The organism is Moorena sp. SIO4A5, from assembly GCF_010672005.1.
GTDB lineage: Bacteria > Cyanobacteriota > Cyanobacteriia > Cyanobacteriales > Coleofasciculaceae > Moorena.
This window is the reverse complement of the sequence record NZ_JAAHHZ010000061.1, coordinates 1-40,710: the sequence shown is the minus strand read 5'-3', so window position 1 is coordinate 40,710 and position 40,710 is coordinate 1. Positions and strand designations below refer to the sequence as shown.

General features: G+C 43.7%; 46 protein-coding genes and 2 pseudogenes. 25 read left to right on the top strand and 23 right to left on the bottom strand.

The features are described 5' to 3' along the window. The first annotated feature begins 7 nt into the window (after positions 1-7). Entirely contained in the window at positions 8-118 is a 111-nt protein-coding gene (locus F6K57_RS19460) for a hypothetical protein (RefSeq protein WP_364303539.1), read from the top strand. A gap of 160 nt (positions 119-278) precedes the next feature. On the opposite strand, the gene F6K57_RS19455 is transcribed toward F6K57_RS19460, so the two are convergent. After that, on the bottom strand, positions 279-461 hold the full coding sequence (locus F6K57_RS19455; RefSeq protein WP_293047474.1) for a hypothetical protein: 183 nt from the start codon (positions 459-461) through the stop codon (positions 279-281). A gap of 98 nt (positions 462-559) precedes the next feature. Here F6K57_RS19455 and F6K57_RS19450 point away from each other — a divergent pair, with 98 nt between their 5' ends. Continuing rightward, on the top strand, positions 560-2,077 hold the full coding sequence (locus F6K57_RS19450) for an adenylate/guanylate cyclase domain-containing protein (protein WP_293047477.1): 1,518 nt from the start codon (positions 560-562) through the stop codon (positions 2,075-2,077). Between the two features lie 10 nt (positions 2,078-2,087). On the opposite strand, the gene F6K57_RS19445 is transcribed toward F6K57_RS19450, so the two are convergent. Continuing rightward, positions 2,088-2,261 carry a hypothetical protein gene (locus F6K57_RS19445; RefSeq protein WP_293029720.1) on the bottom strand — a complete coding sequence of 58 codons (174 nt, stop codon included), beginning with the start codon at positions 2,259-2,261 and terminating at the stop codon, positions 2,088-2,090. A gap of 12 nt (positions 2,262-2,273) precedes the next feature. Between F6K57_RS19445 and F6K57_RS19440 the strand changes: the two genes are divergently transcribed. Continuing rightward, the gene (locus tag F6K57_RS19440) at positions 2,274-2,504 is read left to right on the top strand and encodes a hypothetical protein (protein WP_293029723.1); all 231 of its coding nucleotides are present in this window, start codon (positions 2,274-2,276) and stop codon (positions 2,502-2,504) included. Positions 2,505-2,598: 94 nt separating this feature from the next. Continuing rightward, positions 2,599-3,576 carry an ion transporter gene (locus tag F6K57_RS19435; protein WP_364303535.1) on the top strand — a complete coding sequence of 326 codons (978 nt, stop codon included), beginning with the start codon at positions 2,599-2,601 and terminating at the stop codon, positions 3,574-3,576. Between the two features lie 100 nt (positions 3,577-3,676). Here the strand turns inward: F6K57_RS19435 and F6K57_RS19430 are convergent, their stop codons facing one another. The 9 genes and pseudogenes from F6K57_RS19430 to F6K57_RS19390 all read right to left on the bottom strand — a co-directional run bounded on the left by F6K57_RS19430 (position 3,677) and on the right by F6K57_RS19390 (position 7,964). Then, positions 3,677-4,687, bottom strand: a complete 1,011-nt coding sequence (locus F6K57_RS19430) for a hypothetical protein (protein ID WP_293045909.1) — start codon at positions 4,685-4,687, stop codon at positions 3,677-3,679. Between the two features lie 138 nt (positions 4,688-4,825). After that, entirely contained in the window at positions 4,826-5,023 is a 198-nt protein-coding gene (locus tag F6K57_RS19425; RefSeq protein WP_293029734.1) for a hypothetical protein, read from the bottom strand. 406 nt (positions 5,024-5,429) lie between these two features. Beyond that, the gene (locus tag F6K57_RS19420) at positions 5,430-5,633 is read right to left on the bottom strand and encodes a hypothetical protein (protein ID WP_293029737.1); all 204 of its coding nucleotides are present in this window, start codon (positions 5,631-5,633) and stop codon (positions 5,430-5,432) included. 85 nt (positions 5,634-5,718) lie between these two features. After that, positions 5,719-5,928: pseudogene (locus F6K57_RS19415) on the bottom strand (type II toxin-antitoxin system YafQ family toxin); the annotation flags it as partial. Positions 5,929-6,079: 151 nt separating this feature from the next. Beyond that, on the bottom strand, positions 6,080-6,406 hold the full coding sequence (locus F6K57_RS19410) for a hypothetical protein (protein WP_293045911.1): 327 nt from the start codon (positions 6,404-6,406) through the stop codon (positions 6,080-6,082). Positions 6,407-6,651: 245 nt separating this feature from the next. Then, positions 6,652-6,927 carry a BrnA antitoxin family protein gene (locus F6K57_RS19405; protein WP_293045913.1) on the bottom strand — a complete coding sequence of 92 codons (276 nt, stop codon included), beginning with the start codon at positions 6,925-6,927 and terminating at the stop codon, positions 6,652-6,654. Beyond that, positions 6,911-7,183, bottom strand: a complete 273-nt coding sequence (locus F6K57_RS19400) for a BrnT family toxin (RefSeq protein ID WP_293045916.1) — start codon at positions 7,181-7,183, stop codon at positions 6,911-6,913. Before F6K57_RS19400 ends, F6K57_RS19405 begins: the two co-directional genes overlap by 17 nt. 20 nt (positions 7,184-7,203) lie before the next feature. Further along, complete coding sequence (locus tag F6K57_RS19395) at positions 7,204-7,659, bottom strand: DUF5615 family PIN-like protein (protein WP_293045919.1); 456 nt, start codon at positions 7,657-7,659, stop codon at positions 7,204-7,206. A 2-nt stretch (positions 7,660-7,661) separates the two neighbouring features. Next, positions 7,662-7,964 (bottom strand): DUF433 domain-containing protein, encoded by a 303-nt coding sequence (locus F6K57_RS19390; protein WP_293070016.1) that lies wholly within the window; start codon positions 7,962-7,964, stop codon positions 7,662-7,664. A gap of 156 nt (positions 7,965-8,120) precedes the next feature. Here F6K57_RS19390 and F6K57_RS19385 point away from each other — a divergent pair, with 156 nt between their 5' ends. After that, complete coding sequence (locus tag F6K57_RS19385; protein WP_293029802.1) at positions 8,121-8,345, top strand: hypothetical protein; 225 nt, start codon at positions 8,121-8,123, stop codon at positions 8,343-8,345. A gap of 257 nt (positions 8,346-8,602) precedes the next feature. Then, entirely contained in the window at positions 8,603-9,178 is a 576-nt protein-coding gene (locus F6K57_RS19380) for a transposase (protein ID WP_293070014.1), read from the top strand. Positions 9,179-9,447: 269 nt separating this feature from the next. On the opposite strand, the gene F6K57_RS19375 is transcribed toward F6K57_RS19380, so the two are convergent. Continuing rightward, on the bottom strand, positions 9,448-10,809 hold the full coding sequence (locus tag F6K57_RS19375) for a DUF4157 domain-containing protein (RefSeq protein WP_293070012.1): 1,362 nt from the start codon (positions 10,807-10,809) through the stop codon (positions 9,448-9,450). Between the two features lie 73 nt (positions 10,810-10,882). Between F6K57_RS19375 and F6K57_RS19370 the strand changes: the two genes are divergently transcribed. Next, positions 10,883-12,973, top strand: coding sequence for an ATP-binding protein (locus F6K57_RS19370; protein ID WP_293070010.1), 2,091 nt, complete (start codon positions 10,883-10,885; stop codon positions 12,971-12,973). A gap of 229 nt (positions 12,974-13,202) precedes the next feature. Here the strand turns inward: F6K57_RS19370 and F6K57_RS19365 are convergent, their stop codons facing one another. The 3 genes from F6K57_RS19365 to F6K57_RS19355 all read right to left on the bottom strand — a co-directional run bounded on the left by F6K57_RS19365 (position 13,203) and on the right by F6K57_RS19355 (position 14,148). Beyond that, a complete protein-coding gene (locus F6K57_RS19365; protein WP_293029792.1) occupies positions 13,203-13,655 on the bottom strand; it encodes a helix-turn-helix domain-containing protein in 453 nt (150 codons plus the stop codon). Positions 13,656-13,743: 88 nt separating this feature from the next. Then, positions 13,744-13,944 carry a hypothetical protein gene (locus F6K57_RS19360; protein ID WP_293070008.1) on the bottom strand — a complete coding sequence of 67 codons (201 nt, stop codon included), beginning with the start codon at positions 13,942-13,944 and terminating at the stop codon, positions 13,744-13,746. A gap of 75 nt (positions 13,945-14,019) precedes the next feature. Continuing rightward, positions 14,020-14,148 carry a hypothetical protein gene (locus F6K57_RS19355; RefSeq protein WP_293035865.1) on the bottom strand — a complete coding sequence of 43 codons (129 nt, stop codon included), beginning with the start codon at positions 14,146-14,148 and terminating at the stop codon, positions 14,020-14,022. A 142-nt stretch (positions 14,149-14,290) separates the two neighbouring features. Here F6K57_RS19355 and F6K57_RS19350 point away from each other — a divergent pair, with 142 nt between their 5' ends. The 4 genes from F6K57_RS19350 to F6K57_RS19335 all read left to right on the top strand — a co-directional run bounded on the left by F6K57_RS19350 (position 14,291) and on the right by F6K57_RS19335 (position 17,621). After that, complete coding sequence (locus tag F6K57_RS19350; protein ID WP_293070006.1) at positions 14,291-14,611, top strand: hypothetical protein; 321 nt, start codon at positions 14,291-14,293, stop codon at positions 14,609-14,611. A 65-nt stretch (positions 14,612-14,676) separates the two neighbouring features. Continuing rightward, complete coding sequence (locus F6K57_RS19345; RefSeq protein ID WP_293031277.1) at positions 14,677-15,600, top strand: Rpn family recombination-promoting nuclease/putative transposase; 924 nt, start codon at positions 14,677-14,679, stop codon at positions 15,598-15,600. Between the two features lie 79 nt (positions 15,601-15,679). Then, positions 15,680-16,591 carry an Rpn family recombination-promoting nuclease/putative transposase gene (locus F6K57_RS19340; protein ID WP_293070004.1) on the top strand — a complete coding sequence of 304 codons (912 nt, stop codon included), beginning with the start codon at positions 15,680-15,682 and terminating at the stop codon, positions 16,589-16,591. 79 nt (positions 16,592-16,670) lie between these two features. Continuing rightward, complete coding sequence (locus F6K57_RS19335) at positions 16,671-17,621, top strand: Rpn family recombination-promoting nuclease/putative transposase (protein ID WP_293070002.1); 951 nt, start codon at positions 16,671-16,673, stop codon at positions 17,619-17,621. Between the two features lie 105 nt (positions 17,622-17,726). On the opposite strand, the gene F6K57_RS19330 is transcribed toward F6K57_RS19335, so the two are convergent. The 4 genes from F6K57_RS19330 to F6K57_RS19315 form a co-directional block, all read right to left on the bottom strand. Beyond that, entirely contained in the window at positions 17,727-17,864 is a 138-nt protein-coding gene (locus F6K57_RS19330) for a hypothetical protein (RefSeq protein ID WP_293027424.1), read from the bottom strand. Between the two features lie 22 nt (positions 17,865-17,886). Next, a complete protein-coding gene (locus F6K57_RS19325) occupies positions 17,887-18,873 on the bottom strand; it encodes a DUF1822 family protein (protein WP_293070001.1) in 987 nt (328 codons plus the stop codon). Then, positions 18,870-19,874 carry a hypothetical protein gene (locus F6K57_RS19320; RefSeq protein ID WP_293070000.1) on the bottom strand — a complete coding sequence of 335 codons (1,005 nt, stop codon included), beginning with the start codon at positions 19,872-19,874 and terminating at the stop codon, positions 18,870-18,872. The genes F6K57_RS19325 and F6K57_RS19320 overlap by 4 nt, the downstream gene beginning before the upstream one ends. Positions 19,875-20,168: 294 nt before the next feature. Next, on the bottom strand, positions 20,169-20,447 hold the full coding sequence (locus F6K57_RS19315) for a hypothetical protein (RefSeq protein ID WP_293069999.1): 279 nt from the start codon (positions 20,445-20,447) through the stop codon (positions 20,169-20,171). 110 nt (positions 20,448-20,557) lie between these two features. Here F6K57_RS19315 and F6K57_RS19310 point away from each other — a divergent pair, with 110 nt between their 5' ends. Then, positions 20,558-20,896 carry a hypothetical protein gene (locus F6K57_RS19310; protein WP_293069997.1) on the top strand — a complete coding sequence of 113 codons (339 nt, stop codon included), beginning with the start codon at positions 20,558-20,560 and terminating at the stop codon, positions 20,894-20,896. Positions 20,897-20,914: 18 nt separating this feature from the next. Then, positions 20,915-21,277 carry a response regulator gene (locus F6K57_RS19305; RefSeq protein WP_293069995.1) on the top strand — a complete coding sequence of 121 codons (363 nt, stop codon included), beginning with the start codon at positions 20,915-20,917 and terminating at the stop codon, positions 21,275-21,277. Between the two features lie 106 nt (positions 21,278-21,383). On the opposite strand, the gene F6K57_RS19300 is transcribed toward F6K57_RS19305, so the two are convergent. Continuing rightward, a complete protein-coding gene (locus F6K57_RS19300) occupies positions 21,384-22,682 on the bottom strand; it encodes a response regulator (RefSeq protein ID WP_293069993.1) in 1,299 nt (432 codons plus the stop codon). Between the two features lie 140 nt (positions 22,683-22,822). Here F6K57_RS19300 and F6K57_RS19295 point away from each other — a divergent pair, with 140 nt between their 5' ends. From F6K57_RS19295 to F6K57_RS19280, 4 genes are all read left to right on the top strand, one after another. After that, a complete protein-coding gene (locus F6K57_RS19295; RefSeq protein WP_293035850.1) occupies positions 22,823-23,767 on the top strand; it encodes a chemotaxis protein CheW in 945 nt (314 codons plus the stop codon). A gap of 23 nt (positions 23,768-23,790) precedes the next feature. Further along, positions 23,791-26,898, top strand: coding sequence for a GAF domain-containing protein (locus F6K57_RS19290; RefSeq protein WP_293069991.1), 3,108 nt, complete (start codon positions 23,791-23,793; stop codon positions 26,896-26,898). Positions 26,899-26,984: 86 nt separating this feature from the next. Beyond that, positions 26,985-27,134, top strand: a complete 150-nt coding sequence (locus F6K57_RS19285) for a hypothetical protein (RefSeq protein ID WP_293035846.1) — start codon at positions 26,985-26,987, stop codon at positions 27,132-27,134. Positions 27,135-27,138: 4 nt separating this feature from the next. Then, entirely contained in the window at positions 27,139-31,335 is a 4,197-nt protein-coding gene (locus F6K57_RS19280) for a response regulator (RefSeq protein ID WP_293069989.1), read from the top strand. Between the two features lie 35 nt (positions 31,336-31,370). Here the strand turns inward: F6K57_RS19280 and F6K57_RS19275 are convergent, their stop codons facing one another. After that, complete coding sequence (locus tag F6K57_RS19275; RefSeq protein WP_293069987.1) at positions 31,371-31,676, bottom strand: hypothetical protein; 306 nt, start codon at positions 31,674-31,676, stop codon at positions 31,371-31,373. Between the two features lie 378 nt (positions 31,677-32,054). Here F6K57_RS19275 and F6K57_RS19270 point away from each other — a divergent pair, with 378 nt between their 5' ends. Continuing rightward, positions 32,055-32,279, top strand: a complete 225-nt coding sequence (locus F6K57_RS19270; protein ID WP_293069985.1) for a hypothetical protein — start codon at positions 32,055-32,057, stop codon at positions 32,277-32,279. 51 nt (positions 32,280-32,330) lie between these two features. Continuing rightward, positions 32,331-32,624 (top strand): hypothetical protein, encoded by a 294-nt coding sequence (locus tag F6K57_RS19265; RefSeq protein ID WP_293069983.1) that lies wholly within the window; start codon positions 32,331-32,333, stop codon positions 32,622-32,624. Here the strand turns inward: F6K57_RS19265 and F6K57_RS19260 are convergent. Then, positions 32,615-32,863: a DUF29 domain-containing protein gene (locus F6K57_RS19260; protein WP_293070021.1), complete on the bottom strand. Its 249-nt coding sequence runs from the start codon at positions 32,861-32,863 to the stop codon at positions 32,615-32,617. The genes F6K57_RS19265 and F6K57_RS19260 overlap by 10 nt on opposite strands. A gap of 31 nt (positions 32,864-32,894) precedes the next feature. After that, the gene (locus F6K57_RS19255; RefSeq protein WP_293035832.1) at positions 32,895-33,059 is read right to left on the bottom strand and encodes a DUF29 family protein; all 165 of its coding nucleotides are present in this window, start codon (positions 33,057-33,059) and stop codon (positions 32,895-32,897) included. A 420-nt stretch (positions 33,060-33,479) separates the two neighbouring features. On the opposite strand from F6K57_RS19255, the pseudogene F6K57_RS19250 reads away from it, so the two are divergent. The 6 genes and pseudogenes from F6K57_RS19250 to F6K57_RS19225 all read left to right on the top strand — a co-directional run. Further along, positions 33,480-34,082: pseudogene (locus F6K57_RS19250) on the top strand (Uma2 family endonuclease). Positions 34,083-34,423: 341 nt separating this feature from the next. Next, the gene (locus tag F6K57_RS19245) at positions 34,424-35,959 is read left to right on the top strand and encodes a CHAT domain-containing protein (protein WP_293069981.1); all 1,536 of its coding nucleotides are present in this window, start codon (positions 34,424-34,426) and stop codon (positions 35,957-35,959) included. 68 nt (positions 35,960-36,027) lie between these two features. Further along, on the top strand, positions 36,028-36,993 hold the full coding sequence (locus tag F6K57_RS19240; RefSeq protein WP_293069979.1) for a hypothetical protein: 966 nt from the start codon (positions 36,028-36,030) through the stop codon (positions 36,991-36,993). A 19-nt stretch (positions 36,994-37,012) separates the two neighbouring features. Next, positions 37,013-38,017, top strand: coding sequence for a MoxR family ATPase (locus tag F6K57_RS19235; RefSeq protein WP_293069977.1), 1,005 nt, complete (start codon positions 37,013-37,015; stop codon positions 38,015-38,017). Continuing rightward, entirely contained in the window at positions 38,014-39,111 is a 1,098-nt protein-coding gene (locus F6K57_RS19230; protein WP_293069975.1) for a VWA containing CoxE family protein, read from the top strand. The genes F6K57_RS19235 and F6K57_RS19230 overlap by 4 nt, the downstream gene beginning before the upstream one ends. 2 nt (positions 39,112-39,113) lie before the next feature. Beyond that, a partial coding sequence (locus F6K57_RS19225) for a formylglycine-generating enzyme family protein (RefSeq protein WP_293069973.1) occupies positions 39,114-40,710 on the top strand: 1,597 nt, incomplete at its 3' end.

The following is a 40,710-nucleotide window of genomic DNA, read 5'->3' as shown; positions in this document are numbered from 1 at the left end:
CAGTTGCGTGGTTTATGGGATGCCGAAAGCAGCAGCAGAGTTGAAGGCGGCGGTGGAAATTTTGCCCCTAGACGCGATCGCACCTGCCCTAATCAAAGGATTCGCGTTTAAGCCTTAGCTAAATTCCTATAGCTAAATTTATATATCACTTTTATTGCACAACACTGATATATTATAATAATTCTTAACAATAGCTGACTATTAAGCACAATTGGCATGACATAGTTTTCCCAGTTTGCCCAGAGTATTGAACAAAATTTGATAAACTGCTAAACGAATTAGCGTTGCGTCAGTCTTTGAATGAATAGGAGTAGAGTGGGCATCCTGCCCGCCCCAAAATAAGGAGGAAACTGGCAAGATGCCAGTTCTACACAAGATGCCAGTTCTACACAAGATGCCAGTTCCACGCCTGATGTCCATTCTACGGCAAGATGCCTATTCCACCTCACTCTTAAAATCATTCCATTATTAAGCAACGCCAAAGAATTAGCTAACCCTAGGTTATTTATCTATGCTGTACCTGATCTAATTGATAGCCAAAGCGGACATTACAAATAAAATGGTGACTCAAGAGCCGATTAAAGTCCTACTTATCGATGATCAGCCCATGATCGGCGAAGCCATTCGCCGCATGTTGGCTCCAGAAAAGGATATTATCTTTCGCTACTGTCAGGATCCAACTGAAACCTTAAAAGTAGCTAAGGAGTACCAACCAACGGTCATTCTACAAGACTTGGTCATGCCGGAGATGGATGGCTTGTTGTTAGTGCGTTTTTTGCGTTCTAAGGATTCGCCGACTCGACCTATTCCCCTGATTGTACTATCAAGTAAAGAAGAACCAGTAATTAAAGCTAAAGCCTTTGGATTTGGAGCAAATGATTACTTAGTAAAACTGCCAGATCGGGTAGAACTAATTGCTCGTATTCGTTACCATTCCAAAGCCTATCTTAACTTCCTCAAACGAACCGAAGCTGAAGAGCAGCTTAAAGCTGAAAATCTGCGCCAGTCAAAGTATATAAAACAGGTAGAAAAGGTGACAGTAGCAGCCGCCGCTGTGGAAAATGATACATTTAAGCCAGAAAGTCTGGAGGAAGTAGCCACTCGGAGCGACGAGTTAGGACGACTAGCACGAGTTTTCCGGCAAATGGTTCAAACGGTAAAAGCCCGTGAGCAAGAATTGACTCAAGCCAATGAAACTCTGGAAACCCTAAAAAATTCCTTTGCTCGGTTTTTCCCATTTGAATATCTTAATTTTCTGCACAAGGACAATGTGATTCATGTCCAATTAGGGGACCACGTTAGTAAAGAAATGGCGGTGATGTTCAGTGATATTCGCTCCTTTACTACCATTTCTGAGAGTATGACACCAAAGGAAAACTTTGACTTCGTCAATGCCTATCTTAAGCGTGTCAGTCCTGAAATTCGCAATCACGATGGCTTTATTGTCAAATTTCTAGGGGATGGCATGATGGCAGTTTTCCCTGATGGCGCTGATGATGCTGTCTGTGCTGGAATTGCCAAGCTCAAAAAAGTCCAGCAATACAATCAAAAGCGTGAAGCCAACGGTTATTTACCAATTCAAGTAGGGATTGGCATCCACTATGGTCACATGATGGTGGGGATGGTTGGAGAGACATTCCGAATGCAGGGGGATGCTTTTTCTGATAATGTTAACTTGACCGCTCGTTTGGAAGGATTGACCAAGTTTTATGGGGTTTCTTGCTTAATTTCCCAGCAAACCTTAGATAAATTGAGCAATCCCAATCACTATCAAATTCGGTTTCTAGATCGAGCAATTGTTAAAGGTAGAAATGAACCCCTTGCTATCTATGAAGTGCTGGATGGTGAGACGGAGGCAGTTAGGGAATTGAAGTTAAAAACGCAACTGGAATTTGAACAAGGTTTAGAGTGTTATCGCACTCAAGGATTTTACAAGGCTTTAGAATATTTTAATCACGTGTTAATGGTGAATCCTTTGGATAAGACCGCTGCCTTATATGTGGAGCGAATTAATCAGTTGATGGCCCAAGGGGTGCCACAGGATTGGGATGGAGTTTGGCGGTTTACCAAGAAGTAAGCTATCTGGGTTAATGGCAGTAGGGAGTAGGGAGTAGGGAGTAGGGAGTAGGGAGTAGGGAGTAGGGAGTAGGGAGTAGGGAGTAGGGAGTAGGGAGTAGGGAGTAGGGAGGGATTTTCGGCGTTGCTGAATTTAGGAATGAATAGGAGTAGATTGGGCATCCTGCCCGCTCGAAAATAAGCATGAAACTGGCAAGATGCCAGTTCCACGCCTGATGCCCATTCCACCAACATGCCCATTCCAGAAAACTCTTAAAATCATTCCATTATTAAGCAACGCTGGATTTTCTCCCTCTTCCCTCTTCCCTGCTCCCTGCTCCCGTCTTGATGCAGTCGCTCATGGGGGAAACCCCCAAGACCGCGCTGCATCGCTGCTCCCTAAAACCCAGAACTTTGTACCTCACCGAATTGATAGCTGCTATATATAGTATAGTAATATTTGCCTAAGGATATTGGTACTATAGTTTATTCATTAGTGATTGCTAAGCACTAATCAATAAACTTTATTACCAAGCACCCGGAATGATAAGTATTCATCGGGATATAATTATATCACAAGTTGCCCACTGTAATTGTTTATATAATTTTTTTATGCAGGTAGCACTCCAAAAAATTTCTAATTCTGAAATCTTTCAGAATACAGTTTTGATCGTAATAATCTTGGCTAGCATTATAGTAGGTCTGGAAACCTATCCATCATTTACAGAAAATTACGGCACTCTTGTCAATTTTATAGAACATCTAATATTAGGTTTTTTTATTGGTGAAATTTTTATTAAGATAGGTGCTGAAGCTAGTCATCCATGGAGCTACTTTAAAAATGGATGGAATCTATTTGATTTATTCATTGTTGTGGCTTTACTATTGCCAATTGATAATCAATATTTTATAGTGCTACGTATGCTTAGGCTGCTGAGAGTATTTAGGCTAATCTCTGCTTTGCCTCGCTTACAAATACTCGTCCGAGCTCTACTCAAGAGTCTACCCTCCATGGGCTATGTCTTTTTGCTTCTCTGTATTTTGTTCTATATTTATGGGGTAGCCGGAACCTTTTTATTTGCTGAAAACGATCCGATTCACTTTTCTTCCTTACCCAAATCTATCTTGTCTCTATTTCAAGTAGTAACCCTAGAAGGTTGGGCAGATTTGATGTACATCCAGATGTATGGCTGCGAACGCTACGGTTACGATGGTATAGAAGCACTTTGCACAAATCCCTCAGCTTCACCCCTGGTTGGTGTCCTTTTTTTTGTGAGCTTTGTGATGTTGGGGGCGATGATTACTATCAATCTTTTTGTTGGGATTATCACCAGCAATATCAGTGATAGTGTCGATGAATTCAAGCAGGAGCAGGATAAAAAGTTGGAGAAGGTGATCAAGGAGCAGAATCAATTTAGCAAAGTGTCCAGACTTGAAGGTCAGTTATTAGCAATTCAAGAACAGTTGAAAGATATGCATAGTTCCTTAGAGCGTATCCGAACAGATATTTCTGATTATTGAGCGATTATTGATCACTTTTAATCGATTTCAGTAGTTTGGATGTGATTCGGCAACACTATCATTGATTGCCTTTTTGATCTTGTTGTTAAGCTGATATCACCTACTTTTCTACATAGTTTTCGAGCTTAAAAAACTCAATCAATTCCTCAAACTTCGTGTCATTAGCGGTAGGAGTTAATAATTCAAGAAATTGAATTATGGCTGGATTCAAATACTTAAAAACATCCTGGGTTAAAACCGAAATTGCTTCGGCGGTCAACCCTTTAAGTTCACGAGCCAATCTAGCCATTCGTCCCTTAGCAAAATTGACTTGAAAGCGAGTCCTTTTCAGAAGCCGTTGTCTAAGATTTTCATAAAGCGTTTGTTTATCGATAGCTTGGGAATCGGGAAGATCGTGATTCAAAATTATTGGAATAATATCAGGATTTTCTTCTAGAAATAGCAGACTGCCTTCCTCGTTAAATGCTTCAATCCCTTCCATGCCCAAAGTGCCTAAATCAGCCAAAGCAATAATCCGAGCTACCAGAGATAGGTTTTTATCAGAAGAGTAGAGGTCAGGCTGGTAAATGGTATTGTCTGAAGTATCATAGTAACAAATGGTAGCGTTAATGGCTTCTGTAATGATTTGTACATCTGAATCGGTAAACAAGGCCAGATGGTTAGGAGTTTGCTTACTTATCCATTCATTCTGATTTTTGATGTAATCCAAAAGCTTAGTAATTGTAGCAGCTTCGCTCACACCACTTTCTCGCCGTCTAGAGATATAGGGTTGGATTTGAGGGACAAACTCTTGCACCATATCGTGAGCAATGGCGCACAGATCGATTAACTGTTTCATTCTGCTCAGATAGTCTGGTGCTATATCATTGTCCAGACCGGCTTCCCAATAGGGTCTGATGGCTTGGAAAATCCGATCAGCTCTACGCTGCACTCCATTAACATGGTCACAAGTATGATAGTAAAGCTGTTTTCGCTCCGTTTCTTTTTCCATTTCCAGCAGAGCAAAGGTTTTCACCCTAGTGACTGCTTCGACAAAGGAGCTAGGAAGCTGAGCTGACTCATCAATTGAGGGGTGTGGTAGATACTGATTATCCTGATTGTGTTGATTCATGAGAGTTGTTTTGATGACTATACCAATCCTAAATGAATTGTGATAATTTTTGTTCCCTTTTCCCTACTCCCTACTCCCTACTCCCTGTTCCCAGATCCGCTGTTCCCTGTTCCCTTTGGTATAATAACTGAATCGGTTTTAAATACCAAAAATTGATTTAATACGTTTGCGAATCTCGGCGAAAGGAGTTTCGTCTTCCTCTGTGGCACTGACGGTTATTCCTAAGCGTTCCAATGTCTCTTGACGTTTGGATAATTCTTCAGAAATTCGGTCAGCTAATTCTTCGTGCTTAGCCAAAAGACTTTGTAAATTGTCTCGATCCACCACAAACAGCATTGTCTCTTCTAGGGTAGCGATCGCTACTCTAGTAGGGTGGGCAAATTATCCTAGTAATACCAATTGATCACCAATCATGTCCATTTGCCCACCCTACAACCTGAGTAGGGTGGGCAATATATCAAATTAATACTATTTCATCACCAATCATGTCCATTTGCCTAACTTACATCGGGGTAGTGCGATCGCGACCTGAGTAGGGTGGGCAAATCATCAAAGTAATACCAATTGATCACCAATCATGTCCATTTGCCCACCCTACGCCTACAAGTAAGGTGGGCAATATATCAAATTAATACAATTTCCTCACCAATCATGTCCATTTGCCCACCCTACTACTATTTTATCAAAATCAACAGGGAGTAGGGTGGGCAAATTATGAATGTGGCGTAGGGTGGGCAAATCATCAAATTAATACCATTTGAGCACCAATCATGTCCATTTGCCCACCCGACAAGATCAGCGATTGGCCGTAGGCCACGCTACGCGATCGCACTGTTCCCTCTTCTGAGTTCCCTGTTCCCAGATCTGCTGTTCCCAGATCCGCTGTTACAGTACCCATTCCGTAGGGTAGGGTGGGCAAAAAATGATAGTTTGGCAATTTCATCATCAATCATGTCCATTTGCCCACCCTACTACAAGAGCGATTGGCCTACGGCCACGCTTCGCGAACGCACTTCCAAATTCATGATCATTTAGAATAAATCTGCATGGGAACCGGAACGAACCAGAAAAAGATTGGTTTCAGAGGTTTTGTAGATTAAAATCCAGTCTGGTTCGATATGACAATCTCGGTATCCACTCCAATTTCCTGTTAAGGCATGATCTTTGTATTTGGGTTCTAGTTCTTTTCTCTCTAATAAGTTCTCAATAACGGATTTAAGCTTTTCCATATTTTTGCCACGCTTCTGTAGCCTAAATTAAGCAACAAAATAGTCGGGTAGGGTGGGCAAATTCCGATAGTTTTGCAATCTGAGCAGTTATCATGTCAATTTGCCCACCCTACTTTATCAGCGATCGCTTTATTAAAGCGGTTTTCAAAAATAGGTGATAGCATTAAATTCCCAGTTCATTGTAGAGAGATTCTTTATTGGCACAAACGGTCAAGTTTTTTGGTTCTTCAATATTTATAATCGCTTGTTGGGTCTCTTCATTGAAGTCGTTAATTGTATAAGTGTTCTCTTCAATTCGTTTCTCTCTTTCAGCTTGAAGCAAAATAAGCGCGAGGTGTTTTTGTAAATAAATGGCTAGGGCGTTTTGTTGTTCTTCCTTTAGCTGTGCGATCTCCTCAAAGGTTTCTTGGATTAATTTAGTCATGGGTTGTTTTTGCGAAACCGTATTGATCGAAATTGTAGCACTTTGACATCCTCCCACCGCGCTCATCAAAGATTATAGTGCGATTGGCCGTAGGCCACGCTACGCGAACGCACTCAGTGGGGTAGGGTGGGCAAATCATCAACCATTAACCAATTGATCATCAATCTAGTCCATTTGCCCACCCTACTACTACTGACATTATCCCGGCCCGATCGCTCTTCCATTTTCCCAAACCGGCGATCGCACTGTTACCAGATCCGCTGTTCCCAGGCGTAGGGTGGGCAAATCATCAACCATTAACCAATTGATCATCAATCATGTCCATTTGCCCACCCTACTTTATCTGATAATTCTTCACGAAGAATACGGCGTAAATCCCCTTGGGTGAGAGGTTGCTCATTTGGCAGTAGGAGATGTTTTTTTAAAGCCTCATTTATCAGAGTCTGATAACCAATTCCAGCCGTTTCGGCCTGTTCTCGAAAATTGGCAAGAATATCATCATCGAGATAAATAGTAATGCGTGTTTTTCCTTTAGAAGGAATTACCGCTCCTCGTTTTCCTTTAGAAAAATCATATTCCTTTCTCATAAGCTTTTGTCTCCTGTTTTGTGGCGCGACGAGCAGAAATTAATCGAATCACCTCACCGCGCATGGTATATACAACGACCAATGGTAATCCAGAGTTTCCTATTCCCACTGCGATGAAACGTTCTTCACTAATCGAATCTGGATCAATGTCATGAATGGCAAGGGGATCGAAAAACACCATTTCAGCTTCCGCAAAGGAAACACCATGCTTTTGCCAATTGGTTTTTGCAATTCTTGGATCATATTCAAAGGTCATACATATATTATATGTATAACTTAAAGTCTAGTCAAGATTAATGTAGTGCGATTGGCCGTAGGCCACGCTACGCGAACGCACTCGGTTGGTGTGTTGGGAGAAGCGTACGCTATTATTCTCCCCAAGCACTTAAAAATTCTACTTGATTTTTCATGTCTTCTGCTGATGAGCGTGGCAATTATCCTTAAAATCCGCCGCATTTGTTCACCAATGGAATAGTTTTGAAACCCTAAAATAATCCCTGAATGCTCTTGTTTTTTCTCGATAAAATTAGTATGAATTCTATAAAAGTCTCGGGCATTAAAGCTATAAATAACACGCTGATGGTCATAGGCCCATTGTAATTGTTCTTCATCGCTACGGGACAACATTTGAGCTTCCCCTGTCGAGACAACATTCACGTTGCGAAGACGCAAGGCCGTTATCAGATCGCTATCCATGCTATCTTCATCTAAATAAAGACGAATTTGTGTCATTTTTAGGGTTTGGTTGCCTGATAATGTTGTTTGGCGAGTTCTTCATAGGCGGTTTGTTCGGCTGCTATATCTTGGTCAATTTCGAGACGGTTAGCATGATAATACGTTAAGGCAGCATAAATTTGAGTGATTGTTAGGTGATTTAATCGTCTGGCTATTTCTTCGGCGTTGTTACCTTGATTATATAGGCCAGCAATTCGGCGCACAGAGGTTCGAGTTCCTGCAATGACTGGACGATTACTATTGGCATCAGTTGTGATCAGGCAAGCCAATGTCGGTAAGGGTTGCCAAGGGGTTTCGACCATAGATATGGGGGGTTTTTCCCTTATTTTAAAATATAGTGCGTCCGCATTCGGAGCGGGTAGGGTGGGCAAATACTAAACGGAAGGCAATTTCATCAGGAACCCAAGACCATTTGCCCACCAAACTACAAGAGTGCGATCGCATTCGGTAGGGGTAGGGTGGGCAAATACTATACCGAAGGCAATTTCATCATATATCCTGACTATTTGCCCACCCGACAAGTGCGATCGCATTCGGAGCGGGTAGGGTCGGCAAATACTATACCGAAGGCAATTTCATCATCAATCCTGACTATTTGCCCACCCTACTACAAGCAAGGGGTAGGGTCGGCAAATCATCAACCATTAACCAATAGTCGGGTAGATCGCAATTCCGTCGGGTAGGGTGGGCAAATTCTGTACCGAAGGCAATTTCATCATAAATCTAGTCCATTTGCCCACCCTACTACAAGTAGATCGCAATTCCGTCGGGTAGGGTGGGCAAATTCTGTACCGAAGGCAATTTCATCATATATCCTGACTATTTGCCCACCCTACTTTATCCGCGTACGCACTCAGCGTGCTCATCCCCATTTGCCCACCCTACTCTGAATCGGGATTAAACTGAAACAGAGGATGCTCGCCACCATCAATATCTCAATATGTCGAACTATCGTCGTTCTTATGTGCCAGGAGGAGTATTTTTTCTGACAATAGTCACTTATCGCCGTATTCCTCTATTTTCAGATGTTGAGAATATAATAAGGTTACGGAAGGCCATGGCGAAAATGCGGACAGAAAAACCCTTTGACATCACTGCAGCCGTTGTGTTACCGGATCATCTTCATTTTATCTGGTCGTTACCACCGGATGATTCTAATTATTCTATGCGAGTGTCTCGGTTAAAGGTATTATTTACCCGGTCTTTACCGGGAAAACGCTCATTTGAGGTAGATGTTTCTGCTTCTCGTCGTAAGCATCGAGAAAGCAATGTCTGGCAACGTCGGTTTTGGGAGCATACCATTCGTAATGACCATGATTTACACCGACATATAGATTATATTCACTATAATCCGGTTAAACATGGTTTGGTGTCTTGTCCTCATTTGTGGGAATATTCCAGTTTTCACAAATGGGTGGAGCGAGGCAGGTATGAACCCGATTGGGGGTGTTGTTGTGGGAGTAATTTACCACAAGTTCTAGATTTTAGCGATTTAGAAGATTTTGCAGGGGAGTAGGGTGTGCAAATTATTAATGTGGGGTAGTGGCGTTGGCGTAGGGTGGGCAAATTATTAATGTTTGACCAATTGATCTCGAATCATGTCCATTTGCCCACCCGACAAGAGCGAACACTTTGCTTGAACGCAACCAACAACATAGGTGATCGCATGCCCTAGGGTAGTCGGGTTGGGTGGGCAACTTCTGAGAGTTTGGCAATTTGATCACGAGTCATGTCCATTTGCCCACCCTACTAGATCTGCGTACGCACTCCTAACCTTGATCAATCCTACGCTTCCGGGTATTTTTCCTTGGTTATCTCTTTTATTTTTTCGATTACCCAATTGTACATTTTGTCCTTTCCTATGGACTGACTTTGGCGGAATAATACATTCCCACTAGCACTGTTACACTTGGGGAATGTACCGCCATAATCCTCTGATTTACCCCATGCTCTATCCATTATAAGCAGAGATCTGCTTGAGCTATTCTCATAGCCATAACACAAATCGATTGTACCTTTTAATAAATTCGACCAGTTGCTAGGTAAGCCGCTCATGGCCTCCGCTACCGCTACATTCATATCCATACTGTATGCGGCTTTTGTTCCACTTACTTGACCGCCTGCTACCTCGCTCCTTAATCCCAAACCCATTTCTACGACAACCGTAAATTCTAACGAATCTAACACATCTTCCTCTTCCGTTGCGTCACTGGTCATTTTTTGGAGCGGTTTTTTGGGTTTTGGATCGTAATGGTTGTAACAAACTCCCAAGTCCGCCTTTGTCTGGTTGAACCTTGCTTCATTTTCACGTTCAATAATGGCACCGTCCGCAAGGGTCGCTACTCCAACACCTAAAACACTTAACGACTTCTCACACCCACCTTTTTCCTCCTTTTCTGTTTCCAACTCCCGGCTTTCTTCCTTTGTTACCTTCCTTAATACCAATGACCCCATCGCTGTCGCTTCTTCCTCCAATTGTCTTTCCTCTTTTTTTCTCACTCCTTTTTCCTTTCTTAACCGTTGCACCCTTCCCTGCTTCTGCTGGACCACATGCCAAGCCTCATGGGGCAAATGCTTCTCCTGCCCCGGCCCAACATGAATCTCCGTCCCCTGTGCATACGCCAATGCCTGCAATTGTGCAGGTTTCGACGAGTTGTAATGTACCCTCACATCATCCATCGAATAGCCCGAGAGGTTCTCTATTCCTGCCTTGAGGCGATCAGGCAAGCCCGTTTTGTTTTCCTTTTGGCTCCTCGATTCCCTCATGCTATCGCCATAAGTCAGCTCATCCCCCGTCAACGGTTGTGCTCTGAGCTGCACCATCATCCTTTTAGGCTGCAACACCTTATGCCCACCGTGATTCGCCCCTTGCCTGGTTCTATCTCCCGGCTGTCCAAAAGAAAACTTCCCTTGCAGCCCCATTTCTCTCCTTCCCCTTTCCGGTTGGGTTACTCCTGATTCTAAGGTGCGCATCACCTTCGCACTCATACTTCCCCATTCCCCTACCGCATCTTCGGCGTTCCACTCCCTTTCCTCTGCTTCCAATATTTCTCTATAACCTTTCCGTCTGGAGTCTTTCTTTTTTTGAGCTATTGACAACGAGGTAGAGTGAGAATATTTCGGTTTATAGGTATGAGTAGTGCGCATAGCTATTTCCTTTTACCTTGTACCCTATTAGAAAAGAATATCAGTCGATCCCACCGTCTACCAGGAGCGCGACATGGCACCCCTTTCTCAAACCAACTGGTATCACTCTAATATTAGTTCTCTGTTTCTAGAAATCGAGCGAGTTCGTAACTATTTAGAAAAATACATAGAAGGTAAAGAAAATCAACAAATCGTTACTGAAATTGTTGACGATACTTCTGCCCTGGCTCAACTATGTTACCACTTCTATCTCTCCCCATTTGAAAGGGATATCCTGCTAATGTGCGTGGGCCAGGAAATAGAACCTATGTTCCAGTCTTTGGTGGCCATTGCCCAAAAAAATCATCCTCACAAAAACTATCCTACTCTTAGTTTAGCTATAGACGCCCTTCCCGGAGCCAGTTGGCATGTCCTTTCTCCCCAAAGCCCTTTATTTTACTGGCAACTGCTCCAGATTGAACCAGGAAGAATCCTAACCAAGTCCCCCCTCCATATTGACCAGCAAATCCTCTGCTTTCTGTTAGGATACGATGCCACAGACCAGGAATTAGCAGGCAAGATCATACCCCAACCGCCTCAGACTAACCCTCTTTTTTTGCCTCCCTCTCAGTTAAGTATAGGGTCGCAATTGAAAACCATTTGGTCTGGGGGCGAGGGGACAAATAGCTATCCCGTGGTGCAATTATCTGGCTCGGACCGTACCACAAAATACCAAATTGCCTCCGCCACTTGTCAGGATTTGGGGAAAAAGTTACATACTCTCGACCCTGCCGCTCTGACCACCAAGCCCCAGGATGTCTACCAACTCGCGAAGCGTTGGCAAAGGGAAGCCAAACTTAGCAATAGTGTCCTGTTTATTGACTGCGATAGTTATAATTTTTCTGAGCCTGGGCGGGAGTCAGCTCTGAGCAAATTTATTGATAGTAACAATACTCGTTTAATCCTCAGCAGCAATGACCGAAAAATTGACTGTCAGCGGACTATTGTAAACCTAGACATCCCCCCATTGAGCCACCAGGAACAATATGACCTGTGGGAAAGCCATATAGGGTCAGCAGCAGCAGAACTTAACGGTCAACTTGAGCGCATCGCCGTGCAGTTTAACCTCAATACTGCTACTATTCAAGCCGCCTGTGATCAATTCAAAATTCAAAATTCAAAATTCCCACAAAATCCCGGATCTAGCCCCAAGAGCGCCCTAACCCACCCCTACCCCCTCCCAGGAGGGGAACCTGGGGGAGACAGATTTCAAAGTCCCCCAGAATTGGGGGATTTAGGGGGCAAAAATCTCAAAGACGAAACCCACCAATCAACTCAATTATGGGATATCTGCCGCCATTTCGCCCGTAATCAATTAGACCACTTAGCGCAACCGATCAATGCTACGGCTACCTGGGACGATCTGGTATTACCTACCCCACAACGGCTGCTTCTGAGCGATATTGCCACTCATCTCAGACACCAGTATAAAGTCTATCAGCAATGGGGTTTCGCCCAAAAAGGCGACCGGGGTTTGGGCATCAGCGCCCTATTTTACGGTGCTAGCGGTACTGGTAAAACCATGGCAGCAGAGGTATTAGCCCAGGAATTTCGTCTGGATCTTTATCGCATCGACCTAAGTCGAGTTGTCAGTAAATATATTGGTGAGACGGAAAAGAATCTGCGGCGGATCTTTGATGCAGCTGAAACCGGTAGTGCTATTCTACTGTTTGACGAAGCCGATGCCCTGTTTGGTAAGCGTACCCAAGTTAAAGACAGTCACGACCGCCACGCTAACATCGAAGTCAGCTATTTGCTGCAACGTATGGAAGCCTATCAAGGGTTAGCTATATTGACCACCAATTTCCAAAGCGCTCTCGATAGTGCCTTTTCGCGCCGCATTCGCTTTGTGGTCGAGTTTCCGTTTCCCGGACCCGAAATCCGTACCCAAATTTGGCAGCGCATTTTTCCAGCCCAGACCCCAACCCTTAACTTAAATTACCAGAAACTGGGTCAACTCAATATAGCAGGCGGAAATATTCGCAATATTGCCCTAAATGCCGCTTTTTTGGCCGCCGCCGCCGATGAAGCCGTGAACATGGAACTAATCTACGAAGCAACAAAACGGGAATATCTTAAGTTGAAGAAAATGTTGACAAACGAAGAGATTGAAGGCTGGTTTTAGTTGTGGGGAATGGGGAATGGGGAATGGGTAATAGGTAATAGGTAATAGGTAATGGGGAATGGGGAATGGGGAATGGGGAATGGGTAATAGGTAATGGGTAGAGTGGGCATCCTGCCCGCTCGAAAAGATAGCGGCGTAGGGTGGGCAAATGCTTATCCTCTGACAATTTGATCTGGAATCGGGTCGATTTGCCCACCCTACAATAACTAGGACGGGGAGTGTCAAAGACTTAGCTAATAGCCGGAAAACTACCACCAATAAAGTGAATATCACTGAAGGTTTCGATCCACAAACGAGCGCCACAATCCAGTGGATTATCCGGCTGATAAACAATCTTACAAGGACCAAGGATTTCGACCTCATTACCGTAGAGATTAGTGCCCTTTCGTTTTACTGAAATCACTGGCTTCCGGTCTTTGGGGCTTTTCTTGATATTCGAGCCAATGTGATTGCGATTGACATTAATCTTCGCTAAAGCTGGCGGACGACTAGTGCGCCATTTCCCCTTTGGTCCACGATTACCTTTAGTAATTTGTGGCAAATGGTTGAACAGAGGAATAATCCAGAATTTTCCGCTTTTATAGGCACCCCGGACCCGACCCTTCTCTAGGAGTTGGCGCAATCTTCGAGAGGAAATTCCTAATAGAGATGCTGCTTCAGTAGTTCCAACGCACTTGTTCATCAGTGGACTCTCCCTTAAATATTCCGATAATACTAGTTTAATGGATAAAAGGAAAATTGACAACTTGAGGGAATTTAGAATTTAGAATTTAGAATTTAGAATTCAGAATTGGGAATCGGGAATCGGGAATCGGGAGTCGGGAATCGGGAATCGGGAAGAAACGGAAGAGTTTAGGATACTCGGTGGATGCGTTCGCGTAGCGGCTCCAAAGGAGCATCGCGTAGCGTGACCATTCGCGTAGCGTGGCCTTTTGGCCAAGGTCAATCGCGTAGCAGCTCCAAGCTCCCATCACATATAGTTATCTACAAAAATTAACTAATTAATTAGTTGGGTACACAGGATTTTTCCCCACTCCACTACTCCACTACTCCCTGCTCCCTACTCCCTGCTCCCTACTCCCTGCTCCCGATTCCCGACTCCCGATTCCCCACTCCCGACTCCCGATTCCCTGTTCCCTGTTCCCTACTCCCAAATTTGTTACAAAAGTTTTCACAAAATGTTATAATGAAGGTTTTTTTGTGCTATAATAAAAATACCGTGGACGCTAAAACGTTCCACGGTAAGAGCCAGCCGCTGATTTTTCCCGGGTCTCCGGCTGGCTCTAGAGCCCCAGTTAAGGAGATACCTAATATTTTATGTCGTACTCTCAACGCCTATATCCATGGGCAATCATTCGTCTATTGCCTAAAGCGATGCAGCGCGGTCTTGGGGGTTTCCCCCATGAGCGACTGCATCAAGACATGCAGCGGGTGGTTGTTCGTCGTTTCCGCAACCGTTCTGACGCTGAGGGTCACTTGCAGGCCCTTAAACGGCTGATGCCTGATCAAAAATTTATTATTATCTTCGATTTAGGAGACCCTATAGACGGCGAGTCTATAGACGGCGAGTCTACAGACGAAGAATCTGTAAGAAACAGGAAGTCTGAAAAGCCCAGCTCTTCACTAATCAAATTTTAGTTTGATTCCAGAAATAGTCCTGGATGTAACTCAAAAATTATTCTTGATTCGATCAATTGTATTGTATGGCAAAACGTGCAGATATTGGTAGCAAACGCCTAATCAGTCTCGCTCCTAATGCTTGGGTGCAATGGGTAACCGGTAATCCCCAAGTGCGGGCATCTCAGTTACTCGATGCTGAGTTTCAATGGATTAGTCGCGAAAGCGATGTGATTGTCAAAGCTTCTAGTCCTGAACATCAAGAATTTCTGATTCTCAATGAATTACAACTACGCTATGACCAGAACATGCCTCAGAGAATGCGCAATTATGTGGCTTTAGCTGAGGAAAAATACAACCTATCCGCTTATCCAGTATTAATTAACATCTTGCCGCCCCCAGCCACAGTCACAATCGTTGACTGTTACGACAGGGAATTTATGGGATTAAAGGCGCGTCAAGATTATCGGGTAATTAATCTCTGGGAAGTAGAGGCTGAATTAGTATTAGAACAACCTTTGCCTCCCCTATTTCCATTTGTCCCAATCTTATTTGGAGGTGGTAGCGAATCAAAATTGCGGTCAGCGGTGCAGGCTTTACGAGCAGATCAAACCTTGAATCAACTAGAACCGCTCTTAGCGTTCTTTGCTAGTTTTGTGCTAGAGATACCTTTAATTCAACAAATCATGAGGTGGGATATGACAGTATTACGAGAATCACCCTGGTATCAAGAGATTTTACAAGAGGGTCTTGCTCAAGGCATCCAACAAGGGATTGAACAAGGGATTGAACAAGGAATTGAACAAGGGATTGAACAAGGGATTGAACAAGGCATCCAACAAGAACGTCGAGGGAGTTTAGAGCGCATCCTTAAACTGCGATTTTCAGAGATTCCTGTCGAGATATCCGTCAGAATTCAAGCCTTAACTCTCGAACAATTAGAAGAGTTGATGGCCACAGCATTAACGGTTAACTCCCTAGATGAGTTTACTCAACATTTGCCCAATTAATTAAATAAGGCCACACCCCACCTCGACCGTGGGGTGGGCGTAACTCAAAAATTATTCTTGATTCGGTCAATTGTATTGTATGGCAAAACGTGCAGATATTGGTAGCAAACGCCTAATCAGTCTCGCTCCTAATGCTTGGGTGCAATGGGTAACCGGTAATCCCCAAGTGCGGGCATCTCAGTTACTCGATGCTGAGTTTCAATGGATTAGTCGCGAAAGCGATGTGATTGTGAAAGCAAAGAGTCCTCAACATCAAGAATTTCTGATTCTCAATGAATTACAACTACGCTATGACCAGAACATGCCTCAGCGAATGCGCAATTATGTCGCTTTAGCTGAGGAAAAATACAACCTATCCGCTTATCCGGTATTAATTAATATCTTGCCGCCCCCATCCACAGTAACCATTGAAAATTGCTACGACAAGGAATTCATGGGATTAAAAGCCCGTCAAGATTATCGGGTAATTAATCTCTGGGAAGTAGAGGCTGAATTAGTATTAGGACAACCTTTGCCTCCCTTATTTCCATTTGTCCCGATCTTATTTGGAGGTGGTAGTGAATCGAAATTGCGGTCAGCGGTGCAGGCGCTACGAGCGGATCAAACCTTAAATCAACTAGAACCGTTGTTAGCTTTTTTTGCTAGCTTTGTCCTAGAGATACCTTTAATTCAACAAATCATGAGGTGGGATATGACAGTATTACGAGAATCACCCTGGTATCAAGAGATTTTACAAGAGGGTCTTGCTCAAGGAATTCAACAAGGGATTGAACAAGGGATTGAACAAGGGATTGAACAAGGGATTGAACAAGGAATCAAACAAGAACGTCGAGGCAGTTTAGAGCGCATCCTTAAACTGCGATTTTCCGAGATTCCTGTCGAGATATCCGTCAGAATTCAAGCCTTAACTCTCGAACAATTAGAAGAGTTGATGGCCACAGCCTTAACGGTTAACTCCCTAGATGAGTTTACTCAACATTTGCCCAATTAATTAAATAAGGCCACACCCCACCTCGACCGTGGGGTGGGCGTAACTCAAAAATTAGTATTGATTCGATCAATTGTATTGTATGGCAAAACGTGCAGATATTGGTAGCAAACGCCTAATCAGTCTCGCTCCTAATGCTTGGGTGCAATGGGTAACCGGTAATCCCCAAGTGCGGGCATCTCAGTTACTTGATGCTGAGTTTCAATGGATTAGTCGCGAAAGTGATGTGATTCTAAAAGCGTCTAGTCCTGAACACTCGGAATTTCTGATTCTCAATGAATTACAACTACGGTATGACCAGAACATGCCTCAGAGAATGCGCAATTATGTCGCTTTAGCTGAGGAAAAATACAACCTATCCGCTTATCCGGTATTAATTAATATCTTGCCGCCCCCATCCACAGTCACCATTGAAAATTGCTACGACAAGGAATTCATGGGATTAAAAGCCCGTCAAGATTATCGGGTAATTAATCTCTGGGAAGTAGATGCTGAATTAGTATTAGAACAACCTTTGCCTCCCCTATTTCCATTTGTCCCAATCTTATTTGGAGGTGGTAGTGAATCGAAATTGCGGTCAGCGGTGCAGGCTTTACGAGCGGATCAAACCTTAAATCAACTAGAACCGCTCTTAGCGTTCTTTGCTAGTTTTGTATTAGCGATGCAGCGCGGTCTTGGGGGTTTCCCCCATGAGCGACTGCATCAAGAAGAAATACCCTTAATTCAACAAATCATGAGGTGGGATATGACAGTATTACGAGAATCACCCTGGTATCAAGAGATTTTACAAGAGGGTCTTGCTCAAGGGATTGAACAAGGGATTGAACAAGGGATTGAACAAGGGATTGAACAAGGAATCAAACAAGAACGTCGAGGCAGTTTAGAGCGCATCCTTAAACTGCGATTTTCCGAGATTCCTGTCGAGATATCCGTCAGAATTCAAGCCTTAACTCTCGAACAATTAGAAGAGTTGATGGCAACAGCATTAACGGTTAACTCCCTAGATGAGTTTAGTGAACATTTGCCAAATTAATTAAATAAGGCCACACCCCACCTCGACCGTGGGGTGGGTTTTCCTCTTGATTTTACAACTCCGATGGTCAGCGGTCAGTGGTCAGCTAACGTAACTCAGATTAAACTAATGCTTACCTGTTTTATTCAAAAGCTGATAGCTGTTCGCGAAGCGTGCGCGTAGCGCATAAGCTGATAGCTGTTCGCGAAGCGTGCGCGTAGCGCATAAGCTGATAGCTGTTCGCGAAGCGTGCGCGTAGCGCATAAGCTGATAGCTGATAGCTTACCTAAATTATAAATTTTTCCGTGATACTTATATCTCCCAATTTTAATCTGACACTGAATCGTTCCTCTGGTTGGCAACTGAAATCGATTTGGATCTTGTCGTTAGTTTTTCCAGCTTGAGCTTTCATACAAGACTTTCCCGATTCATCCAGTAAATTCACCTGCAAATCTGGTGGTAAATACATTGCATCCCCCGCAGGATATAGCCGCATAAAAATATCGATATCTTCAGTATCAGGAGGTTGGAAATTCACTTGCAGCAGCAAGACTACCCCTTGACCAGCTAAGTCCATTAGCTTGGCTCGCATCGTTGATCTGTCATTACCCCTTAAAGCCTGTATCCTCGGTTCTTGGTTGGAGCGCCGCTTGATACCTAACTCAGATCCTCTGAAGAAAGTAACGGTTTTGAAACTAGACCTGTACCTATACTCAGGTAGCAGTGAGGCTGGTGCTTGCCAATCTGCCTGAAATAGTTCCTCAAACCATTGGGTTACCCTCACCGATTTCTTAATCCAATCAATCTTGTCAATTAGTGTATCGAGAGATTCAAGCTGTTCTAGGGGTAAAGGGTCTAGGGATTTAGCGATCGCATGATACGGAGCAAATCCCAATAACTCTACCTGGTCTAATTGCTCACTGAACTGCACTGCCACATAGCCAATCCGGTCTTCGGTCACTTCTAGTGGCACGTTCAAGGCTGACTCACCTGGTAACACTGGACGACATTCCAATTTACCAATGTTGGGCAAAACCAGATCAGCTACATCAAACAATGCTCTTAAACCGGGATTCCAACAATCACTTTGAGCAAGATTACTGGGAATCTCGAGCCATTTAAGATAGTTGTTAACAGCATAAACTGCTAAAGTATTTAAATAGACGTGTTTTCCCTTCCGAGGGGTGGTTTGTTCAGCAGCAAACTGTGCTGCATAACTATGAGCGTATGGGCTAATAGAAACTTTAATATTAGTTGATTCTGTAATAGTCATGGTTGATATCCAAACGTTTTACCGATGTCTTGCAGCCTTGGCAGGCATTTTTTCTTCCAGTGAGAGTAGAGAGTTTGTTGGTTAGCGTTAAATTCTCTAGCAATGTCAGCAATTCTCTGGGGTGGTTCTTGTACTAGCAACCGCATTGCTAATAACTGACAATTACATTTGGGATATTTGCGGGGATGACAACCGATTAATTTCCGATCTGGATCGTTTTTAATTTCTTCGAGAATGGCTTTACTTAGACGCTGGCGTTCAGCTGTCTGGATTTCTTCAATGTAATCATCCAGTCTACTCAAGGAAGGTCTAGGGTCTGGCAACCGGTCTTCTAGAGTCCTTGAATCTCCCTCACTGTTACCGATCGGTTGATTAGTGCTAATCCCTGGATATCTACTATCTGAGATATATAAATCTCGGATGCGCCAGCGTAAATATCCGTTGATCCAGGTCACTAAGCTTTTTTCAAGGGAGGTTGAAGTTGGCTCAAACTGGTCTAGATTGCGAGTGACCCATTCCCAGGTTCGATTTAACGCCTCTAGAGAGTCTACGTGGGAAGATTTGTAAATGCCAGGTAGATTTTGAACAACGCTCAGGAGACGATTCAAGGCTTTCTGCCGCTCAGGACTTGGGTCTGGGTAGCGGGATACTTCTTCAATTAGGTTTCTTAGGATTTCATCCACAGGAGTCTTTTTCCCCAGCTGCCCTGCCTTTGGCTGCCATAGTTGAGCAACACCAATGCAGCGATCACAAACCAGGATACGAGAGTCTACATGGGTGAATTTTAACTGACTTTTAACTAACCAATTAAACTCCCAGTCGCTGGTATGACTGCTGATAAGCTGGATGCGCCCTGATACATTAACCACCATTGTTAATCCTCTCGATTGCTGACCCGCAGTTGTTGTACCAAGCCTAGATAACTCAGAGGCTGGCTTTGGGTCATTGACCAGTGGGGAAATGGGTAATGGTGGTTTAGGATCATGACTAGTTAGGATCATGACTAGTACTGTTTTGAACTCTCTATGTACTTATCAGCCCTAGCTGATCATTTTATGAATCCGATTTTTGGAATCCGAGCCGGTTGACTGAAAAAACTCTCCTGTGTGTTACTGCTATGTAAACAGCCCAAGAAGCCTTCTTGACTCAGGCTTCTCAAGCTTAGGCTGAGTTTGTGATAATATTGTGAATTTTTTATACTGTCAACTCTCTACTGTTAAGTCTCTAATAATATTTAGGATACTAGCTTTACAGACCATAAAGAATCAACTATACTCCGATTTAATAGTCTCGATTCAGAAGTCAAGATTCCTAATATAGCACTTATCATAGTCATGAGGTACAAAATTCTGGGTGTTAGGGAGCAGGGACTGAGGCCGTAGGCCACGCGGGGCGAGTTCGGAGCAGGGAGCAGGGAAGAGAGAAGAGGCAAGAGGCAAGAGGTAAAAAATCCTGTGTACCTCATAGCTATAATAAACGCTATATATAGCATTTATATCTCGGTTGTAAACACACTTATTGCCGAAAAATGCAAGAGGCAAAATGGGAAAGATATCATGATTTTTATTGGACATAAAAAAACATACAATTTTACATTTAAAATACCAACTATATTTTAGTAAACTCACAATTGGCTGCTATCTCTACACTTTTTACCAAATTTTAAAGTATTTAAAATCTTTGATTGCTGACCTTTAAAAATTGCTTAATTTACTATTCTATTCCCTATTATCCTTTTCCGATTCCCTATTTCCGTTTTCCCTACTCCCTCCTTTGCTCTGGTCACCAGGAAGTATGGTTATTCAACCGGATTTTAGATAATATAGCACTACGCATTAAGGTGTTTGACATTCCTAAACTCCGAAACTTAGTCATAGCTTACTTGCGGACTTGCGGACTTGCGCGTAGCGCTATACCTTTGGGTGGAAGAGCTGAGTTCACCCTGAACCAAACACTAGCGCTATATAAAAACCATGATTTTATCAGTAATTTTGCCCTTGCCATTAACACATTTTCTGTATAAGGTGCTATACTTTAATCTATGAAAACTGTTTTGGTGGTAGAAGATAGCGTAACAGAAAGACAGTACCTAACTCGCTGTTTGCAACAAGCGGGTTTGGGGGTTACTGGCGTGGCTAGCGTTGAGGAGGCTCGGGAAAAATTATCTCACCATACGCCAGATTTAGTGGTTTTAGATGTAATTTTGCCTGGTCAAAGTGGTTTTGAGTTTTGTCGAGCCCTGAAAGTTAATCCTCACACTAGCCAGATTCCTGTGGTGATTTGCTCCACCAAAGGTACTGAGGTGGACAAAATTTGGGGAAAGATGCTGGGGGCTGATGCCTACTTAGCTAAACCAGTGAATCCAGAAGAACTGCTGTGTACCCTAGAGGAGCTGATTCAATAGTTATTGTTTGTTGAGTGTTAACCGTTGAGTGTTAACCGTTGACCTAGGACAATTTTTGATTCCCCCTACCTCTAGACTCTTGCTTCACTTCCGGAGTCTTGCCTTTTTAAACTGGATCGGTCTTGCTGGGCGAGGTTGTATGATACTTGCGCACCTTTGCCACTACTTTCTGATTGTCGATGGGTTTGGTCAGGAAATCAGTCGCCCCAACGATTCTGGCTCGTACCCGGTCCACAATACCATCTTTAGCAGTCAGAATAATCACTGGTGTATTGGCAAACATTGACACCCGGCGGATCTGGGCGCACATTTCGTAGCCATTAACAATCGGCATCACCAAATCCAAGAATATTAAATCTGGCTTATGTTTGAGTAGCAACGGTAGAGCTTTGATAGAGTCTTGGATTCCTAAAAATCGATAACCTGCTGATTGAATCACGTCCTTCATAATTTTACAGGTTTGGGGGTGGTCATCAATACAGACTATTAATGGCTGATCAGACTTCTTGTGGGATTTTTGGGTTTGGGAGTTTTGGGTACTAATGTCTGCCTTGGCGGGGATATCTACAAAGAAAGGAGCTATCAAATCAGGCACTTCTACTAGTTCAATCAGTTGTTTCTGAATATAAGGATTTAGCGATCGCGTCAGCAGTAACAGATCTCGTTTGATCAGGGCTGCTATATCTCGAAGAGTGCGCTTACCGTTGATGAGGGTTACCAAATTTTTGTAGGTGGCCACTGAGGTTTGCTCTTGCAAAGCCGACTTTTGCAACAGCACCGGTGCTAAGTCAGGAGAAACATCCTCCAAACCCATTTCTGACCACTGCTGCCAGACCTGTTGAACTTGCTTGATAGTTGGTTCTACCTCTAACATCCACGTTTGTGGCAAAATCCCCTGGATAGAGGGACGTACTCCCAACTGGGCATTGAGCAAGAAATTGTCAGGCTTCTTGACCGTAGTTTCAATGGTGTTTGACGACACAGAATCATTACTGGGTTGAATTAGGGTTTTCTCCCGAGAAACTAAGGTTAGGCTCTGGAAGATATCAAACAATATTTCTGCTACAGTGCCTTTAATTACAACCACCGTCTGTTGGGGGTTAATCATTCGTTTCCGTGCTAACAGCACCATCAAGTGGTAGTCCCAACAGGACTCTGGCTCTATCTTTTTCAGGGCAATCCGATTAGGATTAACCTCAGGACAATGGTAGAGTATCTGCCGACACCAACGCCTAGTGGGATGAACACTGCCAGATGCCCATACCAAACGGCCATAGCTCAAGTAGAAGCTCCATTGCTGAGCAGTTGACACCTTCAGATCCAGTCGGCCAGTAAATTTTTCCTGACCGTAGCGTAATAGCTTAGCACTCAAGCTATTACAAGTAGATTCAACCCTGGTTTTCATTGGCCCATAAATTCACCCAATTTTAAAAACGTGAGCAATCACTCTAACCAAAATGAAAAATCATTACAAATCAAGCAATTAAATACCTTGGAATTGTATTTATCATAAATTTTTGATCATTTGGATAGTAACTTGGTGTGATGAGCAAAGAGCAGATTTCCAAGACCAGCAAAATTTTACAATTAGCTAAACAGGGAAACCCGAACGTCATCGCTGCCATACTGAATCACAAACTTCAGCACGAAGGTATTATAGCTAAAGTTAAACTTCACGATAGCTGTTTATTGGTTTTACTCGAAGCAGACCCCGCTCCAAAACCAGGAGCTGTGGTAAGATTTATCTACTACACCATCAGCAAGCTAAAACCAAACTCAATTGATACCGTCAAAATTTTGGGGCGTAGCCTAACCGAAAAACAACCAGCATGGCGCAAACAAATTAAAGTAGAAAGCATTCCGGTGGTGCTAGACTTGTCTACTTGGGTAGAGTCAGGCTCAACAGTGAGAACTAATCAAGCTCATTATCCTGTCTCCTGGCAGAACAATGAACATCATTTCCAGGGGAATCAAGCTCAATTACCTCTGGCTACCCCCGTTAAGGTCAGTGTTGATGGCCAACTTCCCCCCCAGGAGAAATTTTTGCGCTTCCAGGTAGGGTCTGGCAATGGGGCTTTGTTAGAGGTAAACTACATCCAAGCAATTCTGAATGTGTCGGTTGCTGAAATTTTGCCAATTCCCCATACTGCCGATAGTGTGATTGGGATTTACAACTGGCGTGGTGAAATGCTGTGGTTGTTAGATCTAAACTATCTCCTAGGATTTCCGGCTGTTTGGCAACCCAAAGACATCTCCAGGACAAAAATCATGGTGATTGTACTTCAACTCAACAGCAAACTTCTGGGACTGGTGGTTTCACAAGTGGAAGAAATAGAACAGCACCATTGGCAAAACTTACAACCCCCTGATCGATTATTGCCCCTCAGATTTGGGGAATTTGTCAAAGCCTATCTTCCCGAAGCCAGTAGTATTATCTTAGATGCCCAACGAATTGTTCAAGCAGCACTTGATATAAAGTATGAAGTATAATTAAAATTTACGACTCTAGGCAGATGTCAGAAGCACAATGGGATGATAACGATTCAGAACTGCTCTTAGAAAATCAAAATCTACTCAAGGAGAATACTCCACATTTTTTTAACTCTCCTCGCCCCAACCTAGAGGGATTTAACGCTAGCCTAGACAGGCTAAAAACTGATCTAGACCAACGCCGAAGGGTAGATAAACTAGAGCTGAAAAAAAGTTTGGAGCAATTTGAATCCTTTGGTCAGGAGGTTGAGCAGTTTACAGCAGGGGTAAATCTGGAAATTCAGCAATTGAAGCTTAGCTACGAAGAGGCACTCCAACAACAGTTCCAAGCCCAGCATGAAAAATTGTTAGAGGTTAGCAAATTAATGAATCAAGCTGGGAACTGGGAAACCTTACTGAACAATACAGTCAATGGGGTGCAACATCTCAGCCAAGCCGAGCGGGTGTTAATTTATCGCTTCAATTCTTCTCGCACCGGAATAGTTTTGGCAGAAGCAGTAGAACGGGGGTGGACTCCTGCGGTCGGGGAAAAGCTAGATGCTACTGCTTTTGGGGCTGACTTGTCCACAGACTATTTGCAGCAGTCAAGGGTAATTATCGATCAGGTCAGCAATGATTCGGTCACTCCCTACCAACTCCAGCTGCTGGAGAAATTTCAAGTTCAATCCAGTCTCAGCTTATGCTTGCCAGTATCGGGTAAAGCCTGGGGTTTGTTGGTCTTGCAGCGATGCCAGGTAAAGACAAACCAAGACAGGTCGGTTCCATCCTGGACTCCACAACAGATTAATTGCTTTCGGACTATTGCCACAGAACTATCCCTTCACCTAGCTACCGACGAGTTACGCACTCAGTTGCAACAGCAGCAGGCACGGGAGGCAACTGTGGCGAAAGTCATTAACAAAATTCGCCGTTCTCTGGATATCAAGACTATTTTCCAGACCACAACTCAAGAAGTGCGACAACTGCTCAAAACTGACCGAGCAGTTATCTATCGCTTTAATCCCGATTGGAGTGGTGAATTTGTAGCAGAGTCAGTGGCTGGAGGCTGGATTTCTCTGCTTCAGAGCCAGACTAATAGCCCACACCTAAGGGCTGATATCAGCGAATGCAGCATCCAAGAATTGGCCACTGAACCAATAATTAACCAGGTCGATACTTATCTTCAAGAAACCCAGGGGGGTGCCTATAGTAGGGGGGAAACCTACCGGGTGGTGGAAGATATCTACAATCAGGAGTTCACCCCTTGTTATCTGGAAGTTATAGAAAGTTATCAAGCCAGAGCTTATGTGATTGTAGCTATTTACCAGAATGAAAAACTCTGGGGATTATTGGCTACCTATCAAAACTCTGATATCAGGCAATGGCGGGAGTCAGAAGTTAGCTGGATGCTGGAGATTGCAGCTGAGTTAGAAGTAGCATTGCAACAAGCTCAGCTACTGGAGGCACAGCGGTTAAAGTCTGAGGAATTACGTCAAGGAGCAGAACGAGAACGAGTACTGAATAAGGTCACGGATAAAATTCAACAATCCCAAGACCTGCGCACTATTTTTAATGTTACCACCAACGAAGTTCGTCAACTCTTAGGGGTTGACCGTGTTACAATATATCGCTTCAATTCTGATTGGAGTGGCTCCTTTGTGGCTGAGTCTGTGGCTAGTGGCTGGACTTCCCTAATCCAGGAACAGACTAATAATCCCCTCATCAACAAAAATATTAGTGAATGTATCGTGAAAACGGTGGCTGGAAATACCCCTGAGCAGTTTAGCCAGCAAGCCCCAACCATCCGAGATACCTATCTGCAAAGCATCCAAGGCAATCTCTCTAGGGAAGAGAAACCCTTCTGGGTGGTTAGTGATATCTATAAAGGGGATTTTTCAAGTTGTTATATCGAGCAGCTAGAGCGATATCAGGCCAGAGCCTATACTATTGTGCCGATTTTCCAAGGGGATACACTGTGGGGTTTACTGGCTGCTTATCAAAATTCTGAAGCTAGGGATTGGCAAACGGAAGAGATTAATTGGATGCTTCAGATTGCCGCTCAGATGAGTGTACCGTTGCAGCGAGCTGAGTATTTGGAACAATTGCGATCGCAATCCCAACAATTAGCAGAATTAGCATCACGGGAAAAGGAGGCTAGGGAATTATTCCAACAACGTGCTATTGATTTGCTCACAGCTGTCCGACCTTCTCTAGACGGTGACTTGACCGTTAGAGCTCCGATTACCAATGATGAACTGGGAACTATTGCAGATGCCTACAATAACACCATTCAGAGTTTACGGCAAATTGTAATCCAGGTACTCTCAGCTTCTGTGAAAGTCGCTGAAACGGCTACAGAGAGTGAAGCAGCAATTACTAAACTTTCTGAAGAAGCCCAGCATCAGTGTCAGGAGTTGACCCAAGCGATGGATCAAATCCAGAGCATGGTTAACTCTACCCAAGCGGTAACTACTAGTGCCCAATCCATCGACCGAGCTGTGCAAGAGGCAAACCAAAAAGTAGCATCGGGGGAAACAGCTATGAACCGCACGGTGGAGGGAATTCTAGGAATTCGGGATAGTGTGGAGGAAGCCAGCCATCAAATTAGACAGTTAAGTCAATACTCTCAAAATGTTGACCGGGTCTTAAATTTGATTAGTGATTTTGCGACCCAAACCCAGCTACTCTCCCTCAATGCTGCTCTCGAAGCCACCAGGGCTGGGGAGTATGGTAAAGGTTTTGCGGTAGTAGCTGATGAGGTGCGCTCCTTAGCTCGACAGTCGGCCAAGGCAACTACGGAAATTTCTAATTTAGTTGCTGAAATCCGCACTCAGACCCGAGAAGTGATTAAAGTGACCGAAGTCGCGATCGCTCAGGTTAATACTGGCACAGAACTGGTAGAAGAAAGCAAGGGCAATCTAAATGCGATCGCATCAGCTACTGCTGAGATTAGCCAGTTAGTTGCAGACATTACCCAGGCAACCCTCGCCCAACTGGAACAATCACAATCCGTCACCCAAACCATGAAAGAAGTTGCCGCCATATCCACCAATACTTCTGAAGACTCTACCGAGCTTTGGGAGTCCTTCAAGGAATCCCTCACCACCATCAAAAACCTACAGGCAGCTGTTGAGCAGTTTACCGTGAACTAGTTATAGCGCTGTGGGTGGGGAGTGTGGAACCTGGGCGCGAGTAGTGTGGGGCCCGGGCGCGGGGAGGTTGGGGAGCAACTGGCGCTTTGAGATTGGTTTTAGGGATTATTATTCCCTTGAATTATATAGCGTTGATTATACTTATCAGGTACAGTCAAGTTTCTACTCCCTACTCCCTACTCCCTACTCCCTACTCCCTACTCCCTACTCCCTACTCCCTACTCCCTACTCCCTAAAAAAATGTCAACTATTGATCCAGAAACCTATCAATATTTTCTTGGGGAAGCCCAGGACTTGCTGCAAGTTATTGAACAAGACTTGCTGGCTTTGACACCGGACAAGCCAAAAAACCAACTTTATGACTTAATGCGAGCGACTCATACCCTGAAAGGCGCAGCTGCTAATGTCCAGCAAGACACCATAAAGAGTGTAGCACATTATCTCGAAGATGTCTTCCGGGCAATGTTAGCCCCTGAGGCAACCATTGATACAGAGCTAGAAACACTAATGTTTGAGGGATATCAGTGCCTCAGGATGGCACTGACCGCTGAAATGACCGGGGAGTTGAACAAGAATACTGAGATTATCAACCGAGCTGCAGGGGTGTTTGCTAAACTGCAAGCTAAATTAGGAAATTGTTTTGACTATCAAGCTTCTCTACCTACATCAGCAGAACTTGGGTTTGATATTGTCCAATCTATCTTTGAAGTAGGAGTTAAACAACGAATCGATCACCTAGCTTCGTTGTTACAGGTTGACAGGTTGGATGTTGAAAGTTCTCAAGGGTTACAGGTTGACAGGTTGGATGTTGAAAGTTCTGAAGGGTTACAGGTTGGCAGGTTGAATGTTGAAAGTTCTGAAGGGTTACAGGCTGGCAGGTTGGATGTTGAAAGTTCTGAAGGGTTACAGGTTGGCAGGTTGAATGTTGAAAGTTTTCCAGACAACCTTCACCCTTCCACCAACACTAACCTTCACCCTTCAACCAACACTAACCTTCAACCTTCAACCAACACTAACCTTCAACCTTCAACCAACACTAACCTTCAACCTTCAACCAACACTAACCTTCAACCTTCAACCAACACTAACCTTCAACCTGCTAACCTTCAACCTTCAACCCAAACTAACCTTCAACCTGCTAACCTTGAACCTCCAACCCCTGATCATGACAAGGCTACGTTGATAGAGATTGCTGAGACCTTGCGAGAACAAGGTGAAATATTTGTAGGGTTGGGGGAATCCTTGAACTTACCAGGGTTTAAAGCAATTGCCGAACATACCCTCAAAGCCCTTGACGCTAACCCTGAACAGGTGATGGAAATTGCCAAGATTGCTTTAACGAATTTCCAGGAAGCTCATACCGCTGTCTTAGCAGGCGATCGCACTCGTGGAGGAAACCCCAGCCTCGCCCTTCAACAATTAGCTGGGTCAGAAGAAGAGTTACAGGTTGTTCGCGAAGCGTGGCCAAAAGGCCAAGGTTGGAACGTTGAAGGTTGGAACGTTGAAGGTTGGAACGTTGAAGGTTGGAACGTTGAAGGTTCAAAACCTTGGCCAAAAGGCCACGCTACGCGAACAACCAACACTAACCTTGAACCTTCAACCAACAATAACCTTGAACCTTCAACCAACAATAACCTGGAACCTTCAACCAACAATAACCTGGAACCTTCAACCAACAATAACCTACAACCTTCAACCAACAATAACCTACAACCTTCAACCAACAATAACCTACAACCTTCAACCAACAATAACCTTCAACCTTCAACCCAAACTAACCTTCAACCTTCAACCCAAACTAACCTTCAACCTTCAACCCAAACTAACCTTCAACCTGCTAACCCTAAACCTTCACCACCTATCGATGAATTACTTGAGGAAACTTTTGGTAATATTTCTCTTGCACAAGAGCAAGCGAATCAAGTGTTTCCTGAAGAGGAATATCTTGAGCCAGATAGTATACTTCCAGATAGTATATTTCCAGATACTATCTTTCTGGATGAATCTTCAGAAACCGTAGCAACAGACAATCTTAACCAAGCTCAGACTGACCCTAAGCAAGAGTCGGAGTTAGCAGTTAACCCTGAATCAGCAAAAGAATTAAACCAAATATCAATATCTCCTCCCGATCGGGAGTCTGCAGAGGCTGGTGTGCCTTTATTAGCAGATGGCTCGATCAAGACATCGGCCACAGTGCGGGTTGATTTAGAAAGTCTGAAACACCTATCTCACCTAGTTGGGGAACTACTAATTAACCAAAACCAGTTAGGATGGCAGGATGAAAACTGTCAAGGGGTAGTTGAAAAACTTTCCAATTGGCTCAAGCAACATCGCCAAACCCTGACTCAACTGCGCACTCAGCTCAAGAAGCATTCCTCTAATCAGCAAATTTCCAAGCTGTGGGATTCCGCTTGGGAAGAAACCCTACAACTGACTCAAGCTACAGAAGACCTGAGCCTGTTAGCCACTACGGCTGCTGCTAGTGTGGAACGAGAACAGCGTTTATCAACTCAGCTCAGGGATACTCTTCAATCTGTTCGGACTATACCTCTGGAACATCTGCTTAAATCCTTTCCCTCCATGGTGCAGCAGTTGTCTAATGTCCATCACAAGTCAGCGAAATTAACCCTCAGTGTGACTAATGTCCTAGTTGATAAAACCATTGCTAATCATCTCTATGATGCTTTACTGCATCTAGTCCGCAATGGTTTCGACCATGGTATTGAATCCTCGGAGGTTCGCCAAGAAAGGGGTAAACCTGCTATCGGTAAGATTGAAATTCGTGCTTTCTATCAAGGAAATCGCACCATCATTGAAGTCACAGATGATGGTCAGGGACTGGACTTGGAAAAGATTTATCATCGTGCCGTGGAAACCAACCTGCTCAGTGTTGAGCACTTGGAAGCCCTGGGCGAATCACCGGAGCCAAATCAGCTATTAGACTTACTGTGTCAGCCAGGATTTTCCACTGTTTCTCAAATCAACGAGCTTTCTGGACGAGGTATTGGCCTAGATGTGGTGCGCTCCCAACTGCAACGGATTAACGGTCGGGTAAAGGTTCGCTTCCAGCCGGGTCTTGGCACGACCTTTTGCTTGCAGATCCAAGAAGCTCTCAGGAATGCCAGGGTGCTAGTGGTTCAAGCTAATGAGAGAGTGTATGGGTTTGTGGCTAATGACATTGAACAGATATTGTTGCCAGCATCTGAGCAAATCCAGATGGTGAGTGATCAAAAAATCCTGAATTGGCATCACAGGGGGAATGAGTATAGCACCCCTGTTTACCAACTCTTATCCTTACTGGAATACTCATCCCAACAGGGATCGACAGTACCAGCTTGGAATCCCTTGCTGACTAAACCTCAAGAGATTAATCCGATCCTATTGATGAATACTGGTGAAGGATGGGTGGGACTAGAAGTGGAACAAGTACTCGAAGAGCAAGAACTCGTGATCAAGCAGCTGTCTAATGCGATCGCATATCCTCCCTATGTTTATGGTTGCAGTATTTTGGCCGATGGTCGTTTGATTCTGGTAATTGACGGTACAGGGTTACTTAAGTATGTACAGCAGCTTCATCAATCTCAGCGATCATTGTTGAAGGTTGGGAGGTTGAAGGTTGAAGGTTCTGAAGAGTTGAAGGTTGGGAGGTTGAAGGTTGAAGGTTCTGAAGAGTTGAAGGTTAGCAGGTTGAAGGTTGAAGGTTCTGAAGAGTTGAAAGTTAGCAGGTTGAAGGTTGAAGGTTCTGAAGAGTTGAAAGTTAGCAGGTTGAAGGTTGAAGGTTCTGAAGAGTTGAAAGTTAGCAGGTTGAACGTTGTTCGCGTTCGCGCAGCGGAGGCCGAAGGCCACGCTACGCGAACGGCTTTGCCGAAAGCGTGGCCGAAAGGCCAAGGTTTTCCAGACAAGCTTCAACCTAATCATAGACAACCTGATAACCTACCCTACTCGAACGCCAAAGGCGAACAACCTGATAACCTTCAACCTAATAACCTTCAACCTGCCAACTTACCCTACTCGAACGCCAAAGGCGAACAACCGGGTAACCTTTATAAAACCTTTTTAGTTGTCGATGATTCCATTACTGAGCGACAAAATTTAAGCCTAATTCTGGAACGAAATGGTAACCAGGTGCTGCAAGCTAAAGATGGTTTAGAGGCGATAGAATTATTGCGCAAAAGTGATGGTGTTGATCTGATAATCTGCGATTTAGAAATGCCACGGTTAAACGGTATTGAGTTTTTGAGTCTTAGTCATCAAGACCCAGCTTTAACTGATATTCCTATTATTATGCTCACCTCCCGTAGTCAAGAAAAATACAAACAACTTGCTACCGAACTTGGAGCTATGGCTTATTTAACTAAACCGTATTTAGAGGAAGAGATTTTAGCAACAATTAATAAAGCCGTCAGCGGTCAGCAGTCAGCCGTCAGCCGTCAGTGATCAGTGGTCAGCCGTCAGTGGTCAGTGGTCAGCCGTCAGCGTTGCTGAATCAAAAAATGAATCGGAGTAGAGCGGGCATCCTGCCCGCCCGAAAATGAAACGGGCAAGATGCCCATTCCACGGCAAGATGCCCATTCCACGGCAAGATGCCCATTCCACGGCAAGATGCCCATTCCACGGCAAGATGCCCATTCCACGGCAAAATCACATTCCACTGCAAGATGCCCATTCCACGGCAAGATGCCCATTCCACGGCAAGATGCCCATTCCACGCAAGATGCCCATTCTACAGGTGCGACCCAAGGGCGCGAGGGATTGCTCGCGGCCTTGGAGGCACGCACCTACCCTTAAAATCATTCCATTATTAAGCAACGCCCAGCTGTCAGCTTTGTGGCACAGGCTTCGACGCTGTGACTTCACTCAGATTAAACCAATGTTTACCTGTTGTCTTGATGCAATAGCGAGTGGTTTGAAGTTACCGTAAGACAGGCTCGCCTTAATCAATAAGTTTTAACCATGCATCTGCATAGCCTACCAACCATAAAGGCTCAACGTAATCAGGTTTCGTCTCCGGGGGAAAACCCCAAGACCGTAATGGTGCGTTTTCCGTAGGCGAATTAAATTCGCCACGGGTCGCACCTCTGCATCGCTTATTCAAAAGCTGATAGCTGATAACTGATAACTGATAGCTGATAGCTTACAAAGCAGGGAGTAATAAAATGAAAAAAGTCCAAATTATTGTATTTAAAATCGCTAAGTATTGGTTAGCCTTACCAATGAAAGTGGTTTTGAAAGTTAGGGATTTTTCCAGCAACATTAGGGATAGTAGCCGGGATAACAGATTAATTCATCTAGACAATCGAACCTTTCCCCTGCTCCCTTTAAAACCAATACTAGTCAAACCTAGTAAAGCTAAGGTACCCCTAGGTCAAGGTTTAGGGTAAACCGCTGCTGTTAGACAATTCCCTATTGATTTATCCAATGTTGGGGAATTTTTGATCATCGTTCAAACTCCCGGGGGAGACGCCTGCGCCATACCGGTTTATCGGCTACCCACTATGATTGATTTGCCTTTATCAACAATTCGTAAATTGCCAGACTCTTACAGTCAAACCTATCTCCTTGGTATGGCTAATTATTTCGCGGTGTGGCAATCCGAAGCAGACAAATTAACCATTTTTTTGCTAGATTTAGAACGAGCATGGAGTGTGGTAATAGGTTATAGTTCAGGGAGTCGGGAGTCGGGAGTCGGGAGTCGGGAGTCGGGAGTTATAATAGGTCAATCTTGATCTAAAATATCAGACGTGAAAGGACAATTATGGGGTAAACTAACAGATGGATAATTCCTGGTAACCTTCTTCAGTGGATATCTGTAGCAATCGGAAAAGACTGATTCAAGATAAGGCTTGAGGCTAGGAGATTCAGACAACAGAATATTAATCTGTTCTCTCTGCTCTTCGATGGTATTTTCCCAGCTTCGATAATCATCTTCTGAATCCACATACTGCCTTTTAAGCAAGTGTTCCATCAAAACTTTAAGTCTGCTCTGAAGCTCTCGTCTATCGGTTCGCGTAGCGTCGGCGAAAGCCGAATCGTCCCAAGGATGTTATCTCCTCAATTAAATTCTCTATGTCCAACTCATCAAAGTTTCTTGTTTTGAGTTGCTGGCAAGTTGTCTCAGTCCACATAACGAAGTCCTGATCATACAAGTCACTATTACTCATTGCTTGCTCCTGCTTTTTGTTTTTTTTTATTGATTATATCATCTCACGTTTTTTTGTAAAGTTGTTGATAAAATTAACTATAATATTGATATTATTATAGAATAAATTAAAAGAAAAGCCTGAATATTCATAATAGCTTGTATAGCGGTTTTCAATTTGGTGAGGTACAAAGTTTATGGTTTTAGGGAACAGGGAACAGGGAACAGGGAACAGGGAACAGGGAATAGGGAAGAAAGAAGAGGGAACAGGGCAAAAATTATGTGTACCTCATTAGGCTAAAAACCGCTGTATCTTACATATATTCCGCAATGGGTAGTGCTATAATTCAGAAACAGCCATAAAAATCTCCCCATCTCCCCATCTCCCCATCTCCCCATCTCCCTATCTCCCCACTCTTTCCCTTTTCCCTTTTTCCCAGCCATGGATACAACTCAAACCCCTTTAACATTATTGCGCCTGTGGACGGTTGAGGAATACCACCGGATGGCTAAGGTGGGAATTTTGCAGCCGGATGAACCAGTTGAATTAATTGCAGGACAGATAATTAGACAAATGAGTCCCCAGGGAACTCCCCATGCTACTGCGATTCGGCTCACTCGCCGATTGTTGGATAATCGTTTAAGAGAGCAAGGGTTAGTTCAAACACAATTACCAATTCAGTTAAGTAATCACTCCGAACCCGAACCAGATCTAGCCGTAGTTATGCCAGATGAACTGCGATACCTAGACCATCATCCGACACCATCATAAATTTATTTAATTATTGAAGTTGCTGATACTACCTTGAAGAGGGATTGTGAACTGAAAGCTAACCATTATGCAGAGGCAAAAATTGCTGATTATTGGGTGATTGATTTAAGTAATCGTCAATTGCATGTTTTTCGAAAATCGACTGTTCAAGGGTATCAAAGTCACGTAATTCTGGCAGATAATCATACAATTTCACCGTTACAGTTTCCAGATTGTTTATTCAATGTATCTGAAATGTTGCCACCAGGGATTCCGGAGTTTGTTGAGGGTTGATACTCTCCAAAATTATCTTATCCTATTCCCCGTTTTTATTTTCCTGTGCTTTATGGGTCTGTATCAAACAAGATATATATAACGTTTATATAGCGTTGATAAATAGGTCATGAACAATCTTGATAATTTTTAATAACACAAAAAAATACTCCAAACTATTTCCTACTGCTCCCTGCTCCCTGCTGCCTGCTCCCTTTTCCAATAACTCCTATGTTCACAAATCAAATACAAACGCTATAATTAGCCCCAAAGATGTTAAACTAAGGGTGATATGCTGGCGATACCAAAGAAAATCAGATGGTATTCCAACTAAAGTTAATGGTCGCCATAGGTGATAAAATATGGATTTTGGAATGAAACTGCTGGAACTACACTTTTATCCCATTAAAGGCAAGCAAGACTATTTCAAAGTTAGTGGGTCGGGTTCCTTAGGAGAAGTCCATTACGAACCTGGTCTGCCTTTTCTCGACAGTAAGACTCCCGATGTCCAGGACAGACGTTTCACGGTAGTTAAGATATTAGAGTCAACTCACTTCAAAGAGGATAACTTTTCGGAAGATGAGCAGGCTTGGATGGTACGTGAGCAACTGCTACTACCGGAGCGCAATGCTTTTGAGCCTGACTACTTGGCTACTATTGGGCGTAGGCTCTATGAAATATTAGGTAAAGACATTCAGCAGGTAATAGAGGCAGCAGTAGCAGAGGCTAAACGCGATCGCATTTTCTTACATATTCGGTTGCGGTTTCCAGCAGAAGACCCCAAACCTGTGCGCATTACTGATTATCCTTGGGAATTACTCCATAACCAGTATGGGTTTCTAGCCCACCAAGGGGTGACCTTCTCGCGCTATATTGCCTATCGTAGTCCTCGTCCTAATTTACCTGGAGTTGAACGGCTCAATGTCCTGTTGATTTCCTCTGGGGCAGGGGATGAGAGAATCGGACTGAAATCGTTACCTGCTGTTGAAGCAGATGCGATCGCAAACGGATTGCAACGGGCTCAGGAACAAGGGAAAATTCAACTGGAAATTCTAGAATCTGCTACATTAAAAGCACTCCGCAGGCGATTGTCAAAGCGCCAAACCTCAGCAGTTCCTCAGGTTCTGCATTTTGATGGACATGGCTTTTTTGGCAAGCGCTGTAATGAAATAGGGTGCAAGAAAGTTTATAACCAGGGTGTAACTCAGTGTGAATGCGGTGCCCCATTGGCAAAAAAACCTCAAGGTTATTTGGTGTTTGAAGACTCAGATGCCAAAGCTGATTATGTCAGTGCCAAGGAACTGGGAGAACTCTTAGGTAATTTGCAGCTTCGAGAGCAACCCCATTCAGCATCGGGAATTGCTTTAGTTGTTTTGAGTGCTTGCAAAAGTGCCATGTCTGGTAAGAGTGAGTCTGTCTTCAATGGGGTGGCACAGAGTTTGATTGGTGCAGGTATTCCTGCTGTAGTAGCCATGACCTATTCCATCAGGGTGGATGCCGCTAGTGCGTTTGCGGAAGAGTTTTATCGTTCAGTGGGGGAACAAGAGTCATTAGCGATCGCATTGGGTCGGGGACAAAGTGCTATGGGTATTGAAGGGAATCAGTGGTATCGTCCGGTGCTGTATCTGCGTTGGGAGGATAATGAGGGAGGACAGTTGTTTAAATCCGTTGAACCTGATGTTTTGCCTCAAACTATGCCTACTCAGCCTCCCAGTCAATCCTCACGTCAACTAACTCGTCTTCAGGAAGACCTTGAAGATTTAGAAGAAGAATACGAAGCGTGTAGAATACAATACCGTGGAGTTATAGATGATGCTGAGCGCATTCGACTGAAAAGGAAACTTAATAATTTGTCTGAGCAAATAGCTGAGATACAAGAGCAGCTTGAACAACTTTGATTGAATAGGAGTTAATTGGAATAGTTGTTCTGCAAAATTATTATTTGATACTTTAAATTAATCCATAGATGTTTTCTGATTCTAATCGACGACGAGAGCTTATACAAGAGATTGCAGACTTAATGGAGGAAGAAGAAGCTTGCAGAAGACAATACCGTGCAGCCATAGATGAAGCTGAGCGCGTTCGCCTGAAAAGAAAACTTAATAATTTGTATCAGCAAATAACAGATAAAGACAATCAACTAAAGCAAAAGGACTCCATTCAAAATGCTAATCGCCGCTTTTTAGCTTTAGAAGACAAACTTTCCAAACTTGACTTTAAAGAGCAAATTAAACTTATAAAAAATATTTTTGATGAATTTGAAGAGAATGGACTAGCATTATTTTTTATCAATGAAAGTTTAAATATGGCAGGAGATTTATTATGTTTAGAAATTCAAAATTTATTAAAAGATGAGACAACCGACTTACAGCATTATGAGATAGCATTTTCGGTTGACAGAAGATTAGATGAAGTAGGGTTTTTACAAGGATTAGGAGGATACTTAGGAATTAATGAAATCAAAGGTAAAGATGAATATTTAAAAATCATTGAAAAATTTTCAGAGCTTATCAAAAATGGAAGTATTATTTTTATTGAATTAAAAAAAATTGATTTACTAGATAATCAAGCAAATTTCTTGGAATGGTTAGTCAATTTTTTTTGGAAATCATTAATTGAAAAAGTCCCTTTGATTTGCAAAAACCAAGATATCGAACAAGTAAAATTTATAATTGTTGTTGTTTCAGATGATAATATATCGGATGAATGTTCAAACTTGTCATTTTTTTGTAACGAAAGATGCTTTGATAAAACTAAATTTTTGGCAATTCCTTTGAAGGAGTGGACTGAGAAAGAAATAAGGCTTTGGTTAACCAAATACTCAAGATTATCTAAAAATATAATTTCTCCCATGGCTAAGAGTGTGTATAAGTCAAGCCGTGGTGGCACCCCTAAACTGATCTGTGATGCGCTAAGGAATAAGCTAAGTTAATTTTTTCATGGAGTAGCTTATGAAGTTACCGACTAAACTGACCTTTGAAAATCATCTTACTCGCAGACCTAAAAATGCTCATAAAGATTCCCCACAAAATCCAGAGCCTTATGTGGTATCTCCAGAATTAAAAAAAGCGGTAAATTTAGCAATTTATCTCAGGCGACCGTTACTATTAGAAGGGGATGCGGGGTGTGGTAAAACTCGTTTGGCTTCAGCGGTTGCCTATGAATTAGGACTGCCCCTTTATCGCTGGGATGTGCGTTCAACAACCAAAGCCGAAGATGGACTCTATGAATATGATGCTATTCTCCGATTACATGATGTACACACTCAAAAAGTAGCACCAGAGCCCACCGTTGCTCATGGACAACCGGAGCCAGAAGACTTGGATCAGGAAGACTTAGACCAGGAAGACTCGGAAGCAGTTAATCGCAATCCCGCTAATGCTAAACACTATCGTCAATTTGGTGCCTTAGGGAAAGCCTTTAGGTTGAAGGATTGTCCAGCTGTGGTATTAATTGATGAGATAGATAAGGCAGATTTAGATTTTCCCAATGACTTACTGACCGTATTAGATGAGCCTTGGGAATTTAAAATAAAAGAAACTGGAGAAACCATTACAGCAACACACAAACCCATTGTGTTCATTACTAGTAATAAGGAAAAAGGTAACCTGCCTGCACCATTTCTCCGTCGTTGCCTGTATCATTACTTAGACTTTCCTAACGACCCCAAGCAGTTACAGGAAATTGTTGATAAACACTACCAGGTTTGTGAGGAAGCACCACCCCCTGCGGATTTAGTCGATACTGCGATCGCCCGTTTCCTGAAGGTCTGGAACGAAGGGGGTCTCTTCAAGAAACCAGGAACTAGTGAATTTCTCGATTGGCTCAAAGCCCTTCATACCTTTGAGTCAAAGCCTTACAATCCAAAACAACTAGAAAAAAACAAGCTGCTCCCCTATCCAGAGTTACTGTTTAAGCTGCAACAAGACTGGAAAAAATATGCTAAAGCCTCATGAACTCCTTTAACCCCCAAGATTGGGTAACTCGTGCTTTCATTAGCCTGCGCCAAAACAGATTTCAGCTTGGCGTAGGGGAACTTTTCGCAGCACGGCAAGCGGTAAAAGGGGGATTTGGAGAGGATGAAACGGCACTGGCAGAGACATTAAAGCTTTTATGGTGTCACTCTCGCTCAGAACAAAGTCAGTTTGACTCCATCTGGGACTCCATCAGGGAGTCCTTGGGGGTTATTTCTCCCTCCAAACAGTCTGAAAGTAGTGTTTCAGAAAAACCCAAGCCTAAACCTGATCAGGAGCAGCTCAAGGTATCCCAGAAATTATTGCAGTCACCACCCCAGGAGGTTGTTACCGAGAGCAAACCAAAACCGGACTGGTCATCCTTACCGGTGCGGGCACCCTCTACCTTTGTAGAAAACGAAGATACTTCTAGCTTACAGACATACTATCCCATTTCCCGCCGTTCAATGGTCTATAACTGGAGGTATTTGCGCCGACCGATTGCCGATGGGTCAATGGATCAACTGGATGAAGCGGCAACCGTTAAGCAAGCAACTCGGCAAGGGTTTTATCTGGCTCCAGTCTACCGCAGACGTGAACAAAACCATGCCCATCTCCTACTAGTCTTGGATCAGAATGGTTCAATGACTCCGTTTCATCGCTTCACCAGTGAGTTGGTAGAAACGGCACAGTATGAAAGCACTCTGCAACCAGAAAAGGTCAATGTGTTCTATTTCCATAACGTACCTGCTGCTAGTGTCTACAAAGACCTCTACTTGACAGAACCCATCCCCCTGCAAACCCTATTCACAATCTGTGACCAGGAAACCAGCGTATTAATAGTCAGTGATGCTGGAGCAGCAAGGGGGTATCGTAAGTTAGAGAGGATTCGGGCAACTACCAGCTTTCTGTTTAAGCTAAAGCGGCACACCACCCTCTTGGCTTGGTTAAATCCAATGCCAGAAGACCGTTGGCTGGGTAGTTCCGCAGAAATTATTGCTAATTTGGTGCCAATGTACCAGATGGATAATGATGGATTAAGTAATGCCATCGACATTGTACGTGGACAACCCCTACAACACCTCCATTCCCCTTGATCATGACAACTGTGGCTGAGGAAGAACAATGGCACCAACAAGCAGCACAGCAAGCCGTCGAGCGGTTTGTAAAACGTTTTGATGAGTCCTATCGGGTCCTGGCCTATCATGCTGCTTTGCCTCTGGTGCTAACACCGGAGCTAGTGAACTACTTGCGCAATCAGTTTTTGCGCAATGAAAACGTTCCGTGGGTGGCAGAGGTTGATTTGTTACTGTCGGATTTGTGTTCTCAGGTGGGCTATGAGCTTTACGCCATGGATACTCATATCCGAGGCTATCTGCTAGAGCAAATGAAACAAGACCCCCGCTTTGGTAAGCCGCGAATGCAGCAAGTGGCTCAGGTTTTAATCAACTATGTCAAGTATCTGAGTCACCTTCATCCCGGTAGAAAGCAAAAGGAATTAGAGGCACAGCGTTGGGCAGCAATGGTGTATTTAGGGGATGAACAGTGCAAACAGGCAGCACGAGAGATTGCCCAGGGGCTCATAGAAACCAGTAGTGGAACCGATTCTGAAAATCTTACTGAATCAGGTATGCGGGCAGAATTAGCACGATTAACACGCATTACCGCAGAGCTATCCCCTCAGTTACAACAGGAACCAACCTTGGTGGAGTACGCCAGACTGATCCAGCGAGTCCTAAGACAGCCAGATACAGTTACTCCAGCTGAACTTAATCCCTATCAATTAGATGATTTGGAGTTGAGAGTCCCAGATTGGTTATTACCAGAAACACTGACAAATACGGTGTCAGTTTCTGGGCAGACAGTGACTGAGGTTGAAGGTTTACCACCCCTGCAAACCTTTCAATGTAAGGTGCTAACCATTGGGCTTAGAACAGGGAAAGAGATATCCTCAGAGATTGACTTAGAACCTTTTGACTTTGAAGTGGCAACGATACAGGTAAAAGACCCCATTCAAACCGCTGAAGAAGCAGTTTTTGGTTCAACAGGACCCTCGTTTACAGACCTGCAACGAAGCATCTTGAGAGGAGCATTAGACAATCAGACTTACCAAGAAATCGCCCATTCACTAGGCTACAGCTCAAAATATTTACAATCTGTTGGCTCTAAGTTATGGAAACTGCTTACAGAAGCCCTGGGTCAAAAAGTTACCAAAACTAATCTTAAGTCTGTATTAAATGCGGGATTAACGATCCACCGTCATCAGCACCAAGCTTATGGTTTTACCCAAGACTTAGGGAATGGAGTTGAGCTAGAGATGGTTGCTATCCCTGAAGGGAGCTTTATCATGGGTTCCCCAGAAACCGAAGAGGGGCATACTAATGATGAAAGTCCCCAGCATCGAGTCACTGTTACATCCTTCTTCATGGGCAAATACCCAGTGACCCAAGCCCAATGGCAAGCCGTCGCCGCCCTACCCCAAGTCAACAGAGAACTTGAACCCGATCCATCCCATTTTAAAGGGAAAAACCGACCTGTAGAGCAAGTCTCCTGGTATGATGCGGTAGAGTTTTGTGAGCGGCTGTCCCAGTATACGAAACGGCCTTATCGCTTGCCCAGTGAAGCCGAGTGGGAGTATGCTTGTCGAGCAGGTACAACTACTCCGTTTCATTTTGGCGAGACCATTACAACCGACC

Bases quoted from the DNA above. Each gene is read 5' to 3' on its own strand.
- F6K57_RS19455 (WP_293047474.1), bottom strand. From the start codon at position 461: ATGATTTTAAGAGTGAGGTGGAATAGGCATCTTGCCGTAGAATGGACA.
- F6K57_RS19450 (WP_293047477.1), top strand. From the start codon at position 560: ATGGTGACTCAAGAGCCGATTAAAGTCCTACTTATCGATGATCAGCCC.
- F6K57_RS19445 (WP_293029720.1), bottom strand. From the start codon at position 2,261: ATGCTTATTTTCGAGCGGGCAGGATGCCCAATCTACTCCTATTCATTC.
- F6K57_RS19440 (WP_293029723.1), top strand. From the start codon at position 2,274: ATGCCAGTTCCACGCCTGATGCCCATTCCACCAACATGCCCATTCCAG.
- F6K57_RS19435 (WP_364303535.1), top strand. From the start codon at position 2,599: ATGATAAGTATTCATCGGGATATAATTATATCACAAGTTGCCCACTGT.
- F6K57_RS19430 (WP_293045909.1), bottom strand. From the start codon at position 4,687: ATGAATCAACACAATCAGGATAATCAGTATCTACCACACCCCTCAATT.
- F6K57_RS19425 (WP_293029734.1), bottom strand. From the start codon at position 5,023: ATGCTGTTTGTGGTGGATCGAGACAATTTACAAAGTCTTTTGGCTAAG.
- F6K57_RS19420 (WP_293029737.1), bottom strand. From the start codon at position 5,633: ATGATGAAATTGCCAAACTATCATTTTTTGCCCACCCTACCCTACGGA.
- F6K57_RS19410 (WP_293045911.1), bottom strand. From the start codon at position 6,406: ATGAGCGCGGTGGGAGGATGTCAAAGTGCTACAATTTCGATCAATACG.
- F6K57_RS19405 (WP_293045913.1), bottom strand. From the start codon at position 6,927: ATGAGAAAGGAATATGATTTTTCTAAAGGAAAACGAGGAGCGGTAATT.
- F6K57_RS19400 (WP_293045916.1), bottom strand. From the start codon at position 7,183: ATGACCTTTGAATATGATCCAAGAATTGCAAAAACCAATTGGCAAAAG.
- F6K57_RS19395 (WP_293045919.1), bottom strand. From the start codon at position 7,659: ATGACACAAATTCGTCTTTATTTAGATGAAGATAGCATGGATAGCGAT.
- F6K57_RS19390 (WP_293070016.1), bottom strand. From the start codon at position 7,964: ATGGTCGAAACCCCTTGGCAACCCTTACCGACATTGGCTTGCCTGATC.
- F6K57_RS19380 (WP_293070014.1), top strand. From the start codon at position 8,603: ATGTCGAACTATCGTCGTTCTTATGTGCCAGGAGGAGTATTTTTTCTG.
- F6K57_RS19375 (WP_293070012.1), bottom strand. From the start codon at position 10,809: ATGCGCACTACTCATACCTATAAACCGAAATATTCTCACTCTACCTCG.
- F6K57_RS19370 (WP_293070010.1), top strand. From the start codon at position 10,883: ATGGCACCCCTTTCTCAAACCAACTGGTATCACTCTAATATTAGTTCT.
- F6K57_RS19365 (WP_293029792.1), bottom strand. From the start codon at position 13,655: ATGAACAAGTGCGTTGGAACTACTGAAGCAGCATCTCTATTAGGAATT.
- F6K57_RS19360 (WP_293070008.1), bottom strand. From the start codon at position 13,944: ATGGGAGCTTGGAGCTGCTACGCGATTGACCTTGGCCAAAAGGCCACG.
- F6K57_RS19350 (WP_293070006.1), top strand. From the start codon at position 14,291: ATGTCGTACTCTCAACGCCTATATCCATGGGCAATCATTCGTCTATTG.
- F6K57_RS19345 (WP_293031277.1), top strand. From the start codon at position 14,677: ATGGCAAAACGTGCAGATATTGGTAGCAAACGCCTAATCAGTCTCGCT.
- F6K57_RS19340 (WP_293070004.1), top strand. From the start codon at position 15,680: ATGGCAAAACGTGCAGATATTGGTAGCAAACGCCTAATCAGTCTCGCT.
- F6K57_RS19335 (WP_293070002.1), top strand. From the start codon at position 16,671: ATGGCAAAACGTGCAGATATTGGTAGCAAACGCCTAATCAGTCTCGCT.
- F6K57_RS19330 (WP_293027424.1), bottom strand. From the start codon at position 17,864: ATGCGCTACGCGCACGCTTCGCGAACAGCTATCAGCTTATGCGCTACG.
- F6K57_RS19325 (WP_293070001.1), bottom strand. From the start codon at position 18,873: ATGACTATTACAGAATCAACTAATATTAAAGTTTCTATTAGCCCATAC.
- F6K57_RS19320 (WP_293070000.1), bottom strand. From the start codon at position 19,874: ATGATCCTAACTAGTCATGATCCTAAACCACCATTACCCATTTCCCCA.
- F6K57_RS19315 (WP_293069999.1), bottom strand. From the start codon at position 20,447: ATGTCCAATAAAAATCATGATATCTTTCCCATTTTGCCTCTTGCATTT.
- F6K57_RS19305 (WP_293069995.1), top strand. From the start codon at position 20,915: ATGAAAACTGTTTTGGTGGTAGAAGATAGCGTAACAGAAAGACAGTAC.
- F6K57_RS19300 (WP_293069993.1), bottom strand. From the start codon at position 22,682: ATGAAAACCAGGGTTGAATCTACTTGTAATAGCTTGAGTGCTAAGCTA.
- F6K57_RS19295 (WP_293035850.1), top strand. From the start codon at position 22,823: ATGAGCAAAGAGCAGATTTCCAAGACCAGCAAAATTTTACAATTAGCT.
- F6K57_RS19290 (WP_293069991.1), top strand. From the start codon at position 23,791: ATGTCAGAAGCACAATGGGATGATAACGATTCAGAACTGCTCTTAGAA.
- F6K57_RS19280 (WP_293069989.1), top strand. From the start codon at position 27,139: ATGTCAACTATTGATCCAGAAACCTATCAATATTTTCTTGGGGAAGCC.
- F6K57_RS19270 (WP_293069985.1), top strand. From the start codon at position 32,055: ATGAAAAAAGTCCAAATTATTGTATTTAAAATCGCTAAGTATTGGTTA.
- F6K57_RS19260 (WP_293070021.1), bottom strand. From the start codon at position 32,863: ATGGAACACTTGCTTAAAAGGCAGTATGTGGATTCAGAAGATGATTAT.
- F6K57_RS19255 (WP_293035832.1), bottom strand. From the start codon at position 33,059: ATGAGTAATAGTGACTTGTATGATCAGGACTTCGTTATGTGGACTGAG.
- F6K57_RS19245 (WP_293069981.1), top strand. From the start codon at position 34,424: ATGGATTTTGGAATGAAACTGCTGGAACTACACTTTTATCCCATTAAA.
- F6K57_RS19240 (WP_293069979.1), top strand. From the start codon at position 36,028: ATGTTTTCTGATTCTAATCGACGACGAGAGCTTATACAAGAGATTGCA.
- F6K57_RS19235 (WP_293069977.1), top strand. From the start codon at position 37,013: ATGAAGTTACCGACTAAACTGACCTTTGAAAATCATCTTACTCGCAGA.
- F6K57_RS19230 (WP_293069975.1), top strand. From the start codon at position 38,014: ATGAACTCCTTTAACCCCCAAGATTGGGTAACTCGTGCTTTCATTAGC.